The organism is Patulibacter brassicae, assembly GCF_033949425.1.
GTDB lineage: Bacteria > Actinomycetota > Thermoleophilia > Solirubrobacterales > Solirubrobacteraceae > Patulibacter > Patulibacter brassicae.
In genome coordinates this window covers 112,091-163,799 of record NZ_JAXAVX010000007.1, presented here as the reverse complement: position 1 = coordinate 163,799, position 51,709 = coordinate 112,091, and the positions used below count along the sequence as shown (strand labels likewise).

41 protein-coding genes and 1 pseudogene (1 of these 42 only partly in view) are annotated in these 51,709 nt (G+C 75.4%); 29 read left to right on the top strand and 13 right to left on the bottom strand.

Annotated elements, in window-relative coordinates; translation table 11 throughout:
- A pseudogene (locus SK069_RS14070) lies at window positions 1-494 on the bottom strand (hypothetical protein); the annotation flags it as partial.
- 8 nt (window positions 495-502) lie between these two features.
- Complete coding sequence (locus SK069_RS14065) at window positions 503-1,606, bottom strand: citrate synthase 2 (protein WP_319954882.1); 1,104 nt, start codon at window positions 1,604-1,606, stop codon at window positions 503-505.
- An 11-nt stretch (window positions 1,607-1,617) separates the two neighbouring features.
- Here SK069_RS14065 and SK069_RS14060 point away from each other — a divergent pair, with 11 nt between their 5' ends.
- The gene (locus SK069_RS14060) at window positions 1,618-3,084 is read left to right on the top strand and encodes an amidase (protein WP_319954881.1); all 1,467 of its coding nucleotides are present in this window, start codon (window positions 1,618-1,620) and stop codon (window positions 3,082-3,084) included.
- Between the two features lie 32 nt (window positions 3,085-3,116).
- On the opposite strand, the gene SK069_RS14055 is transcribed toward SK069_RS14060, so the two are convergent.
- Window positions 3,117-4,016 carry an NAD(P)H-binding protein gene (locus SK069_RS14055; protein ID WP_319954880.1) on the bottom strand — a complete coding sequence of 300 codons (900 nt, stop codon included), beginning with the start codon at window positions 4,014-4,016 and terminating at the stop codon, window positions 3,117-3,119.
- A 137-nt stretch (window positions 4,017-4,153) separates the two neighbouring features.
- On the opposite strand from SK069_RS14055, the gene SK069_RS14050 reads away from it, so the two are divergent.
- A complete protein-coding gene (locus SK069_RS14050; protein WP_319954879.1) occupies window positions 4,154-4,414 on the top strand; it encodes a 4Fe-4S dicluster domain-containing protein in 261 nt (86 codons plus the stop codon).
- 117 nt (window positions 4,415-4,531) lie between these two features.
- Here the strand turns inward: SK069_RS14050 and SK069_RS14045 are convergent, their stop codons facing one another.
- Complete coding sequence (locus SK069_RS14045) at window positions 4,532-5,053, bottom strand: beta-class carbonic anhydrase (protein ID WP_319954878.1); 522 nt, start codon at window positions 5,051-5,053, stop codon at window positions 4,532-4,534.
- Between the two features lie 358 nt (window positions 5,054-5,411).
- Between SK069_RS14045 and SK069_RS14040 the strand changes: the two genes are divergently transcribed.
- Window positions 5,412-6,761, top strand: coding sequence for an NHL repeat-containing protein (locus tag SK069_RS14040; RefSeq protein ID WP_319954877.1), 1,350 nt, complete (start codon window positions 5,412-5,414; stop codon window positions 6,759-6,761).
- A 123-nt stretch (window positions 6,762-6,884) separates the two neighbouring features.
- Here the strand turns inward: SK069_RS14040 and SK069_RS14035 are convergent, their stop codons facing one another.
- From SK069_RS14035 to SK069_RS14025, 3 genes are all read right to left on the bottom strand, one after another.
- A complete protein-coding gene (locus tag SK069_RS14035) occupies window positions 6,885-8,036 on the bottom strand; it encodes an Mrp/NBP35 family ATP-binding protein (protein WP_319954876.1) in 1,152 nt (383 codons plus the stop codon).
- A 161-nt stretch (window positions 8,037-8,197) separates the two neighbouring features.
- The gene (locus tag SK069_RS14030; RefSeq protein WP_319954875.1) at window positions 8,198-9,058 is read right to left on the bottom strand and encodes a hypothetical protein; all 861 of its coding nucleotides are present in this window, start codon (window positions 9,056-9,058) and stop codon (window positions 8,198-8,200) included.
- 105 nt (window positions 9,059-9,163) lie between these two features.
- Window positions 9,164-10,063, bottom strand: coding sequence for an inositol monophosphatase family protein (locus SK069_RS14025; RefSeq protein WP_319954874.1), 900 nt, complete (start codon window positions 10,061-10,063; stop codon window positions 9,164-9,166).
- Between the two features lie 79 nt (window positions 10,064-10,142).
- Between SK069_RS14025 and SK069_RS14020 the strand changes: the two genes are divergently transcribed.
- Window positions 10,143-13,295, top strand: a complete 3,153-nt coding sequence (locus SK069_RS14020) for an ATP-dependent DNA helicase (RefSeq protein WP_319954873.1) — start codon at window positions 10,143-10,145, stop codon at window positions 13,293-13,295.
- 73 nt (window positions 13,296-13,368) lie between these two features.
- On the opposite strand, the gene SK069_RS14015 is transcribed toward SK069_RS14020, so the two are convergent.
- Window positions 13,369-14,301 (bottom strand): PAC2 family protein, encoded by a 933-nt coding sequence (locus tag SK069_RS14015; protein ID WP_319954872.1) that lies wholly within the window; start codon window positions 14,299-14,301, stop codon window positions 13,369-13,371.
- 26 nt (window positions 14,302-14,327) lie between these two features.
- Between SK069_RS14015 and SK069_RS14010 the strand changes: the two genes are divergently transcribed.
- Window positions 14,328-15,212 carry an HD domain-containing protein gene (locus tag SK069_RS14010; protein ID WP_319954871.1) on the top strand — a complete coding sequence of 295 codons (885 nt, stop codon included), beginning with the start codon at window positions 14,328-14,330 and terminating at the stop codon, window positions 15,210-15,212.
- 67 nt (window positions 15,213-15,279) lie between these two features.
- Here the strand turns inward: SK069_RS14010 and SK069_RS14005 are convergent, their stop codons facing one another.
- A complete protein-coding gene (locus SK069_RS14005; RefSeq protein ID WP_319954870.1) occupies window positions 15,280-16,050 on the bottom strand; it encodes a sulfite exporter TauE/SafE family protein in 771 nt (256 codons plus the stop codon).
- Between the two features lie 19 nt (window positions 16,051-16,069).
- On the opposite strand from SK069_RS14005, the gene otsB reads away from it, so the two are divergent.
- The 10 genes from otsB to SK069_RS13955 all read left to right on the top strand — a co-directional run bounded on the left by otsB (window position 16,070) and on the right by SK069_RS13955 (window position 26,220).
- Entirely contained in the window at window positions 16,070-16,906 is an 837-nt protein-coding gene (otsB, locus tag SK069_RS14000) for a trehalose-phosphatase (protein ID WP_319954869.1), read from the top strand.
- Window positions 16,903-17,436, top strand: a complete 534-nt coding sequence (locus tag SK069_RS13995) for a hypothetical protein (protein ID WP_319954868.1) — start codon at window positions 16,903-16,905, stop codon at window positions 17,434-17,436. The genes otsB and SK069_RS13995 overlap by 4 nt, the downstream gene beginning before the upstream one ends.
- A 5-nt stretch (window positions 17,437-17,441) precedes the next feature.
- Window positions 17,442-18,452 carry a glycosyltransferase gene (locus SK069_RS13990; protein WP_319954867.1) on the top strand — a complete coding sequence of 337 codons (1,011 nt, stop codon included), beginning with the start codon at window positions 17,442-17,444 and terminating at the stop codon, window positions 18,450-18,452.
- A 125-nt stretch (window positions 18,453-18,577) separates the two neighbouring features.
- Entirely contained in the window at window positions 18,578-19,384 is an 807-nt protein-coding gene (locus SK069_RS13985) for a polyprenol monophosphomannose synthase (RefSeq protein WP_319954866.1), read from the top strand.
- A gap of 170 nt (window positions 19,385-19,554) precedes the next feature.
- Entirely contained in the window at window positions 19,555-19,881 is a 327-nt protein-coding gene (gene trxA, locus SK069_RS13980) for a thioredoxin (RefSeq protein WP_319954865.1), read from the top strand.
- Between the two features lie 243 nt (window positions 19,882-20,124).
- On the top strand, window positions 20,125-21,966 hold the full coding sequence (locus tag SK069_RS13975) for a hypothetical protein (RefSeq protein ID WP_319954864.1): 1,842 nt from the start codon (window positions 20,125-20,127) through the stop codon (window positions 21,964-21,966).
- A complete protein-coding gene (locus SK069_RS13970; protein WP_319954863.1) occupies window positions 21,966-22,982 on the top strand; it encodes a zinc-binding dehydrogenase in 1,017 nt (338 codons plus the stop codon). The genes SK069_RS13975 and SK069_RS13970 overlap by 1 nt, the downstream gene beginning before the upstream one ends.
- A gap of 4 nt (window positions 22,983-22,986) precedes the next feature.
- A complete protein-coding gene (locus SK069_RS13965; RefSeq protein ID WP_319954862.1) occupies window positions 22,987-24,030 on the top strand; it encodes a zinc-dependent alcohol dehydrogenase in 1,044 nt (347 codons plus the stop codon).
- A 148-nt stretch (window positions 24,031-24,178) separates the two neighbouring features.
- A complete protein-coding gene (locus tag SK069_RS13960) occupies window positions 24,179-25,069 on the top strand; it encodes an SMP-30/gluconolactonase/LRE family protein (protein WP_319954861.1) in 891 nt (296 codons plus the stop codon).
- Window positions 25,066-26,220, top strand: coding sequence for an acyl-CoA dehydrogenase family protein (locus SK069_RS13955; protein ID WP_319954860.1), 1,155 nt, complete (start codon window positions 25,066-25,068; stop codon window positions 26,218-26,220). Before SK069_RS13960 ends, SK069_RS13955 begins: the two co-directional genes overlap by 4 nt.
- 52 nt (window positions 26,221-26,272) lie before the next feature.
- Here SK069_RS13955 and SK069_RS13950 read toward each other — a convergent pair whose 3' ends face one another.
- Window positions 26,273-27,931, bottom strand: a complete 1,659-nt coding sequence (locus SK069_RS13950) for an acyl-CoA synthetase (protein ID WP_319954859.1) — start codon at window positions 27,929-27,931, stop codon at window positions 26,273-26,275.
- Between the two features lie 328 nt (window positions 27,932-28,259).
- Between SK069_RS13950 and SK069_RS13945 the strand changes: the two genes are divergently transcribed.
- The 7 genes from SK069_RS13945 to SK069_RS13915 all read left to right on the top strand — a co-directional run bounded on the left by SK069_RS13945 (window position 28,260) and on the right by SK069_RS13915 (window position 36,899).
- Window positions 28,260-29,225, top strand: a complete 966-nt coding sequence (locus SK069_RS13945) for an NADPH:quinone oxidoreductase family protein (RefSeq protein ID WP_319954858.1) — start codon at window positions 28,260-28,262, stop codon at window positions 29,223-29,225.
- Between the two features lie 253 nt (window positions 29,226-29,478).
- Window positions 29,479-30,702 carry an ABC transporter substrate-binding protein gene (locus SK069_RS13940; protein WP_319954857.1) on the top strand — a complete coding sequence of 408 codons (1,224 nt, stop codon included), beginning with the start codon at window positions 29,479-29,481 and terminating at the stop codon, window positions 30,700-30,702.
- Between the two features lie 42 nt (window positions 30,703-30,744).
- Window positions 30,745-31,614, top strand: a complete 870-nt coding sequence (locus SK069_RS13935) for a branched-chain amino acid ABC transporter permease (RefSeq protein WP_319954856.1) — start codon at window positions 30,745-30,747, stop codon at window positions 31,612-31,614.
- Window positions 31,611-33,584 carry a branched-chain amino acid ABC transporter ATP-binding protein/permease gene (locus tag SK069_RS13930; RefSeq protein ID WP_319954855.1) on the top strand — a complete coding sequence of 658 codons (1,974 nt, stop codon included), beginning with the start codon at window positions 31,611-31,613 and terminating at the stop codon, window positions 33,582-33,584. Before SK069_RS13935 ends, SK069_RS13930 begins: the two co-directional genes overlap by 4 nt.
- Window positions 33,581-34,291 (top strand): ABC transporter ATP-binding protein, encoded by a 711-nt coding sequence (locus tag SK069_RS13925; RefSeq protein WP_319954854.1) that lies wholly within the window; start codon window positions 33,581-33,583, stop codon window positions 34,289-34,291. Before SK069_RS13930 ends, SK069_RS13925 begins: the two co-directional genes overlap by 4 nt.
- Window positions 34,284-35,774 carry an MFS transporter gene (locus tag SK069_RS13920; RefSeq protein WP_319954853.1) on the top strand — a complete coding sequence of 497 codons (1,491 nt, stop codon included), beginning with the start codon at window positions 34,284-34,286 and terminating at the stop codon, window positions 35,772-35,774. The genes SK069_RS13925 and SK069_RS13920 overlap by 8 nt, the downstream gene beginning before the upstream one ends.
- 723 nt (window positions 35,775-36,497) lie before the next feature.
- Complete coding sequence (locus SK069_RS13915) at window positions 36,498-36,899, top strand: hypothetical protein (protein ID WP_319954852.1); 402 nt, start codon at window positions 36,498-36,500, stop codon at window positions 36,897-36,899.
- Window positions 36,900-36,947: 48 nt separating this feature from the next.
- Here the strand turns inward: SK069_RS13915 and SK069_RS13910 are convergent, their stop codons facing one another.
- From SK069_RS13910 to SK069_RS13900, 3 genes are all read right to left on the bottom strand, one after another.
- Window positions 36,948-37,757, bottom strand: coding sequence for an SDR family NAD(P)-dependent oxidoreductase (locus tag SK069_RS13910; RefSeq protein ID WP_319954851.1), 810 nt, complete (start codon window positions 37,755-37,757; stop codon window positions 36,948-36,950).
- The gene (locus SK069_RS13905) at window positions 37,754-39,037 is read right to left on the bottom strand and encodes an acyl-CoA dehydrogenase family protein (protein ID WP_319954850.1); all 1,284 of its coding nucleotides are present in this window, start codon (window positions 39,035-39,037) and stop codon (window positions 37,754-37,756) included. The genes SK069_RS13910 and SK069_RS13905 overlap by 4 nt, the downstream gene beginning before the upstream one ends.
- Before the next feature lie 150 nt (window positions 39,038-39,187).
- Window positions 39,188-41,083 (bottom strand): GAF domain-containing protein, encoded by a 1,896-nt coding sequence (locus SK069_RS13900; RefSeq protein ID WP_319954849.1) that lies wholly within the window; start codon window positions 41,081-41,083, stop codon window positions 39,188-39,190.
- Window positions 41,084-41,459: 376 nt separating this feature from the next.
- Here SK069_RS13900 and SK069_RS13895 point away from each other — a divergent pair, with 376 nt between their 5' ends.
- The 7 genes from SK069_RS13895 to SK069_RS13865 form a co-directional block, all read left to right on the top strand.
- A complete protein-coding gene (locus SK069_RS13895; protein WP_319954848.1) occupies window positions 41,460-43,337 on the top strand; it encodes a pyruvate, phosphate dikinase in 1,878 nt (625 codons plus the stop codon).
- A gap of 565 nt (window positions 43,338-43,902) precedes the next feature.
- The gene (locus SK069_RS13890; RefSeq protein ID WP_319954847.1) at window positions 43,903-45,054 is read left to right on the top strand and encodes a substrate-binding domain-containing protein; all 1,152 of its coding nucleotides are present in this window, start codon (window positions 43,903-43,905) and stop codon (window positions 45,052-45,054) included.
- 50 nt (window positions 45,055-45,104) lie between these two features.
- The gene (locus SK069_RS13885) at window positions 45,105-46,547 is read left to right on the top strand and encodes a sugar ABC transporter ATP-binding protein (RefSeq protein WP_319954846.1); all 1,443 of its coding nucleotides are present in this window, start codon (window positions 45,105-45,107) and stop codon (window positions 46,545-46,547) included.
- Window positions 46,547-47,773, top strand: a complete 1,227-nt coding sequence (locus SK069_RS13880; protein ID WP_319954845.1) for an ABC transporter permease — start codon at window positions 46,547-46,549, stop codon at window positions 47,771-47,773. The genes SK069_RS13885 and SK069_RS13880 overlap by 1 nt, the downstream gene beginning before the upstream one ends.
- A 242-nt stretch (window positions 47,774-48,015) precedes the next feature.
- Window positions 48,016-48,741: a PEP-utilizing enzyme gene (locus SK069_RS13875; protein WP_319954844.1), complete on the top strand. Its 726-nt coding sequence runs from the start codon at window positions 48,016-48,018 to the stop codon at window positions 48,739-48,741.
- Window positions 48,738-50,390 (top strand): hypothetical protein, encoded by a 1,653-nt coding sequence (locus SK069_RS13870; RefSeq protein WP_319954843.1) that lies wholly within the window; start codon window positions 48,738-48,740, stop codon window positions 50,388-50,390. The genes SK069_RS13875 and SK069_RS13870 overlap by 4 nt, the downstream gene beginning before the upstream one ends.
- Window positions 50,387-51,709 carry the 5' portion of a hypothetical protein gene (locus SK069_RS13865; protein ID WP_319954842.1) on the top strand. It continues 327 nt past the right edge of the window, so 1,323 of the gene's 1,650 nt are visible here — the first part of the coding sequence; its start codon is at window positions 50,387-50,389; its stop codon lies off the right edge, out of view. The genes SK069_RS13870 and SK069_RS13865 overlap by 4 nt, the downstream gene beginning before the upstream one ends.

Genomic DNA, 51,709 nt, shown 5'->3' with positions numbered 1-51,709 from the left:
GCCGCGAGCTCCGCGGGCGGCGGCGGGCCCCCGGTGAGCAGCTCGCGGCCCTCGTCCGTCGCGCGCCGGGCGCCCGCCGCGTCGCCGCTCGCCTCCCGGGCCTGGGCCAGCACGGCGAGCGCGCGGGCGCGCGCCCAGCGCGCCCGATCCTCGGTCCGGCCCTCGGCGACGAGCGCCTCGGCGGCGGCCGTCGCGTCCGGCTCGCCGGCCGCGACCCGCAGCTGCACCTCCTCCGTGCGCAGGTCGAACGCGGCGGCGGGGTCGTCCGTGAGCTCCCGCGCGGCGACGAGCGCCGCGATCGCGCCGGCGTGGTCGCGCTCGGCGCGCAGCCGGCGGACGCGCAGGCGCAGGACGGCGAGGCGCTCGGCGCGGCCGTCGTGCAGCCGCTCGGCGGCGCGCTGGGCCTCGCGCTCGAGCCCCGCCGCGAGCTCGTGCCGACCCGCCGCCAGCTCGCGCCCGGCGTGGTCGAGGTACGAGCGGACGCGGCGGTCCATCGGCCCGCTCAGGCGTCGATCGCGTCCGCCCCGGGCACCGCGGAGACCGGCCGCGGTCCCTCGCCGACGTACTTCGCCGACGGGCGGATGAGGCGGCCCTCGCGCTTCTGCTCGAGGATGTGCGCCGACCATCCGGCGACGCGCGCGCAGGTGAACATCGGCGTGAAGAGCTCGGCCGGCACCGCGGCCGTGTCGAGCACGACCGCCGACCAGAACTCGACGTTCGTGGCCAGGACGCGGTCGGGCTTGCGGGCCTGCAGCTCGGCCAGCGCGGCCTGCTCGAGCGCCTCGGCGACCTCGAACCGGCCCGCGCCGATCTCCTTCGCGGTCCGGCGCAGCACGCGGGCACGCGGGTCCTCGGCGCGGTAGACGCGGTGACCGAAGCCCATGAGCCGCTCGCCGCGATCCATGGCCTCCTTCACCCACGCCTCGGCGTCGCCGCGCCGCTCCACCCCGTCGAGCATCGCCAGCACGCGCGACGGCGCGCCGCCGTGCAGCGGGCCCGAGAGCGCGCCGACGGCCGACGAGAGCGCCGCGGCGGCGTCCGCGCCGGTCGACGTCGTGACGCGGGCGGTGAACGTCGAGGCGTTCATCCCGTGCTCGGCGGCCGAGATCCAGTACGCGTCGACCGCCTTGGCGTGCTGCGGGTCCAGCTCGCCGCGCCAGCGCAGCAGGAACCGCTCGGCGACCGTCCGGCCCGAGTCGATCTGCGACTGGGGCACCGGGGGCTGGCCGCCGCCGCGCGCGGACTGGGCGACGAACGACAGCGCGGTCACCGAGGCGCGGGCGAGCTCCTCCCGCGCGGTCTCGTCGCTCGTGTCGATGAGCGGCTGGAAGCCCCACTCGGGCGCGAGCATCGCCAGCGCCGCCTGCACGTCGACGCGCGGGTCGCCCGAGCGGACGCTCAGCGGATGGGGCTCGGCGAACGGCAGACCCGGGTCGAAGGCGTTGTCGACGAGCAGTCCCCAGACGCGCTCGTACGGCACGTGCCCGACGAGGTCCTCGATGTCCACGCCGCGGTAGCGCAGCGCGCCGCCCTCCTTGTCGGGCTCCGCGATGGTCGTCGCGAAGGCGACGACGCCCTCGAGCCCGGAACGCACCTCGTCGGTCATGCTCCGATCCTATGACGCCGGCCGCTCCGTCCCTGTTGCGCCGCGGTGCTCGGGAGCTCGCCGAGCTCGTCCGGACCGGCGAGCTGCGGGCCGTCGACCTCGTCGAGGCGGCGCTCGGGCGGATCGCGGCGCTCGACCCGCAGGTCAACGCGTTCGTCGACGTCTGGGCCGACGAGGCGCTCGAGGCCGCGGCCGCGATCGGCCCCGGCGACCCGCGCCCGTTCGCCGGCGTGCCGACGGCGATGAAGAACAACCGCGGCGTCGCGGGCAAGCGGCTGACCGTCGGGTCGACCGCCACCGGCGACGACGTCGCGCCCGCCGACCACAACGCGACCCGCCGCCTGCGCGACGCGGGCTTCGTGCTCGTCGGGTCCACGAGCCTGCCCGAGTGGGGGATCACCCCCGTCACGCATCCGCGGCGGTTCGGTCCGACGCGCAACCCGTGGGACCTCGGGCGCACCGCGGGCGGCTCCTCCGGCGGCGCGGCCGCCGCGGTCGCCGCCGGGATGCTCCCCGTCGCGCACGGCAACGACGGCGGCGGCTCGATCCGGATCCCCGCGTCCTGCTGCGGCCTCGTCGGCCTGAAGCCCGCTCGCGGGCGCGTGTCGCTGGCGCCCGATCTCGGGCACCACCTCCTGGCCTGCGACGGGATGCTCACGCGGACCGTCGGCGACGCCGCCGCGACCCTCGACGTGCTCGCCGGGTACGAGACCGGCGACGCGAGCTGGGCGCCGCCGCCGTCCGGCGCCTTCGCCGCCGCCGCCGCCCGCGGCGCGCAGGACGGCCCGGGGCGTCCCCTGCGGATCGCGGTCGCCACGGCTCCGCCGCTGGACGCCGACCCGTCGCCGGCCGACCACGCCGCCGCGCACCGGGCCGGCGAGCTCCTCGCCGGGCTCGGCCACCACGTCGAGGTCGCCGACGCTCCCTGGCGCCTGCCGGGCCTGCTGGACCTCTTCACCGCGTCGTTCGGCCCGGGCGTCGCGTCGCAGATGCGGGTGATCGAGCTGCGCCGGGGCCGCGACCTGGAGCCGGGCGACGTCGAGGCGCTCTCGTGGGAGCTCCTCGAGCAGGCGAAGGCGCTGCGCGCGGTCGACTACCTCGTCGCCGACGCCGCGATCCAGGGCGTCGGGCGTCGGGTCGTGCAGTGGTTGGCGCCGTACGACGCCGTCGTGACCCCGGCCCTGGCGACCGCTCCGGTGCCCGTCGGCGCGCTCGATCCGGACGGCCCCGATCCGATGGCCGGCTTCCGCGGCGGCGCGGACTTCTCGCCCTACGCGGCGATCGCGAACGTCGCCGGCGTCCCCGCGATCAGCCTGCCGCTCTTCCTGCGGCCCGAGGACGACGACGCGGCCGGGCTGCCGCTCGCGGTCCAGCTGCTCGGGCCGCCGGCCGGCGAGGAGCTGCTGCTGGCGCTCGCCGCGCAGGTCGAGGCGGCGCATCCGTGGGACGACCGGGTCGCGCCGCTCGCGCGCTCCTGACGCGCGCGGACGACCGGCGCTCGGGCCGGTCCTCAGCGGGCGAGCGCGTCGCGGACGGAGCGCGGTCGCACGCCGAGCGCCTCCGCGTCGGCGGTCCCACGGCGACCGGCGGTGTCGCAGGTGACGAGCGCCAGCTCGTCGCGCTCGGCGACGCCCGGGCGCTCGAGCGCCGCGGTGGCGACCCGCAGCATCCCGATCGGCAGCGCGATCGTCGGCCGGCGCGGTCGTCCGACGGCGGCCTGCATCTCGTGGACGAGGTCCGGCAGGGCGTAGACCTCGGGGCCGGCGAGCTCCAGCCGGTGCGGCGAGGTGCCGGCGGTGGCGAGGGTCTCCGGGCCGTTCTCGACGAGCGCGACGAGCGCGGCGGCCACGTCGTCGGCCGCGATCGGGGCGGAGCGTCCCGCGTAGTGGCGGGGGATCGGCGTCATCGGCAGGAGCGACAGCGCCTGCGCCCACCACGCCCAGCGGTGCCCGCGAGCGAGCGTCAGCGACGGCGCCACCGTCGTCACCCGCATGCCGGAGATCGCGCCCGCGCCGACGACGACCCGCTCCGACGCCTCCTTCGCACGCAGGAACCGGCAGCCGGCCGCCTGGCCCGCGCCGAGCGCCGAGACGTGGACGAAGTGGCGCACGCCGGCCCGCGCCGCCGCGTCGGCCAGGCGCCACGAGGCCGTGACGTTCAGCTCCTCGAGCGTCCCCGTCGCCTGGTCGTGCAGCGGGCCCGCGAGGTGGACGACCGTGTCGACCCCCCGCAGCGCGCCGCCGGGCAGGCGGGCGTCGGTGAGCGTCCAGAGGGCGAGCTGCACGTCGACCCGCCGCGGCCCCAGCCGCGTGGGATCGCGCACGAGGCAGCGGACGCGCTCGCCCGCCGCCAGCAGCTGGTCCAGGACCCGGACGCCGACCGCGCCGGTGGCGCCCGTGAGCAGGATCATGCGGCAAGAGTATTGGGGATCGCGGGCCCCAGCCCGCGCATCGGCGAGACCCCCGTCCGGGGGTGGGGACCCAGGAAGGCGCGCCGCTATGCTTGCCGCTCGGTTCTCCGCCCAGCGACAGCGAGGATCCCCCTCACATGGCCTACGTCATCGCCGAGCCCTGCATCGGCACCAAGGACAGCTCCTGCACCGAGGTCTGCCCGGTCGACTGCATCCATCCAACGCCGGACGAGCCGGACTACGACGCGGCGACGCAGCTCTTCATCGATCCGGACGAGTGCATCGACTGCGACGCGTGCGTCGAGGCGTGCCCGGTCGACGCGATCTTCGCCGAGGACCAGGTCCCCGAGGAGTGGAGCGCGTTCGCCGAGAAGGCCGTCACCTACTTCGCGAACTGACGCCCGCGCCGCTGCGGCGGCGCGGACCCCGGTGGCGGCGCGGCGCTCCCTCGTCGCCCCGCCGACCGCCACGAGACGCCCCGGCCCGGCCGGGGCGTCCGCGTTCCGGCGCGGTGCTCAGTCCTCGTCGGGCAGGACGACCTCGCGCAGCGTGCCGTCCTCGACCTGGAAGACGAACCCGCGGACCGCGTCGACGTGCGGCAGGAACGGGCTCGTGCGCACGCGACGCAGGGACTGCGTCAGGTCGGCGTCGAGGTCGACGAAGGACTCCGGCGACCACGGCGGCTTGTAGCCCGTCTCCTCGAGCAGCTCGTTGCGCAGCTCGTCGTCGGTGAAGCTCAGCATCCCGCACTGCGTGTGGTGGACGAGCAGGACCTCGCGCGTGCCGAGCTTGCGCTGGCTGATGGCGAGCGAGCGGATGACGTCGTCGGTCACGACGCCGCCCGCGTTGCGGATGAGGTGGGCGTCGCCGATCTCGAGCCCGAAGAGCCCGAAGAGGTCCAGGCGCGCGTCCATGCAGGCGACGACCGCGACCCGGCGACGCGGGCGGGGCGTGTCGTACGGGGTGTAGCGCTCCCGGAAGGCCGCCGAGTGGGCGATCAGGTCGGGCGACTGGGGGTCGTGCTGCGCGTCGGTCATGCGGTCCTCGTGGTCGGCGTTGGTCGGGCGTCGGGCAGCCTATTCCCCGCGGCCGCGCGACCGACACCTCCGAGGCGGAGACGTCGAGCGTCGCGACGCTCGAGGACCTCGTCGGCGCCGGCGCGGCTTCGCGGTCCCGTCGCCGGCGCGGCCCGTCGCGCAGCTCGAGGGGGCGACCACCGACCTCGGCGGCGATCGACGATCCCCCTCGCACGGCCGATCACGCTGGACCGGCGCGCGCAGGGCGTGCCCGCGGCGATCCCCGCCGCGCGAGACGCGGTGGCGGGCGCGGCCCGCGTGCGCGAGGATGACCGGCGCGCCTCCCCCGCGCGTCCGTCCCCGTCCTCGGAGCTCCCCCGTGCCGTTCCTCCCGTCGCGCCGTCCGGCGCTCGCGGCCCTCGCCGCGCTCACCTGCGCCCTGACCGCGCCGTCCGCCGCCTCGGCCGAGGTCCGCGACGTCGCGATCCCGACGTCCGACGCCGGCCTGCACTCGATCGCCGCCTCGCCCGACGGCAGCGTGTGGTTCAGCGAGCAGCGCGGGGGCAAGGTCGGACGGGTCGCGCCGGACGGCCGCGTGGCGGAGTGGACGATCCCCACCGACGGCGAGTTCGGGCCGGAGGAGCTGACCGTCGGCCGCGACGGCCGCGCGTGGGTGCTGTCGGACGCTCACGCGCTCGTCTTCGTCGTCGACCCCGCGGTCGCCGACCGTCCCGTCAGCCGGCTCGACCTCACCGGCGGCCAGCTCGGCGGTCGACGCGGCGCGCGGATCGCCACCGCGCCCGACGGATCGATCTGGATCAGCGACGCGCTCGGCGAGGGCGTGGTGCGGATCGTCGGCGACCAGGCCTTCGACACGCGCGGCGGCGCGCCGGACTGCCGCTTCGACGGCGAGCTCGCGCCCGGCCCCGACGGGCGGATGTGGTGCGCGTTCCAGGGCGACGCGCTGAAGCGGATCGAGCCCGACGGGGTCACGACCGTCAACACGCCGATCCCGAGCGGCCACCAGGTCCACTCGCTCGCGGCCGCCGGCGGCGCGCTCTGGTACGGCCGCTACGTCACGGCGAGCTTCGCCGCGCCCGCCGGGATCGGGCGGATCGGGCGCCTCGTGCCGGGCGCGGGGGTGCGCGAGTGGGACCTGGGGTCCCGGGTCGCGCCGGACTCGCTGGCCGCCGCGCCGGACGGGTCGGTCTGGTTCGTCGACGTCGGATCGGTGAAGCAGCTCGGCCGGATCACGGTCGGCGGCGGGCCGCGGCTCGTGAAGCTCGGCGACCGGCGTCCGACCGAGCTGACCGTCGCGCGCGACGGCGCCCTCTGGTTCATCGACGCGAACGCGAACCGGCTCACCCGCGTGACCCTCGACGAGGTCGGCGGCTCGCCGGCGCCGGCGCTGCCGGCGACCCTGCGGACGCGCGGGACGCGGGTGCCGGTCCGGGTGCGGTGCCCGAAGGGCACCGTCCGCTGCGTCGGGACGCTGCGCCTGCGCACGGCCGGAAAGGTGCGGCGCGCCGGTCGCGGCCGGCCGGCGGTACGGACCGTGACGGCCCCGGCCCGCTATGCGCTCGCGCCCGGGGCGGCGGCCACGGTGCGGCTGCGGCTGACGGGCGACGGCCGCGCGCTCACGCGTGGCGCGCGCTCCGTGCGCGTCGCGGCCGAGGCGACGCCGAAGGCCGGCGCGGCGCAGCGGATCCGCACCTCGCGCCTGCGCTAGGTCCTCGGATCCGCGGCGGTCGCGTCCGCGCGGGTCCGACGGCGGACGGCCGGCGGCCTGCGTGGCCGCCGGGCGGGTGGCCGACGCCGGCGCGTGAGCGCCGACGCCGTGGGTGCCCGCGACTCAGGCCATCGGCAGCGACGCGCCGGTCGGCGCCGGCGCGTTCTGCATCACCGGCAGCTCGGGCAGCGTCGCCAGCAGCGGCGGCAGCTCCGGCGTCGCCGCGATGACGCCGCGCGCCGCGGCGCGGATCGCCTGCGAGGCGCTGTCGTCCGGGTTCTCCAGGACGAGCGGCGAGCCGGCGTCGGCCTGCTCGCGCAGCGGCATCGTCAGCGGGACCTTGCCGAGCAGCGGCAGCTCGAGCTCGTCGGCGAGCTGCTGCCCGCCGCCCTCGCCGAAGATCGCGAAGCGCTCGCCGCCCGGAGTCGTGAAGCCCGACATGTTCTCGACGACGCCGAGCAGGTCGAGCTCGACCTTGCTGGCCATCTCCGCCGCGCGCCGGGCGACCTTCTGCGCGGCCGGCTGCGGCGTCGTGACGAGCAGGAACTTCGCCTGCGGCAGCAGCTGGGCGAGCGTCATCGACACGTCGCCGGTGCCCGGCGGCAGGTCGATGAGCAGGTAGTCCAGCTCGCCCCAGTCGACGTCCTGGAGGAACTGGTTCAGGGCCTTGTGCAGCATCGGCCCGCGCCAGACGACGGCGCTGTCCTCGGCGACGAAGAAGCCGATCGACATGACCTTCAGCCCGTGGGCCTCCAGCGGCAGGATCTTGCGCTGCGGCGAGACCGGCGGGCGCTCGGCGCCGAGGCCGAGCATGCGCGGGATCGAGTAGCCCCAGACGTCGGCGTCCAGCACGCCGACGCGCTTGCCCTCCGACGCGAGCGCCGCGGCGAGGTTCGTCGTCAGCGTCGACTTGCCGACCCCGCCCTTGCCCGAGCCGACGCAGATGACGTTCGCGACGCTCGCCAGGGCGGCCTGCGAGCCGTCCGGCAGCGCCGGGCGGCCGAGCTTGCGCTGCAGCGCGGCCTTCTCGTCGGGCGAGAGGACGTCGAAGTCGACGCCGACCTCGTCCACGCCGAGCTCGCGCAGCGCCTTGCGCACGCCGACCACGAAGTGGTTGCGCAGCGGGCACCCGTTCGTCGTCAGCGAGATCGTGACGTCGACGCGGTCCTCGCCGATCGCGATCTCGCGGACCATGCCGAGCTCGACGACGTTGCGCCGGATCTCGGGGTCGATCACCGACTCCAGCGCCTGGAGGATCTCCTCGCGGGTGGGCATGGACCGATTGTGACAGCCCGGTTCGTCCGCCCCCGTGCCGCCCGGGTGCGCGTCCGCCCCCGGTCGGGCGTGTCGCGGACCCGGGAACGGGCGAGCGCCCGGGGCGGGGCCGCCGGGCGCTCGGAGGAGGGGGCGCCGCGCGGCGGCGGCGCGGGCGTGGCTCAGGCCAGCGCGCCGATGCGCTCGCGGACCTGGCCCGTCAGCTCGGTGGCCTTCGTGCGGCCCTTCGAGACGCGGGACTCGACCTCGCCGCGGAGCTTCGGCAGCTCGCCGCGCAGCTCGCCAACGGTGGGGAGGTCCTTCACGCGGGCCTCGACCTTCGCGCGGCGCTCGCGCAGCTCGCGCTCGACCTGCGTCCGGGTGCGCTTCAGGTCGCGCTCGAGCTCGTCGCGGGCCTTCGCGCCGCGCTTCTCGAACGTCTTGAGCTGCGTCTCGAGGGCCTTGCGGCGCTCGTCGGCGAGCTTCCGGGCGGCCTCGCGACGGGCCTCGGCCTGCTTGCGGGCCTTGTCCGTGGCGACCTCGACCTGCTTGACGGCGGCGTCGCGCGCCTCGAGGGCGGCACCGACCGGGATCAGGACGGCCTTCTCGGCGTAGACCTGGGCCTTGCCGCCGGCGGCCTCGAGCTGCTTCTGCGCGTCGTCGACGGACTTCGGCGCCTTGTCGGCGACGGTCGTGACGGTCTTGCGGGCCTTCGTCGCCAGCTCCTGGACGCTCTGCGTCGCGGCCTGGACGCGGGACTCGGCCTTCACCGCGGTCTTCTTCGTCGTCTTCGCGGCGGTCTGCGTCTTGGCGCCCGCGGCCGTCTTCGGCTTCGCGGCGGACGTCCGCGCGGTGCTCCGCGCGGCGGTCGAGCGCGTGGTGGTGCGCTTCGCGGCGGGCTTGCGGGCGGTCGTCGTCTTGCGGGCGGCGGGCTTGCGCGTGGTCTTCGCCGCGCCGGTGGAGCTGGTCTTGGCGGTGCTGGGGGTGTCGGCCATGGTGAAGGTCCTTAGTTCTAAGTTCCACTCGACTGTAGCGTCGAACACCTGTTCTTACAAGGCCCCCAGCGCGCGGTTACACGGAGATGCGGACGGAGTACGCGACGCGCCCGCCGATCGGGGGGCGCGCCGACGCGCCGCGGCGACGCCGGGTCAGGAGCGCGCGTCGGCGACGGCCGGCAGGGCCATCGCCCGCAGCAGCCCCTCGGGGGTGCGCGCCGCGCTGATCGGCAGGTGCGGCTCGAGGTCCAGCGGCGCGGCGAGCAGGTCGCCCTCGGCGTCGGTCCCGAACGCCACGTGGCCGCCCGACTCGCGCACGATGAGCTGCCCCGCCGCGACGTCGATCGCGCGGCAGCGCCAGAGCGACGCCATCGCGTCGACCCGGCCGTCGGCGACCCAGCAGAGCGAGAGCGCCATCGCGCCGATCGCCCGGACCCGGTGGGCGTGCTGGACGAGCGCCGGCCCGGCCGCGACGAGGTTGCGCGGATCGGCCGACTCGATGGCCACGAGCTCGATGCGCCCGTCGTCGGAGCGACGCTCGGTGGCCGGGCCCCGCAACGGCCGGCCGTCGCGGCGGGCGCCGCCGCCGCGGATCGCGTCGTGCCGCACTCCCGAGCCGAGGTCGAGGACGAGGCCGCAGGTGACGTCGGCCATCGTCCCGCGCGTCACGACGTCCGGACCGGTCGCCAGCGCGAGCGACACCGCGTGGTGGGCGACGCCGCGCTTCGCGTTCGTCGAGCCGTCGATCGGGTCGATGACGACAAGCGCGTCGGTGCCGCCGAAGTCCACCCGGCCGCGCTCCTCCGAGAGCGCGCTGAACCGCGCGCCGTCCTCGTGCAGGCGCTCGAGCTCGGCGAAGACCGCGTCCTCGGCGTCGGCGTCGATCACGAGGGTCCGGTCGCCGCCCGCGCCGCGCTCGCCCGTCTCCTCGGCCAGGCCGGCCCGCGCGTCGTCGCCGTCGCGGGCGTGGCGCAGGCCGCCGGCGACCGCATCGGCCGCGCGCCCGAACGCCGCGACCCACTCCGCGGGGTCCAGTGGGGCGGCGGCGGGCATCGACCCCATCGTAGGACCTCGCCCCCGGCCCGCTCCTCGCGCCCTGCCGTCCCGGCGAGCGATCGGCGATCATCGACGCGTGGCCGAACCGCTCCACGGGCTCTCCGACGCGCAGGCCGGCGCGGCGACGCTCGACGCGGCGCCGGACGCCGGCCCGGTGCTCGTGCGCGGGGCGGCGGGCACCGGGAAGAGCACCGTCCTCGCGGCACGGGCCGCGTGGCTGGCGACCGCCGCGGACGTCGCGCCCGAGCGGATCGCGCTGCTCGTCGCGACGCCCGCCCGCGCCGCCCGCGCGCGGCGTCGCCTGGTCGAGCGGCTCGGGCCGGCGGCGAGCGACGTCGTCGTCACGACGCTGCCCGACCTCTGCCACCGGCTCCTGCGCAGCGCGCCCGGGGGCGGCGATCCGTTCGTCGTGCCGCTCAGCCGCACCGAGCGCGTCGCGCTGCTCCTGCAGCACCGCGACCGGCTCGTGCTGCGCCACCACGACGGCGGACCCGGGAGCCGCGGTCACGTCGCCCTGCTGTCGGCGGCGGTCGGGCGGATCGACCGGCTGAAGGAGTCGCTCGTCGACGGCGGGACGCACCGCCGCTGGGCGCTGGCGCTGCCGGACACCGATCCCCGGGCGCCGCGCGAGCGCGAGTTCTCGGTCCTCTGGGAGCTGCACGACCGGCTGCTCGCCGAGCGCGGCCTCGTCGATCACGGGGAGCTGCTGCTGCGCGCCGGCGGGGAGGGCGCGCCGGCCGACGGCCTGCGGCACCTGCTCGTCGACGACGTCCAGGACCTGCCGGCGGCGGGCATGCGCGTGCTCGAGGCGCTCCTGACGCAGGGCGTCGCGCTCACCGCGGCGGGCGACGACGACCAGGCCGTGCGGGCGCTGCACGACCAGGCGTCGCGCAACCTGCGCCGGCTCGCGGCCCACCCGCGGCTGCGGAGCGTCGCGCTCGAGCGCTCGTGGCGCAGCCCGGAACGGCTGCTGCGCGCGGCGGAGGCGGTCGTCGCGCCGCTCGGCGATCGCCTCGCGCGGCGGTGGCACGCCCCCTCGGGCGGCGAGCTGCGCTGCTGGCGCGCCACGACGGAGCGCGCCCAGGCGCAGGAGGCGGCGAGCGCGATCGAGCGGCTGCTGCGCGACGGCACGCCGGCGGAGCGGATCGCGGTCCTCGTGGGCTCGGTGCGCCGGGAGGGCGGCCCCGTCGTCGCGGCGCTCGAGGAGCGGGCGATCCCCGCGCGCCTCGGCGGCGCCGCGACGTTCCTCGAGCGGGTCGAGGTCCGCGACGTCCTCGCCTGGCTGCGCCTGCTGCTGGACCCCGCCGACGCCCCGGCGATCGGCCGCGCGCTGGCGCGCCCGCCCGTCGAGCTGCGGTCGGTCGACCTGGCCCGCGCGCTGCAGCTCGCGCGTCGGCGCCGCGGCGACCTCGTCGCCGGGCTCGCGGACGCCGAGGGCTCGGCGGCCCTGCCGCCGGAGGCCCGCGACCGGGTCGTCGCGTTCCTGCGGCTGCACCGCGCCGCGCAGGGCGCGCTGGACGTCCTGCCCGCGGACCAGTTCGTCCACCGCCTGATCGAGCGGCTCGGCCTGCGCCGCCAGCAGCTGTTCGGCGCCGGCGGCGACGTCGTCGCCCGGTTGCGCGACCTCGCGCGCGTCGGCGAGCTCGCCGAGCGCCACGGGCGGATCGCCCCGCGGGCGTCGGCCCGGGACTTCGCCCGCTGGATGGTCCTCCTCGCCGAGGCCGGCGGCGACGCCGAGAGCAAGGTCGAGGCCGCGCCGTTCGGCGCGGCGGTCGACGCGGACGCCGCCGACGCGCCGGCCGGCGCGATCCGGGTGCTGCCGCTCGTCGCCGCGGCGGAGCTCGAGCTCGACCACGTGCTCGTCCTCGGCCTGCAGGCCAGTCGCGTGACGGCCGGTGGCGCGCGGCTCGTCGATCCGCTGCCGACCGAGCTCGTGCCGGCCGGTGACGGGGATCCGGCCGCGGCCGCGCGGGACGAGGCTCGCCGCCGGCTGCACGTCGCGATGACCCGCGCCCGGCACGGCGTCGTGCTCGCCTATCCCGAGCAGGCCCCGACCGGCGCGGCCCGCGAGCCGGCTCCGGCGCTCGAGGACGCGCGGCGCGGCGCCGACGTCGCGTGGGAGGAGCACGACGAGCAGCTCTTCGGGCCCGACGACGCGCTGCACCAGAGCTTCGTCGTGCTGCGCGACGCGCTCCTGCGGGACGTCGCGACGATCGGCGCGCGGCTCGGCGACCTGCGGATGGACACCGACCTCGACGTCGCGCACGGGGTCACGCGCTACCTCGAGCTGCTGAAGGTCGCCGCGCTCATCAACCGGCCCGAGGGCCAGGACGTCGCGGGCGCGATGCCCGCCATCGACGCGGCGATCCGACAGGCGGCGACCGCCCAGCAGAAGGAGGTCCTCGCCACGAGCGGCCTCGACGACGAGCTGCTGCGCGACGCCGGGCAGGCCGCGGATCGCGCGGCCGGGCGCCGCGGCGAGCCGTCGCTGGAGCCGTTCCTGCCGCTGCGCGGCGACGGCGTCGTGCTCTCGGCCGGGGACCTCTTCACGTACCGCGCCTGCCCGCTGCGCTACAAGCTCGGTCGCGTCCTGCGGATCCCGACGCCGCAGACGATCCCGCAGCGGTTCGGGATCGTCGTGCACCAGGTGCTCGAGCGCTGGCACGGCCAGGGCGGCACGGAGCTCGCCGAGCTCGGGGCGCTGCTGCAGGCCGCGTGGCCGCGCTCGGGCCTCGTCGGGATCCCGGAGGAGCAGCGGCTGTGGGCCCGGGCGCAGGACGCGATGGCGCGCTACCACGCGCGGACGGCGCAGGAGGACAGCAACCCGATCTGGCTCGAGCGGGGCTTCGAGTTCCGCCTCGGCGCCCACACGCTGCGCGGCCGCGTCGATCGCGTCGACCGGCACCCCGACGGCGCCTACGAGCTCGTCGACTACAAGACCGGCCGTCCGCGGACGCCGGAGGAGCTGCGCCGCGACGTGCAGCTGCAGCTCTACGCGGTGGCCGCGCAGGACGCCTGGGGCCTCGAGCCGCCGCGCCAGAGCTACCACTACGTCCTCGACGACGAGAAGGTGCCGCTGGAGGCCGACGGCGCCGAGCGCGACCAGATCACCGCCGTCGTCGAGGAGGTCGCCGCCGGCGTGCTGCGCCAGGACTTCGAGCCGACCCCGTCCTACGAGGCGTGCTCGATGTGCGACTACCGCCTGACCTGCCCCGCCGCCGAGACGTAGCCGGGGACGTCCGCGCCCGGCCGAGCCGTGCCCACGCGACGTGACGGCCGACGCGCGGGCTGGGGCCCGCCCCCTAGTCCTCTTGCTCGCGGAGGTAGCGCTGGAAGTCGAGCGCGATGCTGTCGGCGGACGGGATGTCGGTGTCCAGCGGGGGCAGCGGCGGGTCGCCGCCCAGCGCCTCGCCGAGCTCCTCGGCGTCCTCCTCGTCGGCCTCGCCGACGATGTCGCGCAGGTCGGCCATCTGCTCCAGCCGGGCCAGCAGCTCGCGCCGCTCGGGGTCCTGGTCGATCGCGTCGCTCACCTGGCGCTCGTAGCGCGCGGCGGCGTCGCGCAGCCGCTCGGTGGGCACCGGGACGCCGGTGAGCGTCTCGACCGCCTCGACGAGGGCGAGGGCGGCCTTCGGGCTCGGCACGCCGGCGACGTAGTGCGGCACGTGGGCCAGCAGCGACACCGCCGCGAGGCCCTGGCGGGCGGCCTCGGCGTGGACGACGCCGGTCAGGCCGGTCGGGCCGTCGTAGTCGGGCAGCATCGCGTCGACGCCGGCGAGCAGCTCGAGGTCGGTCGCCAGGCCGGTCATCGGCACCGGCCGGGTGTGGGGGACGTCGGAGAGCAGCCCGCCGAGCGTCACGACCGTCCGCGCGCCGAGGCTGCGAGCGGTCTCGACGAGCGTCTCGCAGAGCGAGCGCCAGCGCATCGCGGGCTCCGGCCCGGTGACGAGCAGGAGGTCGCGGGAGGCCTGGGGCACGACGGCGGCGCGCAGCTCGATCGTCGGCCAGGTGAGGCCCTCGCTGATCCCGTCCTGGATCGTGATCCGCGGCCGGTAGGACTGCATCGTGTAGAGCAGCTCGGGGTCGACCGACGCCGCGCGCTGGGCGCCGAGGCGGCGCGAGAGGACGCCGAGCGCGGAGCTCGCGCAGTCCCCGGCGTCGGTCCATCCGGTGAAGGCGCAGACGAGCGCCGGGTCACGGAGGCCGACCGGACGGTCGTCCCAGCGCAAGGGGATCATCCAGCCCAAGGTACAAGATGCACTCCTTGCCTCCCGCGCCTGCCGACCCCACGATCGCCGCCCTCGGGCCGGGCGACCGGCTCGCCGGCGTCTTCGCCTGCGTGCGCAAGGACCGCGCGACGGGCCGCTCGGGGCCGTACCTCGCGGTCGACCTGCGCGACCGCACCGGCACGCTCGCCGCCCGCGTGTTCCAGGACGTCGACCGCTGGGAGCGCGGGTTCGACCGCGGCGACGTCGTGCAGGTCTCGGGCACCGTGGACCGCTACCGGGACGGGCTCGTGGCCGAGCTCACGGCGGTCCGGCGCGTCGATCCGGACACGGTCGATCCGGCGCGCTTCCTGCCGGCGGCCTACCGCGACCTCGACGAGCTCGACGGGTTCCTCGAGGGGATCGCCGGCGAGGTCGGCGACGACGCCTACGGCGGCCTGCTGCGGGCGCTGCTGGACGACGAGGCGCTCCGGCGCGCCTGGCGCCGGGCGCCGTGCTCGATCGGCGGGCATCACGCGTACCTCGGCGGCCTGCTCGAGCACACCGTGGCCGTCGCGGCGCTCGCGGCGGAGGCGTGCGTCCACCACCCCGGCCTGAACCGCGACCTGCTGCTGACCGCGGCGATCGTCCACGACCTCGGGCGCACGCGCGAGTTCACCTACGGGGCGGAGTTCGGCCGGACGGAGGTCGGGGAGCTGCTCGGGCACGTCGAGCTCGGCCTGCGCGTCCTCGCCGAGCCGGCCCGGCGCGCCGGCGTCGACGAGCTGCGCTGGGGGCACCTCGCCCACTGCGTGCTGACCCATCACGGCCCGGAGCGCGCCGGCGGCCGGTTCCGCTCGGCCGAGGCCGTGGCGCTGCACCGCCTGAACGCGGTCGACGCGGCGGTGAAGGACGCGCTCGAGCACGGCCTCGGCCACGGCTGATCCGGCCGGGACGCCGCGACCCGTCCGCCTCCTCGCGAGGACGGTCGCCGGCCGGCGACGCGCGCCGTCAGTCCTCGGCGGCGCGCAGGCCCCGGCGCGCGAGCTGGCCCGAGACGAACACGAGCAGCAGCGCGAAGCCGATCTCCGCCGCACGGGCGGGGATCGCGTTGACGACGACGACGCCGAGCAGCGCCGAGGGCACCGCGACGATCCCGAGCAGCACCGACGCCCGGACGTCGAGGTTGCCGTAGCGGTGCTGGCGCCACGCGCCGACGGCGGAGACGGGGATCATCGCCAGCAGCGACGTCGCCTCGGCCTCGACGTGGGAGAGCCCGAGCAGCAGCGCGAGGCCGGGGACGAAGAGCGAGCCGCCCCCCACGCCCAGCAGCCCGGAGATGACGCCCGCGGCGAGGCCGACGCCGAGCGCCGCCACGACACGGGCGGCGTCGATGTCGCCCCCGCCGTCGCCCGGCTCGATGCCGGCGGCCATGAGCCCGGCGACCGCGAGCAGCAGCACGGCGAAGAGCAGCGACACCCGGCGCGCCGGGATCCGCTGCTGGATCGCCGTCCCGATCAGCGCGCCGCCGATCGCCGGCACGCCGACGAGCACCCCCTCGGCGACGTGGACCTGGCCGTAGGCCCCCTGGGTGAGGGTCGCCGCCGTGGCGATGATCACGATCGCCCCGAGGGAGGTGCTCGTCGCCCGGCGCTCGTCCATGCCGAGCAGCAGGAGCAGCAGCGGGACCATCACGACGCCCCCGCCGACGCCGAAGAGCCCGCTGAAGAAGCCGGCGGCGGTCCCGATCAGGACGATGGCGACGGGCCGGGGGACGGACAACGACGGTCATACTAGGTGGGTGACCGACGACCGGCTGGCCGCTCTCGTCGCGCCTCTGCGCGCCGCGCCCGACCGCTCCGCGATCCTGCTCGACGTCGACGGGACGCTCGCGCCCATCACCCGCCACGCGGGCGCGGCCGAGGTGCCCGCGGCGACGCGCACGCTGCTCGTGGAGCTCGCGAGCCGCTACGGGCTCGTGGCGTGCGTCAGCGGCCGGCGCGCCGGCGAGGCCCGCCGGATCGTCGGGATCGGCGCGCTGCACTACGTCGGCAACCACGGGACGGAGATCCTGCGCCGCGGGGCGACCGCGGTCGAGACGACGCCGGCGGTCGCCGAGTGGGAGCCGCGCGTCCGCGAGCTGGCCACCGGGCTGCTCGAGGACCACGCGACCGCGAGCCGCCTCGGCGTCTGGCTCGAGGACAAGGGCCCGATCCAGGCGCTGCACTGGCGCGGCGTCTCCGACGAGGCGGCGGCGGCCGAGGCGGCGGCCGCGGTCGGCGCGGCGGCCGCGGCCGAGGGCCTCGCGCTGCACGAGGGCCGGATGGTGCTCGAGCTGCGTCCCCCGCTGGACTTCGACAAGGGCGCCGCCGTCCGCTGGCTCGTGGGCGCCGAGGAGCTCGCCGGCGCGCTCTACGCCGGCGACGACCGGACCGACCTCGACGCCTTCGCCGGCCTGCGCGCGCTCGTCGCCGAGGGGCGGCTGGCGCACGCGGCGTGCGTGGCGGTGCGCGACGAGGGCTCGGACGCCCCGCCGGAGGTCGCCGAGCAGGCCGACGTCGCCGTCGACGGGCCGGTCGGCATCCGCTCCGTGCTCCAGGAGCTCCTGCGTCCCGCGACGGACGGGCGTGCCGCGTGACGTTCCGCCAGCTCCTGCGCTCCACGGTCCTGCTGAGCTTCGGCTCCGCGTCGGTCCTCGCGCTGCTCGTGGTGCTGCGGGGCTACGCGAACGACGACACCGGACCGGTCGCCGTGTCGGCGATCTGGTGGGTCGTCGCGTCGGCCATCGGCATCGTCGTCGGCCGCCACGACGCCGCGAACCCGCAGATCGCCTCGGTCCTCGCCGACGCCCGGGCCGCCGAGCAGCTGCCCGAGCACCGGCCGGTCCGCACGCTCCTCAACCGCCTGTGGCCGCTCTTCGTCGCGTCGCTCGCCTCGGGCGCCGCGACGTTCGTGCTGCCGCAGGTGACCGGGGTGGCCGCGGGATTCCTGCTCATCTGGGGCCTCGCCTGGCGCCGGCAGGAGCACGCCGTGCAGGCGATCGAGGAGCGCGACGGGGTCGAGTTCCACGTCGAGCGCACCGGGCTCATCGAGCCGCTGAAGCTCGTCCGGCTGCCGGGACTGCGGCGCAACCGGCCCGAGCACAAGCGCCAGGCCTCGAGCGCCTGACGGCGATGGCGGGGCTGCCGGCGGACGTCCTGCTCGTGTCGCTCGGCTCGACGGCCGGGCTGCGCGCGGTCGACGACGCGCTGCTCGGCGCGCTCGAGCGGGCTGGGGCGCGGGTCGCGATGGTCCGCGCGACCGCGCCCCCGCCGGTCCGCACGATGGCACTCACCGACCTCGCATGGGCGCGCGCGGCGCGGGTCGCCGCCCAGGAGGGCCTCGCCCGCCACCGACCGCGAGCGGTGCTCTACGGCAGCGTCGGCGCGGCGCTCCTGTGGCCCCGGCCCGGCGCGATCCGGCTCGACGCGGCGATGGCGGCCAACCGCCCCGGGCGCCACGGGGTCTGGCAGCGCCCGCGCGAGCGGTGGCTCCTGCGCCGCTGCCCGCTGCTCGTCCCGCAGTCGGCGGAGGCGCTCGCCGAGGTGCCGCAGCCGCGACCCGCCGCGGTCGTCGTGCCGCCGCCCGTCGCCCTGCCCGACCGCGTCCGGCCGTGGGCGGAGCGCGACGTCGCGGCCGTCGCCTACGCCGCGGATCCCACGAAGAAGGGCCTGGACCGGGTGCTCGCCGCCTGGTCGCGGGCCCGTCGCGACGGCGAGGAGCTCGTCGTCTGCGCCGCGCCCGCCGGCGCGGTCCCGCGCGTGCCCGGCGTGCGGGACGCCGGGCGCCTGGACCGCGCGGCGTTCCTCGAGCTGCTCGGGCGCGCCCGGGTGCTCGTCGGCGCCCCGCGGCGCGAGGACCACGGCCTCGTGCAGCTCGAGGCGCTCGCGGCCGGCGCCCGGGTCGTGACGACCTCCGCGCCCGGGGCGTTCGTCGCGCTCTCGCTGCTGCGCGCCCTCGAGCCGCGCGCGGTCGTCGCGGACGCCGAGGATCCGGCGGCGCTCGCGGCCGCGCTGCGCGCGGCGCTCGACGCGCCCGCCGGCGCGCTGCAGGAGCGCGCGCGGGGCCTGCTCGCCGACCGGTTCGCCCCGGCGGCGGTCGATCGCGTCGTCGCCGGGCAGCTCCTGCCGGCGCTCCTGGGCTGATCCGCGGGTCGCCGGGCCGCCGACGACCCGCGGGCCGCTCGGCGCGGTCGCGGGGCCCCGACCGGGTCGGAGGTGTCCGGGTGGTGAACCCGCGGACCGGTCCCAGCATCTAGCGTGTGCGCGCGATGGTGGCGGTCGCCGACGTCCCGTGGTTGGTGATCCCGACCTACAACGAGGCCGAGAACCTCGAGCGCGTGATCGGGCTGTCCCGGCAGGTGCTCGCCGCCGCGTGCCCCGACGGCTTCCGGATCCTCGTCGTCGACGACCGGTCCCCCGACGGGACCGGCGAGATGGCCGATCGGCTGGCGCAGGCGCATCCCGGCGAGGTGCAGGTGCTGCACCGCGAGCGACCGGCGGGCCTGGGCCCGGCGTACCTCGCGGGGTTCGACGTCGCCCTGCGCGGCGGGGCCACCCACGTGATGGAGATGGACGCCGACCTCTCCCACGACCCGCGCGACCTCGCGCGGCTGCTCGACGCGGTGCGGGGCGGGGCGGACCTCGCGCTCGGCTCGCGGTACGTGCGCGGCGGCGGCGTGGCGGAGTGGGGGCTCGTGCGGCGGCTCGTCTCGCGCGGGGGGTCCTGGTACGCGCGCCGGACGCTCGGGCTGCAGGTGCGCGACCTCACGGGCGGGTTCAAGTGCTTCCGCGCCGACGTGCTGCGGACGATCGAGCTCTCGACGGTCCGCTCCGTCGGCTACGCGTTCCAGGTCGAGCTGACGTGGCGCGCGGTGCGCTCCGGCTTCCGGGTCGTGGAGGTGCCGATCGTCTTCCGGGACCGGACGGCCGGCAGCTCGAAGATGCACGTGGGGATCGCGCGCGAGGCGGCGCTGCTCGTGCCGGCGCTGCGGCGGTCCGGGTGGCAGCCGCCCCCGGTGCCGCTCGCCGCGCCGGGCCCGGACCCCGCGCCCGTCCCGCCCGTCGCCGGCGAGTGATCCCGGCGCCGCGCGCCCGCCCGCGCGGGGCATGCGAGCGGCTCCCAGGGGGAACACGGACCGGCACGACGGCGGACCGGCTCGTGCGCTCACTTCACTTTGTATAGTGTGAGGACGGCGGCGCTGCGGCACCGTCGTTCCGACGCCACGCACCACCCGAGGAGCACACGATGGCTGGGTCCGTCCCCGAGGTCACCGACAGCAACTTCCAGGCCGAGGTCATCGAGAGCGACGAGGCGACGCTCGTCGACTTCTGGGCGCCTTGGTGCGGCCCGTGCCGCGCGGTGAGCCCCGTCCTGGAGGAGATCGACGGGGAGCGCAGCGACGTCCGCGTCGTGAAGCTCAACACCGACGACAACCAGCAGACGGCCGCGAAGTACGGGATCATGTCGATCCCGACGATGATCGTCTTCAAGAACGGCGCGCCGGTGGGCCAGATCGTCGGCGCCATGCCGAAGCCGCGCCTGAACGCCGAGATCGACCGCATCCTCGGCTGATCCCCGGGCGAGCGGCGGCCGCACCGGTCGCCGCCGCCCGTCACGGGCCCCCGTCCCGCGCGCCGCGCGCCCGGGACGGGGGCCCGTCGTCGTTCCGCGGGCCGTCCGGAGCGGGACGCGGGCTGGCGGCGCGCCGTCGCCCGAGGGCCGTCGAGCGGGTCTCGGCCCGCCCTTGGAGGAACGACCAACGCTCCGCGCCGGACGCCGGTTCGGGGCCTCGCGCGTGGATGAGAATGCGGCGCGATGGGGTCGAGGTGGAGAGGTCTCGGCGGCGCGGCGACGCACGCCGTGCCGCTGGACGGCGGGGTCCGCAGCGCGGAGCTGCTGAGCCCGCGCGGGGCGAGCGTGGCGGCGCTGGCCGCCCTCGGCCTGCCGACGCCCCCGGGCTTCGCGATCCCCGCCGCCGCCTGGCGCGACGGGCCGCCCGACGCGATGCCGCGCCTGCTGCGCGGCGAGGTCGCCGAGCGGATGAACGCGCTCGAGCGCGAGACGGGCCTGCGCGTCGGGGACCCGGAGCGCCCGTTGCTCGTCGCCGTCCTCGTCGGCCCGGCGCGGACCGGCGCGGTGCTGGACCTCGGTCTCGACGCCGCGGTCCTGGACGGCATCCGCGAGCGCGACGGCGCCGCGTGGGCGGCGCGGCTGGAGCTCCGCTTCCTGCGGACGTTCGCCCGCGCGGTGCGCGGGATCGACCCCGCCGCGGTCGAGGCCGCGGCGTCCGCCGGGGACGGCGCTGCGGCGCTGCGGGCCGCGATCGCCGCCACGGGGGACGCGCTGCCCGACCCCGCCGCCGACCAGCTGCGGGAGGCGATCGTCGGCCTGCGCCGCGCGCACCGGACGCGGGACGGCGGTGCTCCGGTCATCGTCGTCCAGGCGATGGTCCACGGCGACCGGCCCGACGGCCGCTCCGGCTCGGGGATCGTGTTCAGCCGCGACCCGGTGACCGGCTCGCCCGACGCCTGCGGTCGCCACCGCCGGCCGGCGCCGGGCCGTGCCGCCGCCGACGAGCCGCTCGGCGGGCTGCGCGCCCGCCAGCCCGCGCTGCACGCCGACCTCGAGCGGGCGCTCGCGCTCGTCGAGGCCGAGGGGCGCGACATGTGCTCCGTCGACTTCGCGGTCGACGGCGGCCGGCTGTGGTTCCTGCGGGCCGGCTCCGGGTGCCGCAGCGGCTCCGCGGCGATCCGGATCGCGGTCGACCTCGTCGACGAGGCGATCCTCGACGTCGAGGACGCGCTGGACCGGATCCCGAGCGGCGCCCTCGAGCGCCTGCAGGCGCCCGTCCCGGCCCGCGTCGTGGGTCAGGAGGCGCTGCTGCGGGCGACCGCCGCGTCGCCCGGGGCCGCGGTCGGCGCGCTCGTCCTGGACCCCGACGGCGTCGCGGCGGCGGTCGCTCGCGGCGCCGCTCCGGTGCTCGTCCTCGATCGTCCGCTCGCCGGATCGCGGGACGCCGCGACGGTCGCGCGCTGCGCCGCGATCGTCTCCTCCCGCAGCGCCTGGGACGGCGAGGCGACGATCGGCGCGTGGGCGCTCGGGCGGCCCGCGGTCTGCGACGCCGGCCTGCGGATCGACCGCGATCGCCGGCGAGTGCGGCTCGGCGCCACGTGGCTGCCCGAGGGCGCGGCGGTCACCGTCGACGGCGGCGCCGGCACGGTCCTCGCCGGGGTCGGCCGGCTCGTCGCGCCGCAGCCGGACCCGCGCGTGGCGCGCGTCCTCGCGTGGGCGCACGAGCGCCGCGCGGTGCCGATCCGCGACGCGGCGCCCGCCGGCACCCCGCGGGTCGACGGCCCGGACGCGCTGCCCGACGACCTCGACGGGCCGGTCCTCGTCGCCCTCGACGCGACCGCGCCGGACCCGGGACGGCGCCTGCGTCGGACGGTCGCCGCGCTGCTGGACGCCGGGGCCGGCGAGCTGCTGCTCGAGCTGCCGCCGCCCGGCACCGTCGCCGACCTGCGCCCGCCCGCCGGGCCGTGGCGCGCGGTCGTCGCCCCTTCGACCTCCTGGACGGCGCGGCTCGTGGCCGCGCGGATCGTCCCCGAGCCCGCGGCGACCGCCGTGGCGCTCGTCACCCCGACCGAGGAGCACCGCTGATGCGTGCCGCAGTCCTGGACCACGACGGCTTCACCGTGCGCGACTGGCAGGAGCCCGGAGCGCCGGGTCCCGGCGAGGCGCTCGTCGAGCCGATCCGCGTCGGGATCTGCGGATCCGACGCCCATTTCGTCATCGACGGCAGCGCGAAGACGTCGTACCAGCCGATCGTGCTCGGGCACGAGGCCGCGGGCATCGTCCGCGCGCTCGGCCCCGACACGGACGGCCCGGAGCCCGGCACGCGCGTGTCGCTGATCCCGATCGTCACCTGCCAGGAGTGCGACGCCTGTCGCCGCGGGCGCACCGTCCTCTGCCGCGAGCGCGCCTGCATCGGCGCCGAGCGCGAGGGCGCGTTCGCCGACCTCATCCGGCTGCCCGCGCGGAACCTCACGCCGGTCCCCGACGGCCTGTCGTGGGAGATGGCGGCGGTGGCCACGGACTCCGTCGCGACGGCGTACCACGCGGTCGTCGGCCGCGGCGGGACGACCGAGGGCAGCCGCGTGGTCGTCTGGGGCACCGGCGGCCTGGGTCTCTCGGCCGTCGGGATCGCGAAGGCCGTCGGGGCGTCGCAGGTGATCGCCGTCGATCCGCGCCCGGACGCTCGCGAGTGGGCGATCGACACCGGCGCCGATGCCGCGTTCACGCCGGAGGAGGCGCTCGACGAGATCGCCGGGAAGATGGACGTCGCGCTCGAGTTCGTCGGCCGCGCGACGACGACCGAGGGCGCGGTGCGCTCGCTCGACGACGGCGGCCGCGCGGTCGTCGTGGGCATCGGCCACGAGCCGGCCGCCGCCGGGCGCCTGATCACGTTCGTCATGCGCGAGCGCGAGCTCGTCGGCTCCTACGGCAACGAGCCGGAGGAGGTCGGCGCGGTGCTCGACCTCATGGCCGCCGGCACGCTCCACCTGCCGCACGTCATCGGCGACGTCATCCCGCTGGACCAGGTCGCCGACGGCGTCCAGCGCGTGCACGAGGGCCGCACCGGCGGCTCGCGGATCGTCGTCGACATCACGGCCTGAGCCGATGCGCGCCGCTCGCTGGAACGCCCCGCAGGAGCTCGAGCTGACCGAGGTCGACGCGCCCGTCGCCGGCCCGGGCCAGCTCGTGCTCGACGTCGCCGCCTGCGGCATCTGCGGCTCCGACCTGCACAGCTACGCCTCGGGCTTCGCCGCCACGCCCGGCCAGGTCCTCGGCCACGAGCTCTCGGGCCGCGTGCGCGAGGCCGAGGGGGTCGACGGCGTCGCCGTCGGCGACCGCATCACGGTCCGGCCCCTCACGCCGTGCGGGGCGTGCCCGCGCTGCCTGGAGGGCGAGATCCAGCTCTGCGAGGCCGGCCACGCGCTGAACATCGGCTACGGCACGCCGGGGGGCTTCGCCGACCGGGTGCTCGTGCCGAAGGCGCAGGTCGGGCTGACCGTCTTCCCGCTGCCCGACGAGGTCGACGACCGCGCCGGCGCGCTCGTCGAACCCCTCGCCGTCTCGCTGCGGGCCGTGAACCAGGCCGATCCGGCGCCGGACGCCGTCGCGGTCGTGCTGGGCGCGGGGATGATCGGCCTCGGCGTCGTGCGCCTGCTGCGCCTGCGCGGCGTCGGCCGGATCGTCGTCAGCGACCCGTCGCCGGCCCGCCGCGCCGTCGCCCTGGAGCTCGGCGCCGACATCGCGTGCGACCCGCTCGAGCAACCGCTCGTCGACGCGGTCACCGCGATCACCGGCCCGGGGGCGGGCGGCCGCGGGGCGCGCGCGGACGTCGTGGTGGACTGCGCCGGTTCCGGGCCGGCGCTGCTGGACGGCATCAAGGCCACGCGCCACGGCGGGACGCTCGTGATCGCCGCCGTCCACGGCAAGAGGATCGAGCTGAACCCGACCCGGATCATGGAGAAGGAGCTGCGCGTCGTCGGCTCGCTCGGCTACCGCGACGAGTTCCCCGCGGTCGTCGACCTGCTGCGCCGCGGCGAGATCGACGCCGACGCGTTCATCAGCCACGAGCTGCCGCTGGACCGGATCGACGAGGCGTTCCGCCTGCAGCTCGGCCGGGGCGACGCGATCAAGGTCCTCGTGCGGCCCTGAGCGGCATCCCGTGCCGGCCGGCCGTCGGGGCCGACCGGCCGGGGCGCCCGGCTGGAGAGGTCGACAGGCGCCGCTCGCCCCGGTGGCGCCGCCCGCGGGAGGCCGGTCTAGGGTCGAGGAGCGGCTCCCAACGACCCCGGAGGACCCGATGCCCGACGCGGCGCGCAGGACGATCGTCAGCGACCTCGGCTACCTGGAGGCGGCGCGCTGGCACGACGGCGCGCTCTGGTTCTCGGAGATGAAGCACCGGCGCGTCCACCGCTGGACGCCGGAGTCCGGGCTGGAGACCGTCGTCGACGTGCCGACCCGGCCGTCGGGCCTGGGCTTCGCCCCCGACGGCTCGCTGCTCGTCGTCTCCCAGGAGGACCAGCGGCTCCTGCGGCTGGCGCCCGGCGCGACGACGACCGAGGACGCCGGCGACCTCTCCACCGTCGGCATCCACCCCAACGACATGGCCGTCGACGCCGAGGGCCGCGCGTACATCAGCCACTTCGGCTTCGACTGGTTCGCCGGCGAGGAGCTGCGCGAGACGGGACTCATCGTCCGCGAGCCCGACGGCCGCGTCGCGCTGCAGGGCGGCGGCCTCGGCTTCCCCAACGGGGTCGTCCTCTCGCCCGACGGGCGGCGGCTCTACGTCAGCGAGTCGTTCTCCTCGCCCGTCACGCGGCTGTCGGTCTTCGACGTCGGCCCGGACGGGGCGCTCGGCGAGCGGCGGACCGTGCGCGAGTTCGGCCCGCCGGACACGCACGTCGTCGACGGCATCTGCGTCGATGCGCAGGAGGGCGTCTGGGTCTCCCTCTGCCTCCAGGGGGAGTTCCGCCGGGTCCTGCCCGACGGCACGGTGACCGACGTGATCGCGATCCCGCCGGAGGGCGGCGACTACGTCGTGGACTCCGTGCTCGGCGGCCCCGACGGCACGACCCTCTTCCTCCTGATCGCCGACGCGACGGTCGAGCGGATCAACGCCGGCTTCCAGACGACGGCGCGCGTGGACGCGGTCGAGGTCGCCGTGCCGGGCCCGGGCGGGGCGGCGGCGTGAGGCGCACGCTGTTCGAGGACCACCACGACGAGTTCCGCGCCGCGACCCGCGCGTTCCTCGAGCGCGAGGCGGTCCCGCACGTCGACGCATGGGAGGCCGACGGGATGGTCCCGCGGTCGTTCTGGACGAAGGCCGCCCGCCAGGGCCTCTTCGGCTTCGAGGTCCCCGAGGAGCACGGCGGCCTCGGGATCGACGACTTCCGCTTCAACGCGATCGTCGACGAGGAGGTCGCCTACGCGAACGCGATCGGCGACAACCTCTCCCTGCAGAGCGACATCCTCTGCGGCTACCTCTGCGACCTCGCCACGCCGGAGCAGCAGGCGCGCTGGCTGCCCGGGTTCGTCGCCGGCGAGCTGCTGTTCGCGATCGCGATGACCGAGCCGGGGATGGGCTCGGACCTGCGCGCGATGGCGACGACCGCCCGGCCGGTCGAGGGCGGCTACGTCGTCGACGGGGCGAAGACGTTCATCACCGCCGGCATCCAGGCGGACCGCGTGATCATCTGCGCGAAGCTCGCCGCCGAGGGCGACCCGGATCCGCGCGACGGCGAGATCACGCTGCTCGTCGCCGACGCGCAGGCGGAGGGCTTCACCCGCGGGCGCAAGCTCGAGAAGGTCGGGCGCCGCGCGCAGGACACCGCGGAGCTCTTCTTCGACGGGCTCTTCGTGCCGCAGGAGGACCTCCTGGGGCAGCAGGGCCGCGGCCTCGTGCACCTGAAGCGCCACCTGCCGCGCGAGCGGCTCTCGATGGCGGTGATGGGGATCGCCGTCGCCGAGAAGGCGCTCGAGATGACCGCCGAGTACTGCCGCGAGCGGCGGGCGTTCGGCCGACCGATCGGCAGCCACCAGGCGAACCGCTTCGCGCTGGCCGACATGCAGACCGAGGTCTCGATCGGCCGCGTCTACGTCGACCGCTGCATCGAGGCGCTGCTGGCCGGCGAGCTCACCGGCGCCGAGGCGGCGAAGGCGAAGCTCTGGATCACCGAGATGCAGAACCGCGTCGTGGACCGCTGCGTCCAGCTGCACGGCGGCTACGGCTACATGGAGGAGTACCCGATCGCCCGGCTCTGGCGCGACTCGCGCGTCCAGCGGATCTACGGCGGGACGTCCGAGATCATGCGGGAGATCATCGGCCGCTCGATGGGGTTCTGAGCGCCCGCCCGCGCGGGGTCCCGGGACGCGGGGCGCGTCCCGGGACCGCCGGTCAGAAGCGCAGGTCGGGCGTCGTGCCCCGCTCGTGCGCGGCGAGGTAGCGGTCGCGCAGGAGCCGCTTGTAGAGCTTGCCGGTCGGGTGCCGCGGCAGCTCGTCGGCGAAGTCGATCGAGCGCGGGCACTTGAACTTCGCCAGCCGGCCCTGCACGAACGCCAGGAGCTCCTCGGCGAGCTCCGGTCCGGGTGTCGCGCCCTCGGCGACCTGGACGACCGCCTTGACCTCCTGGCCCAGCTCGTCGTGCGGCACGCCGAAGACCGCGACGTCGGCGACCTTCGGGTGCGTGATGAGCGCCGACTCCGCCTCCTGCGGGTAGATGTTCACGCCGCCGGAGAGCACGAGGTCCGCGCGGCGGTCGCTCATGTACAGGTAGCCGTCCTCGTCGAGGTAGCCGACGTCGCCGACCGTCGTCCAGCCGCGCTCGTTGCGCGACGCGGCCGTCTTCTCCGGGTCGTTGCGGTACGTGAACCGCGGGCCGTCCTCCGCCCAGATCGTCCCGATCTCGCCGGGCGGCAGCTCGCGGCCCTCGTCGTCGAGGATGTGCGCGATCCCGAGCTTCGCCCGCCCCACCGAGCCGGGGCGCTCGAGCGCCTCCTCGGAGGTGATCGCGGTGAAGAGGTTGTTCTCCGTCGCCGAGTAGAACTCGTGGACGACGGGGCCGAACCACTCGATCATCGCGCGCTTGACGTCCGCCGGGCACGGCGCGGCGGCGTGGATGACGACCTGCAGCGACGAGACGTCGAAGCGCCGCCGCTGCTCCTCCGGGAGCTTCAGCATCCGGACGAACATCGTCGGGACCATCACCGCGTGGGTGACCCGGTGGCGCTCGATCAGCTCGAGCGCCTCGAGCGCGTCGAAGCGCTCCATGACGATGCACTGCCCGCCCGCGCGGTGGACGGTCATGTTGAACCGCAGCGGCGCGGAGTGGTACAGCGGCGCGGGCGACAGGTAGACCGTGTCGCGGTCGAAGCCGTAGGTGCTGCGCAGCATCGCCGCGATGCCCGGCGGGGTGCCGAGCGGGTTCAGCGGCAGGACGTCCTCGACGCCCTTCGGCCGTCCGGTCGTGCCCGAGCTGTAGAGCAGGTCGATGCCCTCGACCTCGTCGTCCAGCGGCGGGTTCGCGGGCACGGGCTCCAGCAGCCGGTCGAGGTCCTCGACGCCCTCCGCCGGGCCGCCGGTGACGACGAGCTCGGGGACCGGTGCCTGCGGGAACTCCTCGGTCAGCGCGGTCAGCGCGTCGCGCGCCACCGGCAGGCAGCCCGGCGAGACGAAGAGGACGCGCGCCCCGCTGTCCTGGAGGATGTAGGCGACCTCCGGGCCGGTCAGGCGCGAGGAGACGGCCGTATAGCGCAGCCCCGAGCGCTGGGCGCCCCAGGCGACCTCGAGGAACGCCGGCTCGTTGTGCATGAGCAGCGCGATCGCGTCGCCGTGGACGAGGCCGCGCTCGCGCAGGTGGCGCGCGATCCGCCGCGAGCGGTCCACGAGCGCGCCGTAGGTGACGACCTCGCCCGAGCGGGCCATCCGGAACGCGACGCGGTCGGGGTCGTGGGCGGCGTGGTCGTCGGGGAACGCCCCCGTGGCGGTCCCGGGCGGCGGCTGGTCGGTGGCGCCGGGCGCCTGATCGTCGCGGGCCGGGCTCGGGGTCGAGTGCACGGGGTCTCCTTCTCGTCGTCCGGTGCTCACGGAGCGTAGGTCCGCCCGTCCGGCGCGCCCCGCGGCGCCGGACGGGGCGCTTGTACAGACCTCCAAGAACCGTGATCGCCGTCACGAAGGGCCCGCGCGCCGTCGCCCTCCCTGCGTCGCTCGCGCGGTCTCGCCGCTCGCGGCGCGGGCGCCGGCCCGCGCGGGGGCACCCGCCTGTGGAGGGGTCCAACGCCGGCCGGTGCGTCGTCGCGGCCGCTCCGGGCCTCGCGCCTAGGCTGGCCGCCATGCAGCCCTCCGCGCTCGTGCCCCCGGCGACGCCTCCGGCCGAGGCGGCCTGATGCGCGCGGTCCGGCTCGTCGCGCTCGACGGCCCCGACGGGTACGTCCCGGCCGACGTCCCCGAGCCCGAGCGCGGCGCCGACGAGCTCCTCATCGACGTGCGTGCCGCCGGGGTCGCGTTCCCCGACCTGCTGCTCTCCCGCGGCGAGTACCAGTACGCGCACGAGCTGCCCGTCGTCCTCGGGGCCGAGGTCGCCGGGGTCGTGCTCGAGGCCCCCGAGGGCGGCCGCTTCGCGCCGGGCGACCGGGTGGCCGCGATCACGTTCACCGGCGGCTTCGCCGAGCGCGCGACGGCGCCCGCCGACCGGGCGCTGCCGCTGCCGGCGTCCCTGAGCTTCGCCGAGGGCGCGGCGCTGCCGTCGAACTACCTCACCGCGCTCTTCGCGCTCGAGCTCCGCGGCCGCCTCCGGGCGGGCGAGGCGCTGCTCGTGCACGGCGCCACCGGCGGCCTGGGCAGCGCGGCGATCCAGGTCGGACGGGCGCTCGGCGCGCGCACGATCGCCGTCGTCGGGGGCGCGGCGAAGGTCGCCGCGGCGCGCGAGATCGGCGCGGACGAGGTCGTCGTCGCCGACGAGGGCTGGCGCGACGCGGTGCTCGGGCTCGCGCCCGGCGGCGTGGACGTCGTCTTCGACGTCGTGGGCGGCGAGCGCTTCCTCGACAGCCTCCGCAGCCTCCGCCCGCAGGGCCGGCTGATCGTCGCCGGCTTCGCGGGCGGCGAGATCCCGACCGTGCGCGTCAACCGGCTGCTGCTGCGCAACATCGACGTCGTCGGCGCCGCGCTCGGCTCGTACATGCACAGCGACCCCGACGGGATGGCGCCGCTCTGCGACCGCCTCGGCGCGCTGCTGGAACATCCGGCCATGCGGCCGGCGATCGGTGGACGGCTGCCGTTGGAGGACGTCGCCGAGGCCGTGCGGCGGATCGCGGACCGCCGGGCGACGGGCAAGCTCGTCGTCGAGCCCTGATCCGCCCTGGGGCACGCGCGCGGAGCGGTGGCGGACCCGTCCGCCGCCGCGCGGGAGGCGGACGCCGCGTCCCGTCGTCGGCAGGCGGCGCGACGGCTTCTGTCGATCTCCACAGGACGGCGCGGTCCCGGTCGCCGAGCGGCTCGTGGGCGCCTCCTACGCTGGCGCCAGCTTCACGGATCACCCGCGGTCCCCGTCCTCGGACGGGGCCCACCGGAGGGGGAGCCGTGCACCCGCTATCGAGGAGAGCATCATGGGCAGGACCCCACTGCGCGCCTTCACGGCCTTCGCCGCCGTGTGCGCCCTGAGCGTCGCCGGCTGCGGCGGCTCGGACGACGACAACGCCGGCTCCGGCGGCTCCGGCGCGTCGTCGAACGGCGAGCTGTCGGCGACCGTCGGCGTCATCGGGCCGAAGACCGGTCCGGCTCCACAGTTCTACGAGACGAACACCGTCGGCGCCCAGCTGGCCGCCGCGGACGCCGAGAAGCAGTACGGCGTGAAGATCAAGCTCGTCAACGCCGACGACCAGGGCACGCCCGAGGGCGCCTCCCGCGCGGTCCAGGAGCAGCTCAACGGCGGCAACGTCGACGCGCTCCTCGCCTCGCCGCAGTCGGGCCAGGCGCTCCAGACGGCGGACGTCCTGCAGCGCTCGCGGATCCCGTGGTTCATCAACGCGCAGTCGCCGCAGATCATCAACTACAAGATCAAGCCGAACTGGGCCTTCCGCACGGCGTACAACAGCTCCGAGCTGTCCGACGTCCTCGGGCCGTTCGTCTTCTCGGGCAACGCGAAGGTCGGCCTGGTGCACTCCGCCGACGGCTTCGGCCAGTCCGAGGCCGAGGCGCTGCAGGCCACGGCGAAGAAGCAGGGCAAGACCCTCGCCGCCGTCGAGCCGCTGCAGCCCGGCGCCAGCGACTACACCGCCGCGGTCCGCCGCTTGAAGCAGGCCGGCGTCACCCGCGTGTACATGAGCATCACGTCGGGCTCCGACACCGCCACGGTGACGAAGGCGATGGTCCAGGAGGACTTCGAGCCGGACTTCAAGATCACGAACGCGACGATCCTCGCCGACTTCGGCGAGCTCGCCCGCCCGGCGCAGTGGAAGAACCTCGTGTTCATCGACCCGCGCGACCTCGTCGACGGCGCCGCGAAGTCGCTGAACGCCGACTTCAAGGCGAAGACGGGCAAGGAGCCGCCGCTGCCGACGAACGTCTACACGTCGTACATGGCCATCAACGCGTACGCGCAGGCCGTGAAGGCCGCCGGCTCGACCGACAAGGCTGCCGTCCGCGACGCGCTGGAGAAGCTGCCGTCGATCGACGTGCGCGGCGACAAGATCGCCAACCCGTTCACCGCCGACAGCCACGACGCGTACCACGCGGCCACGCCGAAGGACTGGTTCATCTTCGGCTTCGACGACAAGGGCGAGATCACGAAGCGCGGCACGGTCGCCGAGGAGATCGAGTCCGGCTCCTGATCGGCTGAGGCCGCAGGAGGACGCGAACGAGAGGACGAGCGCATGGACTTCGTCATCGCGGGTCTGATCATGGGCGGGCTCTACGCCCTGATCGCCCAGGGGTTCGTCCTGACGTTCCTGACGACGAGGACGCTGAACTTCGCCCTGGGCGAGTTCCTCGTCCTCGGCGCGGTGATCGGCATGGGCGTCGGGTCGTGGGGGTGGCTGCCCGACGCGGGCAAGGTCGCCTTCGTGATCCTGACCGTCGGGATCCTCGGCGCGATCGTGTACCGGTTCCTGGTGCTGCCGTTCACCACCGAGGGACCCCACGACGCCCGCTGGCTGCTCAGCACGGTCGGCCTCTCGTTCGTGATCCTCAACCTGCTGACCAACAGCCAGGGCGCCACCCCGAAGGCGCTCGGCTACGGCGGGTTCGGCGAGTTCTCCACCGTCCTGGGGGTCCGCGTGACCACCCAGGCGCTGGTGATCGCCATCCTCGCGATCGCCATCACCGCCCTCCTGGTGCTGATGACGACGCGCACGCCGCTCGGCCTGCTCATGCGGGCGGTGTCCGAGGACGCCGACACGGCGGCGCTCATGGGCGTGTCGCCGCGCCGGATCGGGATGCTCGCCTACGCCATCGCCATGGGCATCGCCGCCCTGGCCGGCGTGCTGTGGGCGTCGCAGGTCGGCGTGTCGGTCCACATGGGCCTGCCCCTGCTCGTCGCGGCGTTCGCCTGCGGCGTCATCGGCGGCCTGACCTCGCTCTGGGGACCGCTCCTCGGCGGGGCGATCTACGGGGTCCTGACGCACTGGGCGAGCTTCGAGCTCGGCGGCGTCTGGGGTGAGACGGCCGGGCTGCTGCTCGTGGTCGTCGTCCTGATCTTCCGTCCCGAGGGCCTCCTCGGGCGACGGCTGGAGGCGAAGCTGTGACGTCCCTGCTCAAGCGCCTGGCCGGCGGGACCGGCTCGCGCTCGGTGAAGGCCGAGCTGCGCGGCGACGTGCTGTTCGCGCTCGTCATCGGCGTCGTCGGCCTGATCGCGATCCTCCCGGGTCGCGACGGGGCCGGCACGGCGATGGCCGACATGCAGCTCGTCGGCTCGATCTTCGCGGTGATCATCGCCGCGATCGGCCTGAACCTCCTGACGGGCTACGCGAAGCTCGTCTCGCTCGGCCAGGGCGCCTTCTACGCGATCGGCGCCTACGGCTTCGCGTACCTCTTCCTCGACGGCGGGTTCCCGGCGCTGCTGGCGATCCTCGTCGCGCTGATCCTCTCGGGCATCATCGGCGCGCTGCTGGCGCTCGGGTCGATGCGGCTGCGGGGCCCGCAGTTCTCGATGATCACGCTCGTCCTCGCGATCGTCGTCGAGCGGATCCTCGAGCAGCTCGAGACCTTCGGCCGCGCGTCGGGCTACCCGAACCCGCTCTCGCACGGCACCGGCCTGCTCGAGCCGATCGAGCTCTTCGGCACCCGCCTGGAGCCGCCGCTGCTGGCCGGGACCCCGGGCAACGTGCTCGTCGCCCTGCTGATCGTCCTCGTGATCGTGCTGGTGCTCTACCGCAACCTCGTGCGCTCCTCGTGGGGCCGCTCGCTGCGCGCGATCGGCGAGAGCGAGCACCTCGCCGCGCACCTCGGCGTGAACGTCTTCTCGCGCAAGGTCGTCGTCTTCACCGTCGCGTCCGTCCTGGGCGGCCTCGGCGGCATCTTCTACGTCCAGATCTTCGCGCACCTGCAGCCGGAGACCTTCGACATCTTCCTGAGCATCACGATCGTCCTCTCCGTCATCCTCGGCGGCGGCGGGACGGTGCTCGGGCCGGTCATCGGCGCGGCGCTCATCACGTGGCTGCAGCGCTCCGACGTGCTGACCTCGGTCGCCGACGCGCAGCAGGACCTCTTCGGCACCGACCGCTGGTACCTGTCGACGCCGGGCCTGCTGGGGCTGCTGTTCGTCATCACGCTGTTCCTCCTGCCCAACGGCATCGTCGGCACCGCGAACAACGCGCTGCGGCGCTGGGCCGGCGCGGACGACGAGTCCGACGCCGACGCGGCGCTGGCGGACCTCGAGGTCGCGCAGCTGCCGCCGCGCGAGGAGCGGCGCGAGCCGGGGGCCGAGCTCCTGCGGATCGACGGCGCGTCGAAGCGCTTCGGCGGCCTGCAGGCCGTCGGCGAGATGGAGCTCGCCGTCCGCGAGGCCTCGATCCACGCGGTCATCGGGCCCAACGGCGCCGGCAAGTCGACCCTGGCGAACCTCCTCACCGGCGTCTACCAGCCCGACGAGGGGAGCTTCCGCCTCGACGGCGTCGAGCTCGCGCAGCTGAAGGCCCACGCGATCGCTCGCAGCGGCGTGGCGCGGACGTTCCAGACGCCGCAGGTGTTCCCGCACGAGACGACGCTGGAGAACGTGAAGGCGGGCTTCGTCGACGTCGCGCAGCTGCCGCTGTGGAAGGCGGCGCTGAAGCCGCCGTCCCAGTACCGCCGCGAGCGCGAGATCCACGACCGCGCGATCGAGCTGCTCGACCGCGTCGGCCTGGCCGAGGACGCGTCGACCCTCGCCGGCAGCCTCTCCTACGGCAAGCAGCGCGCCCTGGAGATCGCCCGCGCGATGGCGATGGACCCGCGGCTCATCGTCCTCGACGAGCCGGCCGCCGGCCTGAACCCGACGGAGTGCGACGGCCTCGCGGCGCTGCTGCTGCAGCTGCGCGAGGACGGCATGGCGATGATCCTCGTCGAGCACCACATGGACCTCGTGGGCCAGGTCGCCGACGAGGTGACGTGCATGGACCAGGGCCGCCTGCTGGCGCACGGCTCGGCGGAGGAGGTCCTCGCGGACCCGGCCGTCGTCGCCGCGTACCTCGGCGTGCCGGACCCGGACGACGTGGCGGAGATGGAGGTGGCTCGATGAGCCTCCAGGTGCAGGGCCTGCGGGCCGGCTACGGCCGCGCGACGATCCTCGAGGACGTCTCCGTCGAGGTCGCGCCGGGCGAGGTCGCCGCGGTGATCGGCTCCAACGGCGCCGGCAAGACGACGCTCGTGAAGACGATCGCCGGCAGCCTCGCGGCGCGGGGCGGCCGGATCCTCCAGGACGGGGACGCGATCGGCGGCCTGCCGCCGGAGAAGCGCGCCCGCCGCGGCGTCGTGATGGTGCCCGAGGGCCGGCGGCTCTTCGGCAACCTCACCGTCGAGGAGAACATCCGCCTCGGCCGCCAGGCCGCGCGGGGTCGCGACGAGGGCGACGACCCGGTCGAGCCGCTGCTCGAGGCGTTCCCGATCGTCCGCGAGCGGTGGACGCAGCGGGCCGGCCTGCTGTCCGGCGGCGAGCAGCAGATGGTCGCCCTGACCCGCGCGGTGGCCGGGCGGCCGCGGTACCTGCTGCTCGACGAGCCGTCGCTGGGCCTCAGCCCGCGGCTCACGCAGGAGGTCTTCCGCCTCGTGCGGCTCGTCGTCGAGACGACGAACGCGGGCGTCATCCTCGTGGAGCAGATGGCCGACCAGGCGCTGAAGCTCGCGACGAACGCCTACGTGCTGGACCAGGGCCGCGTCTCGGCGAGCGGCCCGGCGGAGGAGATCCGCCGCTCCGACGCCGTCCGCAAGGCCTACCTGGGTGGCTGACGGCGAGCCATCGTCCGCCGCCGCGTCCTCGCGGGGCGACGGCGAGGCTCGCCCCGCGGGGCGCCGGTCGCTCGCGGCCGGCGCCGCCGGTGGACTCCCGCCGGGGGCCGACGAGGTCGACGGCTCGTCGCGCGCGGTGTTCGTGGTGCTCGTCGCCGCGGTCACCGCGTACTCGTCGATGCAGTCGCTGGTGATCCCGGCGCTGCCGCAGATCCAGGACGCGCTGGGCACGACGACCGCCGCGACGTCGTGGGTGGTCACCGCGCTGCTGCTCTCCTCCGTCGTGGCGGCGCCGACGCTCGGCCGGCTCGGCGACCTGTACGGGACGCGCCCGACGCTGCTCGTGGCGCTCGGCGCCCTCGTCCTGGGGACGGTCGTCTGCGCGACGGCGAGCTCGCTGCCGCAGCTCATCCTCGGCCGGGCGCTGCACGGGATCGGCGCTGCGGTCTTCCCGCTGAGCTTCGCGATCGTGCGCCGGACGATGCCGGCGGCGCGCGCGCCGTGGGCGTACGGGCTGCTGTCGGGGATGCTCGGCGTCGGCGGCGCGATCGGCGTGCCGCTCGGCGGCCTGATCGCGGCGCAGGCGTCGTGGCCGGTGGTGTTCTGGGCACTGCTGCCGGTCTACCTCGTCGTGCTGGTCGCGGCGTGGCGGCTCGTGCCGCACGATCCGCGCCGGACGGGCGACGCGCCCCGGACCGATGTCCTCGGCGGCGTGCTGATGGCGGTCGGCCTCGTCGCGCTGCTCGTGTCGGTGACCGAGGGCGAGGTCTGGGGCTGGACGTCGCCGGGCCTCGTGGCGGGCCTCGTCGTCGCGGCCGTCGCCCTGACGGCGTGGGTGCGGGTCGAGCTGCGCCGGCCGGCGCCGATGATCGACGTCCGCCAGCTCGTGCGCCCGACGACCTGGCGCGCCCACGCGATCGCGTTCGCCTACGGCGCGGGCCTCTACTGCAGCTTCGCGCTGCTGCCGAGCTACCTGCAGGACGACGCCGGCCTGGCGCTCGCGCCCGCCTCGGCGACGCTCATGCTCGTCCCGTTCCCGCTGACGATGAGCGCCATCGGCCTGGCCACCGGTCGCCTCGTCGCGCGGCGCGGACCGGAGGCGGTCCTCGCCGCCGGCTCCCTGCTCTCGATCGCCGGCTTCCTGACCCTCATGGCGACCCCCTCGAGCACGGTCGTCCTGCTCGTGGCGATCGGCGTCCTGGGCCTCGGCATCGGCGCCGGGTTCTCCGTCCTGCCCGACCTCGTGACCCGCGAGGCCCACGCCGACGACACCGGCGCCGTGACCGGCGTGAACACCGTCATGCGCTTCCTCGGTGGCGCGATCTGCGGCCAGCTCGCCGCGGTCCTCGTCGCGCACGGTGGCGGCCACGGGTTCGCGGCCGGCTTCGCCGTCGGCCTGGTGATGCTCCTCCTCGCGGCTGCCCTGACGGCGACGATCCGCCGGCCCGCACGAGGTGGACCCGGCGAGCCGGTCCCCGAGTGACCCGCGTGTCGGTTCCGTCGGTCCCGTCCGGCACCCCCGCCGCGGGGGCGCCTCGCGGAACCCGACCGCGTGCCGCCCACCGGAATCGCGGGACCCCCGTGTACAGGTTCCACAGCGGCTCTATGCTCCATCGATGCGCGCACGATCACCCGGGTCCCGATCACGGCGCGCCGAGACGCGATCGGCGGCCGGTGCCGAGGGGAGCATCCCTTGCCGCGCCCATCGTCCGCCGGCATCGTGGCGCTCGGCGCAGAGGGTCCGGACGTCGGGCCTGGCCGCGACCCTCGTCGCGACCGTCGCGGGTCTGGTCGTGCCCGCCACGGCATCCAGCGAGGCACTGACAGCGGGAAGCTGCGCGACGATTCGCTCGTCCCACATCGGCTTCCTCGGTACCCCGCGGAACACCGCGACGGTCTTCGCCCGCGGGCTCGACGGACGCTGCGCGACCGCGAACCGGGTGATGCGCCGCTACGTCCGACGTGTCGACCTGACGGTCTGCGAGCGCTCCCAGTCAGCGTGCGCGAGGACGATCAGCGGCTGGCGGTGCCGTCGCGCGTACGAGCACGGCACGCTCGCGCGATGTCTCCGACGCGGAAGGACGGACCTCGTGATCGGACTCTCGCGGTGAGCAACGGATCGAGCGCCATCCGGATCCGGACCGTCGGTCTGGTGGCACCACGGCACGGCGAACCCTCGAGAACGCGCCACGGGATGCGGCGAACGATGACGACGCTGGGTGCGACGGGGCTGCTCGCCCTCGTGCTCATCCCCCCAGGGGACGCCTTGGCCGCCTCGCCGCGGGTGACGTGCTGGAACTACACGGATGGCGGCACCAAGCGGACGAGCGCGGTCCGGCCGGCCGGGCTCTGCGGCATCCTCCCCAGGCGCCAGCGCGGTACCGGCTACGGCGACTACGGCAACGGGATGCTCGGCATGTCCTGGTCGCGGTGGGGAAGCACCGCCCGCGGACGCGGCGCGTCCTACCGCCTCTGGGGCGACATCCGGGTGACGCTGAGCGCGCCTCGCCGGACCTGCGGCATCTACCAGTACACCCGGGCCACGGTCGTGTACGTCGGCGGTGGCTCGTCGTGGCCGACCAAGCGGTTCGCGCTGAAGACCTGCTGACCGGTGCGCGCGCCGCGCGACGATGCGCGCGGCGCGCCCGGTGCGACCTCAGGACTGGACGCTGCCGCCGTCGATGTTGATGCCCTGGCCGTTGATCGCGGCCGCGGCGTCGGAGCAGAGGAACGCCGTCAGGGCGCCGACCTCGGAGGTGTCGACCATGCGGTTGATCGGCTGGTTCCGAAGGAACTTCCGCACCATCTCCTCCGGGGTGGCGCCGCGGGCGGCGGCGGCCTTCGCGGCCTCGCCGCGGACCATCTCGGTGTCGACCCAGCCGGGCATGATCGCGTTGGCCGTTCCGCCGTGGCCGGCGAGCTCGGCGGCCAGCACGCGCGTCAGGCCGTGCAGCGCGTGCTTGCTCGACGCGTACGCGGCGGTGTGCGACACCGCGTAGCGGGAGTACAGGGAGCAGATCGTCACGATCCGGCCCCAGCCCTGCTCGCGCATCGCCGGCACGAGATCCGACGCGATGACGAACGCCGAGGTGACGTTCACCTCCATCGACCGGTCCCACTCGGCGACCTCGAGCGAGCCGACCGCGCCGTTGCGGGCGATCCCCGAGCAGTGGACGAAGACGTCCGGCACGCCCCCGAGGGCCTCGGCGGCCCGCTCGGCGAGCGCGGCGCTCTCCTCGCGCACCGCCAGGTCGGCCGTCAGCGCGACGACCGCGCCGTCGGTCCGCGGGGCGGCCTGGGCGACCGTCGCGTCGAGCCCCTCGCGGCCGCGCGCGACGAGCGCGAGGTCCATGCCCGCATCCGCCAGCGACAGGGCGATCCCGCGACCGATGCCCTGGCTCGCGCCGGTCACGAGCGCCCGGCGCCGGGCGCCCCGCGGGGCGCCCGGGTTCGTCGCGTCGCTCACGCCACCGCGGCGTCGGCGACGTACTGCGGGTAGAGCTTCTCCGCCGCCGCGCGCCGCGTCGGCACGTGCTCCGTCGGCAGGTCGCGCGGCTCGTACTGGCGCAGGATCCGGCGGGCGACGGTCTGGCGGTGGACCTCGTCCGGACCGTCGTAGATCCGGGCGGCGCGCGCCCAGCGGAGCATCTCCTCGATCGGCATGTCGGTCGTGAAGCCGAGCGAGCCGTGGATCTGGAGGGCGCGATCGAGCACGTCGTGCATGATCGGCGCGCCGTAGTACTTGATCATCGCGATCTCGGTCCGCGCGTTCGACGCGCCGACCTGGTCCATCGTCCACGCCGCCTTGAGCGTCAGCAGGCGCGAGGCCTCGATCGCGGCGGCGGAGTCGGCGACCCAGTTCTGGATCGTCTGCTTCTCGCTCAGCAGGCTGCCGTGGACGCTCTTGCTGACCGCGCGCTCGCAGAGCATGTCGAACGCCCGGCGGCAGACGCCGATCCAGCGCATGCAGTGGTGGATGCGGCCCGGGCCGAGCCGCTTCTGCGCCAGGACGAAGGCCTCGCCCTCGCCGCCGAGCAGGTTCTCGGCCGGCACCCGCACGTCGCGGTAGTGGACCTCGGCGTGCGCGTGGACGAGGCCCTCGGCGTGCGTGTCGTGCATCAGCCCGAGCTCGCGCATCTCGATGCCCGGCGAGTCCGTCGGGACGATGAACATCGACATCGTCTTGTAGGGGTCGGCGCCCGGCGAGGTGTCGGTGCGGACCATGACGATGTGGAAGTCGCTGCGCGTCGCGTTGCCGACGAGCCACTTCGTGCCGTTGATGACCCAGTCGCTGCCGTCGCGGACCGCGGTCGTCGTGAACTGGCGCGGATCCGAGCCGGTGCCCTGCTCGGTCATCGAGAAGGCGCTGTAGAGCTTGCCGTCCAGCAGCGGCTGGCCCCACTGCTCCCACTGCTCCTCGGTGCCGCCGATGGCGATGAGCTCCGAGTTGCCGGAGTCGGGGGCCTGGTTGCCGAAGACCGGGGGCGCGAGCTCGGACGAGCCGAGGATCTCGTGCATGAGGCCGAGCTTCACCTGGCCGTAGCCGGGACCGCCGTGCTCGGGACCGAGGTGCGCGGCCCAGAGGCCCTGCTCCTTGACCTCCTCCATCAGCGGCTTGATCGCCTCGCGGTAGCTGCGCCAGTCGAGGTCCAGCGTCTCCAGCGGGTACACCCGCTCGCGCACGAACGTGCGCATCCACTCGAGCTTCTGCTCGAACTCGGGCTCGGTCGAGAAGTCCCAGGCCATATCTCCAGCTCCCTGTCGCGGTCGCGGCCGCGCAGGTGGGGCGCGGCGGTGCACGATCGAACCTAGACCGACCCGCGCTGCCGCTCGCTGGTCGCGCGCGCGGACCCCTGGAGGGGACTCCAACGCGGCCCGCGGGACGACCGGACGCGGTCAGTCGTCGTCGCCGAGATGCCAGGGCAGGTGGCCCTGCAGGCGCAGGACGAGCAGCGCGAGCTGGACGTTGAACTGCGCCTCGGCCTCGGTGGTGACGGCCATCCGCGTGAGCTCCTCGATCCGGCTCAGCCGGTAGCGGATGGTGTTCTCGTGGACGCCGAGCGACTGCGCGGCCAGGCGGACGCTGCGGTCGTGGTGGAAGTAGATGTCGAGCGTCGCGAGGACCTCCTCGCGCGCGCGGTCGGCGAGGATCGGGCCGAGCGTCTCGTCGACGAAGCGCGCCGCCTCCTGCGCGTTGGCGGAGGAGAGGAACAACCGGCCGCCGCCGAGGTCGGTCGCCGTGAGCACCGTGTTGCGCCCGCCGGAGGAGAACGTCTGCAGGCACTGGACGACCTGCGCGACCTGCGCGTAGCCGTCGACGTACTCCGGCACCGAGCGGCAGGGGGTCGAGATCCCGGCCAGCAGCGCACCGGCGTCGTCGAGGCGCGCCAGGCCCTCGGCGACGCGCCGCTTCAGCCCCGCGACCGCGGCGATGGGATCGTCGCCCTCCAGCGGCAGGACGAGCGCGACACCCTCGGTCACCCCGGTGGCCAGCGCCGCGAGCTCCTCGTCGCCGCCGGTGATCGCCTCGGCGACCGCGCGGGCCTCCGGCACGCTCGTCGTCGAGCCGAGCGCCGAGGTCACGAGGCACAGCACGTGCGGGCGCTCCAGCGCCACGCCGACGTGCTCGGCCCGCCGCTCGAGCGCCTTGACGTCCTGGTTGCCGCGCAGCAGCTCGCCGACGAGCGAGCTGCGGGCGTTCCACTCCGCCGCCACCGCGCGCCGCTCGGCGCTCATCTCCCACGCGATGATCGTCGCCGCGCGGCGGCCGACGACCATGTCGAGGTTCGTCAGCCGCGAGCCGTGCTCCAGCAGCACGAGGTAGCCCCACAGCGCCTCGGTCGTGGCGACCGGCGCCACGAGCGCACGCTGGTGGACGCCCGCGAGCGGGAACGGGCCGACGACGACCGGGCGCGCCGTCGGCAGGCCCGCGAGCGCGCGGCGCACGTCGGGGTGGTCGCGGACGTCGGGCTCCAGCAGCCGCGGGCGGACGGACTGGTCCTGGATCGCGCGGGGCCGGCCGACGGCGACCGCGCGGAAGCGCTCGTCGTGGATCGCGCACGGCTTGCCGGTGAGCTCGGCGATCTCCGCCGCGATCTCCCGCATGTTGCGCCCGTCGAGCACGAGCGCGGTCAGGCGCTCCTCGACGACGGTGGCGCGGCGCATCGTCGCGTTCTGGCGCGCGACGGTGTCGAGGCGCTCGCGCATCTCCGAGCCGAGCTTCGCCTGCTGGATCGCGATCGCGGCGAGGTCGGCGAACGCCGAGGCGATCGACTGGTCCGCGTCGGTGTAGCGGCGCGGGCGGTCGTGGTCGTCGAGGTAGACGATCCCCACGACGTCGCCCTGGAGCACCATCGGGACGCCCATCATCGACCGGACGTCCCAGCTGCGCATCGTCGAGCGCAGCGGACGCGGGTCGTTCAGGACGTCCGGGATGACGACCGGCGCCTTCGTCGCGACGATCTCGCGCGTGAAGGCGTCGCCGGGCCCGCCGCTCGTCAGGCGCTTCACGCCGTCGTCGATGTCGTGGCGCCAGTGACCGACCTGGCCGCGGTAGAGCCGGCTGCGCTCCTCGCGCAGGTAGAGGCTGCAGCGCTGCACGCCGATCAGGTCGCAGATCTTCTCCGCGATGAGGTGCAGGAGCTCGTCGCGGTCGCTGATGTCGCTCAGCGCCGCGGTGACGTCGCCGAAGGCGGCGATCGCCTGGGCGTAGGCCGCCCGTGCCCGCGACAGCTCGCCCTCCGGGCCGTCCGTGTCGCGGCGCTGTCCGGCCGCGTCGTCAGTCACCGTCACCGTGTCGCTCTCCCCGGCATCGCCGTGCCGCCGGCCCGGGGCCGACGACCTGCCCGCGCGACGCGTGGCGCGGCCGGGGCCCGATCGCCCCGATGCCCCGCTCGCGCCCTGCCGGCGCGGTCATCGTCGTGCCATCCGCGGTCACGGGTCAACCCTCTCCGGACGGCCCCGCCGCTGCACGCGGGCTCGACGAGCGTTTCGTAGGCGGGAACAAGCCGCGTCCGTCGCCGGGGCGCGGTGTCGTCCCGGGCGCCCGCGTGGGGCACGCCCCGGGCGGGGCGCGTCGGCCGCCGGATCGCCGGCGTTTGGAGCCTGCGCCAACCGGGCACTCGCGGTTCGCCCGGGGCCGCCCGGGCGGAAGCCAGAATCGACCGCGATGCCGGGTACACGCAGGAACGACGGATCGACGGCCTTCGCGATCCCCTTCGCCAGCGGGGTGGAGAGCGCCGAGCTCCTGGGTGGCAAGGGGGCCAGCCTGGCGCGCATGGCGGCGCTCGGCCTGCCGACGCCGCCGGGGTTCACGATCACCACCGACGGGTGGCGCGCCTACCACGCCGAGGGCCGCATGCCCCAGCTGCTGCGCGGCGAGCTCGTCGAGCGGATCAGCGACCTCGAGGCGCAGCTGGACCGCCGCTTCGGCGATCCGGACCGCCCGCTGCTCGTGTCCGTGCGCTCGGGCGCGCCGATCTCGATGCCGGGGATGATGGACACGATCCTCAACCTCGGCCTGGACCCGCGCGCGGTCGAGGGCCTCGCCCGCGCGACCGACGAGGCGTTCGCCTGGCAGGTCTACGTCCGGTTCCTGCGGATGTTCGCGACCGTCGTGCGCCGCGTGCCCGCCGCCGACCTCGACGCCGCGACCGCGGACGCGGCGGATCCGCCGGCCGAGGCCGCCGCGATCCAGGCGCTCACCGAGGAGCGCACCGGCCGGCCGATCCCCGACCACGCGCCCGACCAGCTGCGCGAGGCGGTCGTCGCCGTGTGGGAGTCCTGGGACAGCCGGCGGGCCCGGCGCTACCGCCGCTTCGCGTCGATCCCGGACGACCTCGGCACCGCCGTCACCGTCCAGGCGATGGTCTTCGGCAACCAGGACGAGGACTCCGGCACCGGCGTCGTCTTCACGCGCGACCCCGCCACCGGGGCGCCCGACCTCTACGGCGACTACCTGCCGCGGGCCCAGGGCGAGGACATCGTGGCCGGCGGCCACAACACCCGTCCGCTCGAGGAGATGCGCGCGACGATGCCGCGCCCCTACGCCGAGCTCGAGCGCGCGCTGCCGCTGATCGAGGCGGAGTACCGCGACATGTGCGACGTCGAGTTCACCGTCGAGCGCGGCAAGCTCTGGATCCTGCAGGCGCGCCCCGGCCAGCGCAGCGGTCCGGCCGCGGTCCGGATCGCCGTGGACCTCGTCGACGAGGCGCTGATCGACGAGGAGACGGCGCTCGCGCGGATCCCCGCGTCGGCGATGGAGCGGCTGCAGGCGCCGGTGCTCGCCCGCGACCAGCAGCTCGACGTCGTCGGTCGCGGCACGCCGGCCTCGCCGGGCGCGGCGGTCGGGATCGTCGCGCTCGACGCCGATCGGGCCGACGCGCTCGCCGGCGAGGGCCACTCGGTGATCCTCGTGCGGCCCGAGACCTCGCCCGAGGACATCGACGGGATGATCGCCTGCGCCGGGATCGTCACGGCGCTCGGCGGGCGCACGAGCCACGCGGCGGTCGTCGCCCGCGGCATCGGCCGGCCCGCGGTCTGCGGCGTCGACGGCCTGAGCGTCGACCTCGACGCGCGGATCGCGCGCTTCGGCGACCGGGAGATCGCCGAGGGCGAGGTCGTCTCGCTCGACGGTGAGACCGGCGCGGTCGCCGCCGGCGAGGCGGTGCTCGTGCCCGCCCAGCCGGACCCGCGCGTGGCGCGCGTGCTCGCGTGGGCCGACGAGCGGCGCGCGGTGCGGATCACCGCCGAGGCGCCCGAGGACGCCGTCGCCGTCGACGGTCCCGAGGCGGTGCTCGACGAGCTCGCCGGCCGGACGGTGATCGTCGACGTCCCGTGGGAGGGCGCGCAGTCGGCGATGCTCCTGGAGCGGACGGTCGCCGCGCTCGGCGAGGCGGCCGTCGGCGCGCTCTACCTGCGCCTGCCCGAGCGGCTGGCCGACGGCGACCTCTGCCCACCGGACGCTCGCTGGATCGGCCTCGTCGCCGACCCCGAGGCGTGGCCGTCGCGGCTCGTCGCCGCGCGGCTCATGCCGACCCCGGCCTGACCGGCGTCCCGACCCGGTCGGTCCGCGACGCCGCCGCGACCCGGCGTCGCCTCGGTGCGCGCTCGCGTCGGGGCTCCGGCCGACCACCGGTTCCCGCGCCGACCACCGGGTGCCGGAGCCGACCACCCGGTTCCCGAGCCGCACCGGCCCGCGCCGGCCTCCGGCCCCGGGTCGACGACCGGTTCCCCGCCGCCGAGGAGCGTCCGGTCTGCCGGACCCCGTCCGGCCACGTCGGTCGCGGCCGGCGACGCGTCGCGCACGGCGGCCGTGCGTGCCGCCGTTCGTCCACCGGTCCCCGCCGGCGACGTCCGCGGCGTTCCTGCGCGCCGACGACCGCCCGCGCGCGATCGGCCCGCCGACGCCGGCGGGCGCACGCATGGGCCGAAACCCCCGTCACGACGGAGGATCCGCGCTGCGCGACCCCCAGCGGAACGACTCGCGGCGGGGGCTTGGAGCCGGGAACAAGCACCCTCGGGAATCGCCCGGATCGGCCCCGCGGGGTGACCTACGTTCGCCTGCATCGAAGCGCTGGGGAGGCGCTTCGTCCAATCGAGGGGAGAGCAGGATGAGGCGAACGAGGCAGACGACGCTCGGGTTGATCGCGGTGATCGCGGCGCTCGGGCTCACCGCCTGCGGGTCCGACGACGACGAACCTGCGGCGGCCAACGGCGGCGGCACGACCGCCGCGGCCACGGCCGGCGGCGACGGCGTCGCGCAGGCGAAGGCCGCCGTCGCGCAGGCGGAGCGGACGACCGGCGTGGAGTTCCCGCAGCCGGACGAGGCGTTCGATCCGGGGACCGGCAAGGTCGCCGTGATCTCGTGCGGGCAGGCCGGCCTGAACTGCAAGCAGGGCAGCGACGACGTGCGCACCGCCGCGGCCGCGATGGGCTGGAAGGCCTCGCCGGTCTTCGACGGCGAGTTCGCCCCGGCGAAGCAGGCCGGCTACGTCCAGCAGGCCCTGCGCGAGGGCTACGACGCGATCGTGCTCGTCTCGATCGACGCGAACTCGATCAAGGCCGCGCTCGACGCGGCGGCGGCCAAGGACGTCCCGGTCGCGTGCGTCATGTGCGCGAACAAGGACTTCCCGGGCGTCATCGACGTGACCTCCGGCGGCGTCGCGGACGGCACGGCGATCGCCGACTGGATCGCGGCCGACTCCGACGGCAAGGCGAAGCTCCTGGCCTACGACGACAAGTCGTTCCCGATCGTCGCCGAGCGGCTCGCCGCGATGAAGGCGCGCCTGGGCGAGGTCTGCCCGGACTGCACCGTCGAGGACGCGTCGATCCCGACGACCGACCTGTCCAAGCCGGGTCCGCCCACCTGGACGGCCGCGCTGGCGAAGTACCCCGCCGGCAAGCTCGGCTACGTCATGGCGCCGTACGACCCCTTCGCGATCCCGTTCACGAAGACGGCCGAGCAGCGCTCGCGCACCGACCTGAAGATCGGCGGCTACGACGCCTCGCCGGACTTCGTCGCGCTGATCGCGGCCGGCAACGGCCCCGCGAAGGTCACGACGGCCGCGCCGTTCCCGTACGCCTCCTGGGGCGCGATGGACCAGGTGGCGCGCGTGAAGGCCGGCAAGCAGCCGTGGGAGTCCACGAAGCTGCCGGTCGCGCTCGTGACGGCGAAGAACGCCGCGGAGTTCGACGAGGGCTTCTTCAGCCCCGACGACTTCGACTACGAGGCGCTCTTCAAGCGGCTCTGGGGCAAGAGCTGAGTCGACCCCGATCCGGCCCGGCGCCCGCAGGGGCGCCGGGCCGTGGGCTCATGACGCACGACCTCCAGATCACCGGCCTGACGAAGTCCTTCGGGCCCAACCGGGTGCTGCACGGCATCGACCTCGCGATCGGCGAGGGCGAGGTCGTCGGCCTCATGGGTCCCAACGGCGCCGGCAAGTCGACGCTCATCAAGATCCTCGCCGGCGTCCACCGCGCCGACGGCGGCGCGATCCGCTTCGGCGGCTCGCCGGTCGCCGACCTCGCCTCGCGCGGCGACGTCGGCTTCATCCACCAGGACCTCGGGCTCGTCGACGAGCTCTCGATCGTGGACAACCTGCGCCTCGGCGAGGCGCCCATGCGGCGGCTCGGGCCGCTGCTGGACCACCGCCGCGAGCGCGCCGAGGCCGCCGCGGCGCTCGAGCGCGTCGCGCTGGACTGCCGCCCCGAGACGCTCGTCGGCGACCTCTCGTCGGGCGAGAAGACGCTCGTCGCCGTCGCGCGCATGCTCGCCCGCGGCGCGCGCCTGCTGATCGTCGACGAGGCGACGTCGACGCTGCCGCCGCGCGACGCCCTGCGGCTCGTCGACGCGCTGAAGCGCACCGCCCAGGAGGAGGGCGCGACGGTGATCATGGTGAGCCACAAGCTCTCCGAGATCCTGCGCGTCACCGACCGCGTCGTCGTCCTGCTCGACGGGCGGCTCGTCGCCGACCAGACCGCGGTCGGGCTCGACCACGACGCGCTCGTCCGGCTGCTCGTCGCCCACGAGGCAGAGGCCGCCGACCGCGACGCCGCGCCCGTGACCGCGCCGCCCGGCGAGGAGCTGCTGCGACTCGAGGCCGCGTGCGCCGGCCGCGCCGGCCCCGTCGACCTGCAGGTCCGCGCCGGCGAGATCGTCGGCCTCACCGGCCTGCCCGGATCGGGGCTGCACGACGTGGCCTTCCTCGCCCACGGGGCGCTGCGTCCGCGCAGCGGCGCCGTCGTCCGCGCCCCCGGCGCCGCGTCGGCGCTCGTGCCGCCCTACCGCGAGCGGCAGGGCGGGTTCGACGACCACGCCGTGCGCGACAACCTCACGATCTCCGCGCTGGAGCGCTGGCGCGCCCCGTGGCGGCTGCTGCGCGGCGGCCACGAGCGGCGCGACGCCGCGGCGATGGTCGGGCGGCTCTCCGTCCACCCCGCCGACCCGGACCGCCACTACGGCGAGCTCTCCGGCGGCAACAAGCAGAAGGTCGTGTTCGGCCGGGCGCTCTTCCGCGACCCGCGGGTCTACGTGCTCTGCGAGCCGACGCGCGGCGTCGACGTGCCGACCCGGCGCGAGATCTACCGGCTGATCGGCGAGTTGCGCGACGGGGGCGCCGCGGTCCTCGTCGTGTCCTCCGACTTCGAGGACCTCCTGTCCGTCGCCGACCGCATGGCGGTCGTCGACGACGGGCGGGTCGGTCCCTTCCGCGTCCCCAGCGACCTGTCCGACACGGACCTCGAGGCGTTCATCTGATGGCTACCACCGACCTGTCCGTCCCCGACACCGGCGCGCCGGCTCCGGCGGGCGGCCGCCCGGAACCCGCGCGCGGCGGGCTGCTGCAGTCCGCGGCCCTGCGCGGCTCGGTGACGTTCCTGGCGTTCCTCGTGCTCTTCAGCGCCTACGGCGTGTGGCTCGGCGACGCGTTCCTCAGCAACGACGCGCGGCTGCTGGACGTCCACCAGAACGCGCCCGTGCTGCTGCTCGGCCTCGCGGTCCTCGTGACGCTCATCGCCGGCCAGTTCGACCTGTCCGTCGCGTCGATGGCGACGCTCACGACGTTCCTCGCGATCGGCCTGAAGATCACGCAGGGCTGGCCGTTCGCGCTCGTCATCGTCGCCTGCCTGGCGCTCGGCGCCGGCGGCGGGCTGCTCAACGGCCTGCTCGTCGTGCGGCTGCGGGTGAACACGTTCATCGCGACGCTCGCGACGGGCGGCATCTTCCTCGGCCTCTCGGCCGTCTACTCCAAGGGCACGCAGCTCTCGCCGACGAGCGACAGCCACCCGCTCCCGGGCTGGTTCTCCGGCCCCGGCTCGCTCGGCGCGTTCACGAACAAGGTGCCCTCCGCCGTCGCGTGGGTGATCGCCGCGATCCTGCTCGTCGCCGCCATCTCGGCGGTGCTGAAGCGGCGGCCGGCGCGGATCGACGCGCAGCGGTGGCGGATCGTCGCGCCCGTCGGCGTCGCGGTCCTGGCGCTCGTGCTCGTCCTGCTCGGCGCGGACGGGATCGTCGAGGGCATGTCGTGGACGATCGTGCTGCTGCTCGCCGTCGCCGCGGTCCTCTGGGTCGCCCTGACGCAGACGACCTTCGGACGGCACCTGCACGCCACCGGCAGCAACGCCGAGGCGGCCGAGCTCGCCGGCGTGCGGACCGGGCGCCTGACGATCTGGGCGTTCGTCGTCGGCGGCGTGCTCGCCGCGCTGGCCGGCGTCGTCCTGGCCGCGAACCAGGGATCGGCGTCGCCGGACGTCGCCAGCGGCTACCTGCTGCCGGCGTTCGCCGCCGCCTTCCTGTCGACCGTCGTGCTCTCGACCGGGCGGTTCACCGTCTGGGGCACGATCATCGGCGGCACGTTCCTCGTCTGGGTCAGCCAGGGCCTGATCGTCGGCGGCCTGGAGTTCACCTGGACCGAGGTCGTCAACGGCGCCGTGCTGGCGATCGCCGTCGCCGTCTCGGGGGTCCTGCGCCGCGACGGACGCTGATCCGAGCGGAGCCCGACCCGGTCCGTCCCGCGCGCCCGAGCGGCGCACGGGCGCGGGCCGCCGACCATCCGACCACGTCCCGGACCGGCCGCGCGCCGGTCCGGGGCGCCGGGGCCAGGAGCGGGTTGGAGCGCCCTACAGCGGGCCGCTCCAACCCGTTCCCGGGGCCCTTCCGCAGGCGCGAGCCTGCGGCCACGTACAGCCGGTCCGGGCGCCGCCCGGGCCACCACGGAGGAACGCTGATGGACCACCCGCTGTCGACACCCAAGTGGACGCTGCCCGAGGGCACCACCCTCTCGCGGCTCACCCGCGAGCACCTGCTCCGGACCGTCGAGTCCAACGCCGCCGCGATCGACCGGCCCTGGCACGAGGTCGTCAGCGCCGATCCGCTGGCGCTGCTGTCCGCCGCCGACGCCGCCCGGGTCGCCGACACCGTCGTGACGCGGTTCCAGGAGGTCGAGGGCCGCAAGCTCTTCGCCGGCTGCGAGATCGCCGCCCGCGAGCGCCCCGACCTCTACGTGCTGCGCTCCGAGGCCGCGCCGCTGGAGGAGCGCACCGACTGGCCCGACGGCGTCGTGGCCGACGGCGACAACGTCTTCGAGCACGAGGACGTCACGGGCAAGGTCCTCGTCGTGCGCGAGGTGTCCGAGGTCGACCGCCTCATGCGCGAGGGCGTGCCGGAGGGCACGATCGGCGTCATCGACGACGCCGGCGGCACGATGACCGCCCCGATCCTCGAGGAGTTCGACGCGGTCCTCTGCCTCGCCGGCACGGTCCGCAGCCACCTCGGGATCATCGCCCGCGAGTTCGGCGTCCCGGTGCTCATGAACGTCCGGCTGGCGCGGGCCCTCCGCGACGGCGAGACGGTCACGGTGAGCTACTCGACCGAGGCGCAGAACGTCGACGCGTACTACGGCGAGGAGGCCAAGCCGCGCGCCGAGGTCCGGTCGGTGGAGTCGGGCGGATGAGCGACTGGCGCATCGACGAGGAGCAGCTGCTGCTCCTCAACACCCACCTGCAGCGGACCGACGATCAGCTGATCTTCAACATGCTGACGCGGACCGCGCAGGAGTCGAAGCTCTTTCCCATCATGCCCTACCTCATGATGTGCTTCTACGACGCGTACTACCGGTTCCCGGACCTGCTGCGCGCCACCACGGAGCACCTCTCGCCGGAGGAGGCCGGGCACCGCGCCCGCAACGTGACCACGAACATGCAGCGGGTCACGAGCTGGGGGATGCTCAACTTCTACCTCAACGGCCGGACCTGCCTGATCAAGGCCGGGCTGCTGCGTCCCGAGGACAACCTCGAGGACCTGTGGTTCATGGTGGACTACAACTACCGGTTCCTGCGGTCCTACAACCGGGCCAACGCTCACGTGTGGAACCTCGATGCGCAGGACATCGCGCCGCTGCACGAGGAGCGCACGCTGCAGGTGCTGGAGGCCGACGCCTTCGAGGCCGACGAGCGCCTGCGTCGCGCCGCCGCGCGGTTCATCGCGATCGGCACGCAGTACTCGTTCCTCGTCCACTGCGAGAGCCGCGTCGGGCTGAACAACTCCGGGCCGTACAAGCTCGGCGACCGGACGCTCATGCACGTCCGCGACTTCACGAACCTCAGCGAGTGCGACTTCAGCTGGCTCGACGGCGTCGCCGCGGACGTCACGTACAACAACCTGACGCTCGCGGTCATCACGCAGGACGTGAAGATCGAGATCACCGACCTCGGCACGGCCTACACCGATCCGGAGGACTGGCAGGACCGGATCGTCGGCGTCGGGCTCTACACCTCCGACATCCTCGAGGACCGCTTCCTCCCCGTCGGGATGGACTCCGCGGCCGACCTCGCCGACACGCTCGAGGGCCTGACGAAGGAGCTGCAGGAGGCCACCCGCCGGCTCTACGCCCGGTTCTCGGAGATGAGCTTCGACCAGATGGTCGAGGCGGGCATCCAGACGTACTTCCTGGCCCCGAGCGAGATCGCGCGGATGGCCGGCACCTACCACCAGGACGAGTGGGCGTTCGTCGACGACCGCACGCGCCGCTTCTGGCCGCTGCACAACGAGGAGTACTCGCTGGACGCCTACGTCAGCCACTTCGCGGCGATGGACGGGCGCCTCGGCGGGCAGAGCGACTACTACCTGCACCCCGTGAGCTACGGCGTCTGGCGCCGCTCGCCCGACGACGCCCCGCTGCCGGCCTCGGGTCGCAACGCGAGCCTCGTGCCCGCGCGCGTGCTGCAGCACCACGACTATCCGCTGCGCGCGAACCCGAACGGCCTCTCCGACGCCCGCGGGACCTCGTCGCTGCCGGCGAAGACCGGCGGCTTCACGTTCGCGTCGGGCCGCTTCGACGAGGCCGAGATGAACGCCCGCGCCCGCGCGTTCCGCTCGCCGCTGCTGGAGGCGCCCTGGCGCCACGTCGACGAGGCGACGGTGAAGTACCACTGGCAGGACGAGGAGGTCGACGGCCTCTACCGCTACACGCAGGAGCGCTCGCGACTGCTGCAGGACCGCGGCGCGTCGCTGCGCCGCGACGACATCGATCGGATCCGCCGCGAGGCGGGCGAGACCCCGTGGCGCGAGGCGGCGCCGCACCGGACCGGGAGCCTGGCATGAGCGAGTGGCGGATCGACGAGCAGCAGCTGCTGCAGCTGAACACGGCGCTCCAGCGCGCCGACGACGTGCTCGTCCACAACTGCGTGACGCGGACCGGGCAGGAGTCGAAGCTCTTCCCGGTCGTGCCGTACCTCATGCTCGTCATGATCGACTCGTACTTCCGGTTCCCGGACCTGCTGCGCGAGTCGGCGGCCCGGCGCAGCCCGGAGGAGATCGGGCACCGCGCCCGACAGACCGGCACCCAGCTGACCCGGATGACGAGCTGGGCGACGCTGAACTACTACCTCAACGGTCGCAACTTCCTGCTGCGCCACGGCCTGCTGCGGCCCGAGGACAACCTCGAGGACCTGTGGTTCGTCGTCGACTGGTTCACGCGCCACCGCAACGCGTACTTCCGCCAGGGCGGCCACCCCGACGCCCTGTCGGCCGGCGAGATCAACCCGACGCTCGAGGAGCGCACGCTCCAGGTGCTGGAGGCCGACGCCTTCGAGGCCGACGACGACCTGCGCCGCGCCGCCGCGAAGTTCCTCGCGACCGCCACCCAGTACTCGTTCCTCGTGAACTGCGAGAGCCGCTCGGGCCTCTGCGCCACCGGCCCGTACCGCGTCGGCGACGACCGCCTGATGCACGTGCGCGAGTTCGTGAACCTCGGCGAGTCGGCGTACTCCTGGATGGACGGCGTCGCCGACGACCTGCCGCACAACAACCTGTCGCTCGTCCTCGTCACGGACGCCGTCCCGACCGAGATCACCGACTGGGGCTCCGTCTACACCGACACGACGGAGTACCAGGACATCGTCCGGGGGGTCGGCCTCTACACCTCCGACCTCTTCGAGGACCGCTACATCCCGGTCGGGATGGACTCCCGCCGCGACCTCGTCGACACGCTCGACGCGCTGACGGCCGGGATCCAGGACGCGACGCGCCGCCTGTACGGGCGCTTCGCCGGCTTCGGCTTCGACCAGATGGTCGAGGCGGGCATGTCGACGTACTTCCACGCCGCGATCGAGCCGTCGATGATGGCCGGCACGTTCCGCCAGCTCGACTGGGACGGGATCGACGAGCGCACGAAGCGCCTCGCGCCGGTCTACAACGAGGAGTACGCGCTGGACGCCTACGTCGACCACTACGCGACGATGTCCGGGTTCGGCGCGGCGCAGAGCGAGTACTACCTGCACCCCACGAGCTACGCCGGCTGGCGACGCGGCGGCGGCGCCGGTCCGCTCCCGCAGCCGGGACGCGTCGCGACGCTCGTGCCGGCGCGCGTGCTCGACGTCGACGACTACCCGCGGCGGGTCAACCCGAACGGCCTGGCGGAC

Bases quoted from the DNA above. Each gene is read 5' to 3' on its own strand.
- SK069_RS14065 (WP_319954882.1), bottom strand. From the start codon at position 1,606: ATGACCGACGAGGTGCGTTCCGGGCTCGAGGGCGTCGTCGCCTTCGCG.
- SK069_RS14060 (WP_319954881.1), top strand. From the start codon at position 1,618: ATGACGCCGGCCGCTCCGTCCCTGTTGCGCCGCGGTGCTCGGGAGCTC.
- SK069_RS14055 (WP_319954880.1), bottom strand. From the start codon at position 4,016: ATGATCCTGCTCACGGGCGCCACCGGCGCGGTCGGCGTCCGGGTCCTG.
- SK069_RS14050 (WP_319954879.1), top strand. From the start codon at position 4,154: ATGGCCTACGTCATCGCCGAGCCCTGCATCGGCACCAAGGACAGCTCC.
- SK069_RS14045 (WP_319954878.1), bottom strand. From the start codon at position 5,053: ATGACCGACGCGCAGCACGACCCCCAGTCGCCCGACCTGATCGCCCAC.
- SK069_RS14035 (WP_319954876.1), bottom strand. From the start codon at position 8,036: ATGCCCACCCGCGAGGAGATCCTCCAGGCGCTGGAGTCGGTGATCGAC.
- SK069_RS14025 (WP_319954874.1), bottom strand. From the start codon at position 10,063: ATGCCCGCCGCCGCCCCACTGGACCCCGCGGAGTGGGTCGCGGCGTTC.
- SK069_RS14015 (WP_319954872.1), bottom strand. From the start codon at position 14,301: ATGATCCCCTTGCGCTGGGACGACCGTCCGGTCGGCCTCCGTGACCCG.
- SK069_RS13990 (WP_319954867.1), top strand. From the start codon at position 17,442: ATGGCGGGGCTGCCGGCGGACGTCCTGCTCGTGTCGCTCGGCTCGACG.
- SK069_RS13985 (WP_319954866.1), top strand. From the start codon at position 18,578: ATGGTGGCGGTCGCCGACGTCCCGTGGTTGGTGATCCCGACCTACAAC.
- trxA (WP_319954865.1), top strand. From the start codon at position 19,555: ATGGCTGGGTCCGTCCCCGAGGTCACCGACAGCAACTTCCAGGCCGAG.
- SK069_RS13975 (WP_319954864.1), top strand. From the start codon at position 20,125: ATGGGGTCGAGGTGGAGAGGTCTCGGCGGCGCGGCGACGCACGCCGTG.
- SK069_RS13970 (WP_319954863.1), top strand. From the start codon at position 21,966: ATGCGTGCCGCAGTCCTGGACCACGACGGCTTCACCGTGCGCGACTGG.
- SK069_RS13965 (WP_319954862.1), top strand. From the start codon at position 22,987: ATGCGCGCCGCTCGCTGGAACGCCCCGCAGGAGCTCGAGCTGACCGAG.
- SK069_RS13960 (WP_319954861.1), top strand. From the start codon at position 24,179: ATGCCCGACGCGGCGCGCAGGACGATCGTCAGCGACCTCGGCTACCTG.
- SK069_RS13945 (WP_319954858.1), top strand. From the start codon at position 28,260: ATGCGCGCGGTCCGGCTCGTCGCGCTCGACGGCCCCGACGGGTACGTC.
- SK069_RS13940 (WP_319954857.1), top strand. From the start codon at position 29,479: ATGGGCAGGACCCCACTGCGCGCCTTCACGGCCTTCGCCGCCGTGTGC.
- SK069_RS13935 (WP_319954856.1), top strand. From the start codon at position 30,745: ATGGACTTCGTCATCGCGGGTCTGATCATGGGCGGGCTCTACGCCCTG.
- SK069_RS13925 (WP_319954854.1), top strand. From the start codon at position 33,581: ATGAGCCTCCAGGTGCAGGGCCTGCGGGCCGGCTACGGCCGCGCGACG.
- SK069_RS13915 (WP_319954852.1), top strand. From the start codon at position 36,498: ATGACGACGCTGGGTGCGACGGGGCTGCTCGCCCTCGTGCTCATCCCC.
- SK069_RS13905 (WP_319954850.1), bottom strand. From the start codon at position 39,037: ATGGCCTGGGACTTCTCGACCGAGCCCGAGTTCGAGCAGAAGCTCGAG.
- SK069_RS13895 (WP_319954848.1), top strand. From the start codon at position 41,460: ATGCCGGGTACACGCAGGAACGACGGATCGACGGCCTTCGCGATCCCC.
- SK069_RS13890 (WP_319954847.1), top strand. From the start codon at position 43,903: ATGAGGCGAACGAGGCAGACGACGCTCGGGTTGATCGCGGTGATCGCG.
- SK069_RS13885 (WP_319954846.1), top strand. From the start codon at position 45,105: ATGACGCACGACCTCCAGATCACCGGCCTGACGAAGTCCTTCGGGCCC.
- SK069_RS13880 (WP_319954845.1), top strand. From the start codon at position 46,547: ATGGCTACCACCGACCTGTCCGTCCCCGACACCGGCGCGCCGGCTCCG.
- SK069_RS13875 (WP_319954844.1), top strand. From the start codon at position 48,016: ATGGACCACCCGCTGTCGACACCCAAGTGGACGCTGCCCGAGGGCACC.
- SK069_RS13870 (WP_319954843.1), top strand. From the start codon at position 48,738: ATGAGCGACTGGCGCATCGACGAGGAGCAGCTGCTGCTCCTCAACACC.